The sequence below is a fragment of the Mycobacterium botniense genome, assembly GCF_010723305.1.
GTDB lineage: Bacteria > Actinomycetota > Actinomycetes > Mycobacteriales > Mycobacteriaceae > Mycobacterium > Mycobacterium botniense.
The window spans coordinates 111,690-169,360 of sequence record NZ_BLKW01000004.1 but is presented as its reverse complement, the minus strand read 5'-3'; the positions used below and the strand labels follow the sequence as shown (position 1 = coordinate 169,360).

Genomic DNA, 57,671 nt, shown 5'->3' with positions numbered 1-57,671 from the left:
TGCGCGGCCACGACTTCTTTTTTGGGTTCGCGCGCGTCAAGCCACCACTGCGCCGTCATGGACACCGAACCCACCAGCGCCTGCGCATACAGCGGCGCCATGTCCGGGTCCAGGCCCCGGCGGGCGAAGTCGCCGGCCAGGATCGAGCTGACCTGGCTGACCGCATCGTTGAGCAGGGTGGAATAGGTGCCCGAGGTGATCGCCGCGGGGGAGTCGCGGATGAGGATGCGAAACCCGTCGGTGCGCTCTTCGACGTAGGTCAGCAACGCCAGCGCGACCCGCTCCACCCGTACCCGGGAGCGGTTATTGGTCAGCGAGGACGTGATGCCGTCCAGCAGCGCCGACATCTCCCGGTCGACGACCACGGCATATAGCCCCTCCTTGCCGCCGAAATGCTCGTAGACGACCGGTTTCGACACATTGGCCCGCTGCGCGATCTCCTCGATGGAGGTCCCGTCGTAACCACGTTCGGCAAACAGCGACCGCGCAATATCGATGAGTTGATGTCGGCGCTCACTCCCGGTCATCCTGGCCCGCGGTGCGCGCACCTCCTTTTCCGGCGCTGCCACCCTCCCAGCGTATCGGTTGGCCGACCCGATTTTGACTCCTCCTCGGGCCGCAACCGGCCCGCATCGTCGTCGGACCGGGCCCAATTGTCCGACTCCTCCTCGGGCCGCAACCGGCCCACATCGTCGTCGGACCGGGCCCAATTGTCCAACTCCTCCTCGGGCCGCAACCGGCCCACATCGTCGTCGGACCGGGCCCAATTGTCCAACTCCTCCTCGGGCCGCAACCGGCCCACATCGTCGTCGGACCGGGCCCAATTGTCCAACTCCTCCTCGGGCCGCAACCGGCCCGCATCGTCGTCGGACTAAAGTCACGGGAGAATCAGTGGCGCAGTCCGTCGCTGTGGCCGCCGCAGCTCAGCGGTCGGTCATCGTGGCTGACTGCCACCGAACGATCCGTCGTGGTGTAATCGGCAGCACATCAGATTTTGGTTCTGAGAGTTCAGGTTCGAGTCCTGGCGACGGAGCAGATCGCGGCCCTGTCGGGACACGATGCCCACGGGGCGCCCCGGCGCCGCACGGTCCAGGTTCACAATTTGCCGCAAATTTTGCCCGGCACGGGCAGAAGATGACACGCTGGACGGCATGTCGGCGGTCACAGCCACGCCCACGTGGGAAAGGTGTTCATGACGACTCAAGGCGAATCGGCGGTCCTGGTTCTGGCGGCAGGGGCCGGCACCCGAATGCGGTCGGACACCCCGAAGGTGCTGCACACTCTCGCCGGCCGCAGCATGCTGTCCCACTCGCTGCATGCGGTCGCCAAACTCGCGCCGCAGCATGTCGTCGTGGTCCTCGGCCAGGATCACCAACTCATTGCGCCGGCGATCGCTGAGCTGGCGGACACGCTCGGGCGCCCGATCGACATCGCGATACAAGACCGACCGCTCGGCACCGGACACGCCGTGCTGTGCGGCCTGTCTGCGCTGCCTGATAATTACAGCGGTGTCGTGGTAGTCACCTCCGGTGACATCCCGCTGCTGGATGCCGAGACTCTGGCCGACCTGATCGCGGGCCACAGCTCATGGTCGGCGGCGGTGACCGTGCTGACCACGACCCTCAGCGACCCCACCGGCTACGGTCGCATCCTGCGCACCCAGGACCACGAAGTGATCGGGATCGTCGAGCAAGCCGACGCCACCCCGTCGCAGCGGCAGATTCGCGAAGTCAACGCCGGGGTTTATGCCTTCGACATCGCCCCCCTGCGTTCGGCGCTGAGCCGTCTCTCCGCCGACAATGCCCAACACGAGCTCTACCTCACCGATGTCGTCGCCATCCTCCGGCAAGACGGCCAGCCCGTCCGTGCCCGGCACGTCGATGACAGCGCGCTGGTCGCCGGCGTCAACAACCGGGTGCAGCTGGCCGAACTGAGCGCCGAACTGAACCGCCGCATCGTGGCCACCCACCAACTGGCCGGTGTGACGATTGTCGATCCGGCGACCACGTGGATCGACATCGACGTGACGATCGGCCGCGACACCGTGATCCAGCCGGGAACGCAGTTGCTGGGCCGCACCCGCGTCGGCGCGGGTTGCGTCGTCGGCCCAGACACCACCCTGACCGACGTGACCGTCGGGGAGCGCGCATCTGTGGTCCGCACCCATGGGATATCCGCGTCGATCGGTGAGGGCGCCGCGGTGGGCCCATTCACGTACCTACGGCCCGGGACTGTGCTGGGCGCCGACGGCAAACTCGGGGCGTTTGTGGAGACGAAAAACTGCACCATCGGCACCGGCACTAAGGTGCCGCACCTGACCTACGTCGGCGACGCCGATATCGGGGAGCACAGCAATATCGGCGCGTCCAGTGTGTTCGTCAACTATGACGGCGAATCCAAGCAGCGAACCACTGTCGGCTCGCATGTGCGCGCCGGGTCCGACACCATGTTCGTGGCGCCGGTTACCGTCGGAGACGGCGCATACACCGGCGCCGGGACGGTCGTCCGCCACGACGTCCCACCGGGCGCGTTGGCAGTGTCAGCCGGCTCACAACGCAATATCGACGGCTGGGTTCTGCGTAAACGCCCGGGAAGTGCGGCCGCCCAAGCAGCTGAGAAAGCACGTGCCGCCGCAAAGCACTCAGCACCGCCACACCGGCCCGATCAAGCACCGTGATTTTCGCTGCCGATTCGGCAACCCCCGCACTCCTACCCGTGTTCGGCTACGTACGATAAAGCGGACACAATCCCGAGCGGCGGGGGCAGCACGTTGAGCCACGATTGGACGGACAACCGCAAAAACCTGATGCTGTTCGCCGGCCGCGCTCATCCCGAGCTGGCCGAGCAGGTCGCTAAGGAGCTCAACGTCCACGTCACCGCCCAGACCGCCCGGGATTTCGCCAACGGCGAGATCTTCGTGCGCTACCACGAATCGGTGCGCGGCTGCGACGCGTTCGTGCTGCAATCACATCCCGAGCCGCTGAACAAGTGGTTGATGGAACAGCTGATCATGCTGGACGCGCTCAAACGCGGCAGCGCCAAACGGATCACCGCCATTTTGCCGTTCTATCCTTACGCCCGACAGGACAAGAAACACCGCGGGCGCGAACCGATCTCGGCGCGCCTTGTCGCCGACCTGCTCAAGACGGCGGGCGCTGACCGGATTGTGACCGTCGACCTGCACACCGATCAGATCCAAGGCTTTTTCGACGGACCAGTCGACCACATGCGCGCCCAGCACCTGCTGACCGCCTACATCAAGGACAACTATTCCGGCCACGACATGGTGGTGGTCTCCCCCGATTCCGGCCGGGTCCGCATCGCCGAGAAATGGGCCGACTCGCTGGGCGGTGTCCCCTTGGCTTTTATCCACAAGACCCGTGATCCCCGGGTCCCCAACCAGGTCAAATCCAACCGGGTCGTCGGCGAAGTCACCGGCAAGACATGCATCCTGATCGATGACATGATCGACACCGGCGGCACCATTGCCGCCGCGGTGCCACTGCTGCACGACGCCGGCGCCGGCGATGTGATCGTCGCGGCAACCCACGGCGTGCTCTCCAACCCTGCGCCGCAGCAGCTGGCTCAATGCGGTGCCCGCGAGGTCATCGTCACCAACACGCTACCGATCGGTGAGGATAAACGTTTCCCTCAGCTCACCGTCCTTTCCATCGCGCCGCTGCTGGCCAGTACGATTCGGGCGGTCTTCGAAAACGGTTCAGTGACAGGGTTATTCGACGGGGACGCATAGATGGCTCGAAGGGTGAACAACACCGTCATTTATCACAACCCCAAATGCAACACATCACGTAAAACCCTGGAGTTGCTGCGGGATAACGGAGTAGAACCCACGATCATCGAGTATCTAAAGACTCCACCGTCGCGTGACGAGTTGCTGACGATGATCCGCGACGCTGGCATCGACACGCGCACCGCGGTACGCAGGCGCGAACCGCTGTACGCCGAACTTAACCTGGCCAGCGCGACGGACGACGAGCTGCTCGACGCGATGGTCGAACACCCCATCCTCATCGAACGCCCCTTCGTCGTCACACGCAAAGGCACCCGGCTGGCCCGCCCGGCTGAGGTGGTGCGCGATATTCTGTGACGGCACCTGCCCGGTTGGCCGTTGTCGCGATGGTTTCGCTGACAGCCTGGCTCGTCGGCTGCGAACCAAAAACTCCTGACTACCAATCGATCTGGACAACCACCACAACTACGGCATCTTCTACTTCAACGGGTACGACGACGCCGGTTCCCTTCGGACAGTACCTCAACAACCTCGGTGTGGCCGGAGAGCAGGTGGCACCGGACACGCTGACCGATCTGACCGTGTCGATGCCGACCCCGCCGGGCTGGGCCAAATACAGCAACCCCAACGTTCCGCCGGCTACCGAGGTCATCGCCAAGGGCGGTCCCTATCCGAATGCCATGCTGTCGGTGTTCAAGCTGCGCGGGGACTTCGACGCCGCCGACGCGGTTAAACACGGTTTCGACGACGCTGAACTGGCGGAGAACTTCAAGCGGCTGGACGCCTCTACGGCCGATTTCCGCGGCTTTCCGTCGGCGATGATCCAAGGCAGTTACGACCTGGGCGGTAAGCGATTGCACAGCTGGAGCCGGATCGTCATCGCTACCGGGGCGCCGCCGGCGAGCCAACGCTACCTGGTTCAACTGACGATCACCAGCCTGGCCGATCAGGCTTACGCCCAGGCTTCCGACGTCGAAGCGATCATCGCCGGGTTCACCGTCGCCGCCAAGTAGCCGACTAGCTCAGCCGCCGCCAAGTAGCCGGGTAGCTCAGCCGCCGCCAAGTAGCCGGGTAGCTCAGCCGCCGCGGAGACGCCCGCGGGCACCAGATTTCCGCTCTCAGGCACAGGTGCGCTAACCTGTGCGGGCGTCACGGCGAGGGTGGCTGGTCCAGGAGCCACCGTTATCGACGGACACCGATGTCGAGGTTGCCGCGATTCCCGTCGTGCCGCGGAGGAAGACAGGAGCGACACCATGGCAAAACCGGCGACTTCGGTAACCAACCAGCTCAGCGCGTCGGTGCGGACCGAGACCGGTAAAGGCGCTTCCCGGCGCGCCCGGCGCAACGGCAAGATCCCGGCAGTTCTCTATGGTCACGGCGCCGACCCTCAGCACCTGGAGCTGCCCGCACACGAATTCGCGGCTGTGCTGCGCCGGGCCGGCACCAACGCAGTGCTGACCCTCGATATTGAGGGTAAGCAGCAACTGGCGTTGACGAAGGCGATCGACATTCATCCGATCCGGCGCACCGTCCAGCACGCCGACCTGCAGATCGTGCGCCGCGGGGAAAAGGTCGTCGTCGAAGTCGGCGTCGACATCGAAGGTGAAGCCGCGCCTGGCACTCTGGTCACCCAGGAAGCCGGCACCATAGAAATCGAAGCCGAAGCGCTCTCCATCCCCGAGCAAGTGACCGTTTCGGTTGAGGGCGCTGAACCCGACACGCAGTTCACCGCGGGGCAGATTCCGCTGCCATCAGGGGTCAGGCTGGTGTCCGACCCGGACTTGCTCGTCGTCAACGTCGGCTATGCGCCGACCGCCGAGCAGCTCGAAGCCGAGGGGGCCGGAGCGGTGCCCGAAGCGGCGCCGGCAGCCGAGGAAGCCGAAGCAACCGAGGCCGCGACCCCCGAGTCCGAGTAGACAGTTGGCGAGATGGCCGAACCGCTGTTAGTGGTCGGCCTGGGCAACCCGGGACCGCACTATGCGCACACCCGGCATAATCTGGGCTTCATGGTCGCCGACCTGCTTGCCGCGCGACTGGGTTCGAAATTCAAGGTGCACAAGCGTTCCGGCGCCGAGGTTGTCACCGGCCGGCTGGGCGGGCGCCCGGTGGTGCTGGCCAAGCCGCGCAGTTACATGAACGAATCCGGCCGCCACGTGCTACCGCTGGCGAAGTTCTACTCGGTGTCGCCACCCGATATCATCGTCATCCACGACGACCTGGATCTCGAGTTCGGGCGCATCCGGCTCAAACGCGGCGGCGGCGAGGGCGGTCACAACGGGCTACGGTCGGTGGCAGCTGCGTTGGGCACCAAAGACTTTCAGCGAGTGCGCATCGGGATCGGCCGCCCGCCCGGGCGTAAAGACCCAGCGGATTTCGTGTTGGAACCTTTCACCGCCACCGAGCGGCCCGAGGTACCTGCCATCTGCGAACAGGCCGCCGACGCGACCGAGCTGCTGATCCGGTTGGGGTTGGAGCCAGCCCAGAATCACGTCCACGCCTGGTAATCGGCCGCCGCGCGCGGGCAAGGCGCCGTTGAGCACACAGGGAAGACGCGAACCGCTGATTCTCAGGTAACCAGCGTGACGGAGTTGGCTCGGCGCAGCTTGCCCGACGGCGTCTTGGGAATGGTCCCCGGTCCGAGTACCACGACGTTGCGTGGCCGCACATCCACCTCGGTAAGCACCTCATGCGCCACTTCATGTTCGATGCGACGCACTTCAGCGGGATTATCGAAAGCATTGGACTCCACCGCAACGGCGAATGTCTCACGCGAGTGTCCGGCATCCAGCCGCACCGCGACCGCGCAGCCGGGACGCACACCGTCGACGCGGCACGCCGCGCGTTCGATGTCGGTCGGGTAAATGTTGCGGCCGGCCATGATAATGACGTCTTTGACACGGCCGCACACCACAATGTGTCCCTCCTCGGTCAAATAACCGAGGTCGCCCGTGTCATACCAGCCGTGCTCATCCTGCGCCGGAATAAACCCACCCATCGTGATGTAGCCCGGGGTCAACGGCTCACCGCGTAACTCGATCACACCAACACCGCGCGGCGGCAGCACATTGCCGTCCTCGTCGACAACGCGCGCCTCAATGCCGTCGAGCACCGGCCCCAGCGAAGCCAGCCGACGGGTGTTGCCCTTGGTCGCGGGCACCGCGCGGCGGAGCGCACTCAGCAGGTCAGCATCAACTTCATCGACGATCAACCCGGCACCGAGCGGCGAGAACGACACTGCCAGCGTGGTTTCGGCCATGCCATACGCCGGCATGATGGCTTCCGGCCGCAGCCCGAAAGGCCGACCCGCGTCGATCAAGTCTTCGACGTCGTCCGGGTCCACCGGTTCGGCACCCGACATCGCAATCCGCAGTGTCGACAAGTCGAACTGACCCGGTTTGGCTTGTTTGCGCAGCCGCTTGGCGAACAACGAATAGGCAAAATTCGGGCCGCAAATGAATGTGCCCCGGTACTTGTCGATCAATTTGGCCCACAGCAGCGTGTCACGCAGGAAGTCCATCGGCGTGACTTTCACCAGCTCGGCACCGAAGTACATCGGCACGGTCAAAAAGCCGATCATGCCCATGTCGTGGAAACAGGGCAGCCAGCTGATCATCACATCGGTTTCGAGGTCGTACTTCACGCCGACGAACATGGCCTCGACGTTGGAGTACACGTTGCGGTGGGTGATCAGGACAGCCTTCGGAGAACCTGTCGAACCGGACGTCAACTGCATCAGTGCCAGGTCATCCTCATCGGTGTCGACGGGGTCGATCGGATCGGCGGCCAGCAGCTGCTCGACAGTCAGCACCGTGACACCACGCTGCTTCAGCACGGGCGCGGCCGCCATGAACGGATCGGAGACGATCACCGCTTTCGCCTCGATCATGTCGATGACGTTGGTGGTGTCGACCGCCCACGAGGCCAAGTCGGTGCGCGGCGTCGGCTGGTGCAGCATCGTCAGACTGGCTCCGCGCATCCACAGCCCTTGTGCCGTCGGCGCGATCTCAACCGGGGCACCCACCAGCACGCCGACCGCGTCACCGTGGCCGATCCCGGCCTCGGCCAGCCCTCCAGCCACCCTGCGCGCACGCTCATGCACTTCGCGCCAGGTGTGCCGGACCGGATTATGCGGTTCACCGGTGACCATCCCGCGTGGGCTCTCGTGAGCGTTGCGGAACATCTTCTCGGTAAACCTGCTCACGACAACCTCCTCTGTTCCGGCGCCGGCGCTTCCGGGGCCGGAGATCTCATATTCCGTCGGCTAGACAGCGCTTCGCGAGAGGCGCGCGCACACAATTGGGCAGCGGTTCTGTCTCGAATCGGTGATGAGCCAGAGACCGGATGCACGATGACGTGATCAGCCAGGACACGGTGACCATCGGGGTCCGCTGACGACCCACCGGCATGAACGGCGGGTGAACGGAACGGGCACACCGCTTGACCTCTACTCGTCACCGCGCAACATCTTAAGCTCCTCTTAAGTAACCACCAAACTATCGCACGATTTGCGGTCCAGGTCACACTCCGCTGACCGGAGCGGGTACGACGCGGGCGCCATGCACCGGCCCGCTGGCGACGCGGACGGTACGGCAGACACCGGCACCGGACAACTGTGTGCCGATGTCGACCGCCGAACTCGCCGACACGCACAAGAATGCGCACGTTGGCCCGGAGCCGGAAACGATGCCTGCCAGGGCGCCTGCCTCCATACCGGCCCGCAAGACATGCCGTAATCCCGGGTCCAGGCTGACCGCCGCGGCTTGTAAGTCGTTGCCCAGCAGCGGCGCCAGCTGCCGCGGATCGCCGGCCGCCAGGGCCGCCAACACCGGCCCGGGTTCGCCGAGCCGAGGTGGCGAGCCGATACGCCGCAGCCGATCGAGCTCGTCGAACACCGCCGGTGTGGACAACCCCCGCTCGGCGAGCGCCAGCACCCAATGGAAGGTGCTGCGAGCCAGCACGGTGGCCAGTTCCTCGCCGCGACCCGTCCCCATGGCAGTCCCGCCGTGCAAGGCGAACGGCACGTCGCTGCCCAGCCGGGCCGCCAAGGCATGCAAGTCGCGCCGCGGCACACCCAGTTCCCAGAGGGTATTCATCGCCACCAGGACCGCCGCGGCGTCGGCGCTGCCGCCGCCCATCCCGCCGGCCACCGGGATCGCTTTGTCGATCGTGATCGACACGTCCGGTGCGCGCCCAACATGGTCGCCCATCAGCTGGGCCGCCTGCCAGGCGAGGTTGCGCTCATCGGTGGGCACCTCGTCGACGCCTTCACCGCAGACGTCGAGCGTGAGCAGGTCGCTGTTGCGCACCGTCACCTCGTCGAACAATGAGACGGCATGGAAGACCGTCGTCAGCTCGTGATAGCCGTCGTCACGGCGATCACCGACTGCCAGGTAGAGGTTGACTTTTCCCGGCACCCGGACCGTGACCGATCCCGTGGGTACCCACTCCGCAGCGGTGTTTCCGTCGGGCATCGCATGAGATTATCCCCGGGACGGCCAAAGACACACGATTTCAGCCTTGCGAGGGTGCGGTACGCCGCTGCGGTGTGTCCTGATCGCTGCCGGCGCCAGCACCCGAGTCGATCGAGCGTCGGTACAGACGCACGAATTCTTCGATGGACAGCGTCTCACCGCGCCGGGCGGGGTCGATACTGGCCGCGAGCAGCCGGCGAGCGGACTCGTTGCCGGAGCCGGCCCATGCCGCAAAGGCGTTGCGGGATGTCTTACGCCGCTGGGCAAATGCGATATCCACCAGTTCGAAAATGCGTTGGCGAAAGGCTTCATCAGTAGGCCACGGAGGGTTTTCGTACCGGCTGATCCGCACCAGCCCCGAATAGACCCGCGGAATCGGCCAGAAAACCGTCGGCGGCACCGTGCCACACCGGCGAACTCGGCCATAGAACCGCACTTTGGCGCTGGGTGCGCCATAGTCCTTGCCGCCCGGCTCGGCGGCAAGTCGTTCGGCGACTTCCGCTTGCACCATCACCATTGCGAGGCGGACGGACGGAAGTTCCGCGAGCAAATGCAGCAGCGCCGGAACCGCCACGGTGTACGGCAAGTTCGCCACCACAGCTGTTGGCTCGTGCGTCAGGTCCGCGCGCCGGACGGACAAAATATCGCGGTTGAGCACAGTCAGCCGATGAATTTCGCTGTTCGAATGCTCGGCAATAGTTTTGGGCAACTGAGCTGCCAGCACCGGGTCGATTTCGACGGCACTGACCGTGGCACCACGGTCAAGCAGTGCCAGTGTGAGTGACCCGAGGCCGGGCCCGACCTCGAGGACATGATCATGCCGGTTGACTCCCGACGCCGACACTACCCGGCGCACGGTGTTGGCGTCGTGAACGAAGTTTTGACCTAACGATTTTCGAGGCCGGAACTCGAGTTCTTTGGCCAGGCGCCTGATTTCGCTCCGGCCAAGCAGACGGATCGTCAGTTGGCACCCACTCGGGCACTGCACGTCGGCCAGGCACCCCATCCCTGGCGCGCCCGCACTATCTCGGCGACAGCGATCTGCTCTTCTCGGGTAGCGAGGTCGGCGCGAGCGGCATACTGCAGACCTCCGTTGCGTTCCCAGGTGCCCTGGTCGAATTGAACTCCGCCGTAGTAGCCGTTGCCGGTATTGATGGCCCAGTTTCCGCCGGCCTCACAGGCGGCGATGGCATCCCAGACCGCTGGGTTGGCCACCGGAGGCACCTCGGTGCCCGGCTTGGTGCCGACCCGCACCACCGCCGCACGCGCGGGTGTTATCACGGTGTTGGCGATCGGCAACCGGCCGGTCTCGACGCCGTTGACCTTGGCCACCGCGAACGTCACGTCCTGGGTGCCCGGGGCGCCGGGGTCTTCGACGACCTGTCGGCTTTTGTTCATTGTCGGATCCTCGATGCGGTGTGCCGGCGGTGTCAGGGGCACCCGTTCAGTCACCTTCTCGATACGGTTGCGGGTGACTTGGATGTGCATCCCGTCAACAACGGGAGTCGTGGCGCTGGGAGTCACCTGGTCACTTTGCTCCAGCGGCGCGCCGGCGGCGGCCAGCAGATCGGCGACGCTGGGCGCGGCCAAATGCACACTGCGCACGGTCCCGGCGTCATCGATCTCCACGGTTTTGGCGCTGACCACCGGCAGCGCCATACCACTTAACGGAACGCGGCTGCCGCGCGAAGCCGCCGCCGGTGCGGTGTCGGTCATGGAGAGTTGAGCCAGCGCCTCGTCCACGGTGGATGCGGTCGTCCAGACCTGTTTGGTGTCGTGCCCGTCGAGCGAGATCTGCAACGGTCGGCTGCGTCGCAACACGATCTCGTCGGCGTCATGCAAGCGTTCACCAGCCGCCGGGTAGAGGTCGTCACGCTCCCCGACGTCGAATCCATTCTCCTTGAGGATGTCGATCACCCGCGACTTCATCGTCGTGACCGTGATCGGGGTTCCATCGACCCGCAGCTTCACCGTCTTCCGGGCCGCCACCGCGTACCCGCCCGCGGCGGTCAGCACCACCAACAGCGCAGCCACCAAGATCCGCAGGATCGGCGAAGGGGTCTGGTGCAGCTTGGTGACTATGTTCAACGCGCGTATATCCCCGACCTCGACGACACAGCAACGACACCTTCAGCCAGAAACCGAACGACATTGCCCAACCCGCCGTTCGATCACAAGACGGTAACGAACCGGCCTACATAGGGCAACTTCATCGGGGCGCTCTTAGAGGACTTTTAGAGAGTTCTGCCGGTATCCGGTATTCCGTAGACCCGGCAGGCATTGGCAGTGGTGACATGCGCCAACTCCTCGGCGGGTCGGCCGAGCAGTTCGGCCAGCGCCCGCACGGTGTAGGGCAAGCAGTAGGGCTCGTTTGGCGCGCCCCGATAGGGATGCGGCGTCAAAAACGGGGCATCCGTCTCCACCAGCAGCTGTTCGAGCGGCACCAGGGGAACGGCTTCCCGCAGGTCACGAGCATTACGGAAGGTAACCGTGCCGGACAAGCTGACCAGCCAGCCGGCGTCTGCGCACAGGCGGGCCATTGTGCTGCCCGATGAGAAGCAGTGAAAGATCACGGTGTCGGGAGCGCCTTCAGCGCCCAGCACATCGAGCACCTCGCGGTCGGCCTCGCGGTTGTGGATCATCAGCGGTTTCCCGGTGCGCTTGGCCAGCTCGATATGCCAGGCGAACGCCTCGCGCTGCGCATCGGGCTGCGCACACCCGGCGAGCCGATCCGGCCAGTACAGATCCATCCCGGTCTCGCCGATAGCCACTACCCGCGGATGGGCGGTGAGGCGTTCGATTTCGGCGCGCGCAACATCGGTGAGCGCAGTGGCGCGGGTTGGGTGCAGCGCCACGGCCGCGTAGACCCGCGGATTCCACTCGGCGGCGCGGGTCACCCAGCGTGCGGAGTCCAAATCGTCGGCGACGGTGACGACGGCCATGACACCGGCCGCCGTGGCGCGGTCCACGATGGCAGCCACCCCCTCGGGGCCCGCAGCCCCGCAGGCGTCGAGGTGGGTGTGCGCGTCCAACAACGGGGTCAATGGCTCCGGGGCGGGCGGCGCTTGGCGTTGACCAAGCCGGTTAGCGGTCACCCGCACACAATAGGGTGGAGCTCTGATGAAGCCCTACTACATCACGACCGCGATCACCTACCCCAACGCCGCACCACACCTGGGGCACGTGTACGAGTACATCGCCGCCGACGCGATTGCCCGGTTCAAGCGGCTCGACGGCTTCGACGTTCGCTTTCAGACCGGCACCGATGAGCACGGCCTCAAGGTCGCGCAAGCCGCCGCGGCCGAGGGGCTGCCGACCGCCGAGCTGGCGCGGCGCAACTCGGATGTGTTTCAGCACCTGCAGGAAAGGCTCAACATCTCCTTCGACCGGTTCATCCGCACCACCGATCCGGACCACTACGAAGCGTCCCAGGCGATTTGGCGGCGGATGGCGGCGGCCGGTGATATCTACCTGGACACCTATTCGGGGTGGTACTCGGTGCGTGACGAGCGGTTTTTCGTCGAATCGGAAACCACCGTGCTCGAGGACGGGACCCGGGTGGCGAGCGAAACCGGTGCCCCGGTGACCTGGACCGAGGAACAGACCTGTTTCTTCCGGCTCTCCGCGTACGCCGACAAACTGCTGGCTCACTATGAGGCCAACCCGGATTTCATCGCCCCCGAGGCGCGCCGCAACGAGGTCGTCAGCTTTGTCTCCGCCGGGCTGCGTGACCTGTCGATCTCGCGCACCTCATTCGACTGGGGTGTGCCGGTGCCCGGGCACCCCGGCCACGTCATGTACGTCTGGGTGGACGCGCTGACCAACTACCTCACCGGGGTCGGCTACCCCGACACCGGTTCGGACCTGTTCCGCCGGTACTGGCCCGCCGACCTGCACATGATCGGCAAGGACATCATCCGGTTTCACGCCGTGTACTGGCCGGCGTTTTTGATGTCCGCCGGAATCGAACTGCCCCGAAGGGTTTTCGCTCACGGGTTTCTGCTCAACCGGGGCGAGAAAATGAGCAAGTCGGTGGGCAATGTCATCGACCCGGTGGAGCTGGTCGAGCGGTTCGGGGTCGACCAGGTGCGCTACTTCCTGTTGCGGGAGGTCCCGTTCGGCCAGGACGGCAGCTACAGCGACGAGGCGATCATCACCCGGATCAATACCGATCTGGCCAATGAGCTGGGCAACCTGGCCCAACGGTCGCTGTCGATGGTGGCCAAGAACCTCGACGGAATCGTCCCTGCACCAGGAGATTTCACCAGTGATGACGAGGACCTGCTGGCGGCTGCCGATGGTCTGCTGGACCGCGTGCGCGCCGCCTTCGACACCCAGGCGCTGCATGTGGCGCTGGAGGCGATCTGGCTGATGCTCGGCGCGGCGAACAAGTACTTCTCCGCACAGCAGCCGTGGGTGTTGCGCAAGAGCGAATCCGAGGAAGATCAGGCCCGTTTTCGCACCGTGCTCTACACCACCTGCGAGGTGGTGCGCATCGCGGCGCTGCTCGTTCAACCCGTCATGCCCGAATCGGCGGGCAAGCTGCTCGACCTGCTCGGCCAGCCCGCTGAACGCCGGACGTTCGCGGCGCTCGGTGAGCGTCTCGCCCCCGGCACGGTGTTGCCGCCTCCCACGGGTGTGTTCCCCCGTTATCAGCCGCAGTGAGTCGGGCCAGCCGCGCGCGTGAAGTCGAACAAGCTCAGCTCGGTGTTAGCGGCTCGCCCGCGGCCGGGTGGGTGTCGGACGAGTCCGGCAGCATCCCACCACCATGCCGACATCCAGCCGGTAAATCAGTTCTGGCGACACGCCAGATCAGCCGCGTGTAAGCGGGTGGGCGACGCTCGCGGAGCAGGCACCGGGCATCTGCCAAGCTGGAATGGTGCGAGTCGACCGGCTGGGCGATCTGGGCGGGGCACCGGGGGTGCTGCGCGCTCTCGGCGAGGCCACCAGTCGGATGGGCCTGCCACCGCCGGCCGCGCTCACCGGCGACTGGTTCGGCGCGGACGCGGTGATCGCACCGAGCGTATCGGTGCAACCGGTGGCTGTCACCGACGTGTTCGACGTCAAACCCGGCTCCGAGACGACAGCGGTGGGTGGCGGCTGGATCGGCTACCTGTCCTATCCGGACCCCGGCGCCGACGGGCGCGCCCACCGGATCCCCGAAGCCGCCGGGGGCTGGACCGACAGCCTGTTGCGCCGCGACCGCGACGGGCGGTGGTGGTACGAAAGCTTGTCCGGCACACCCATACCGGGCTGGCTGGCCGACACCTTGGCCGCCCCGGCCGCAGGGCGGCACTACCGGATCGACTGGAGCGGGGCCGATCGGGCGGCGCACCGCGCCGGGGTGCAGGCCTGCCTGGAAGCGATCAGTGCGGGCGAGGTCTATCAGGCGTGCGTGTGCACACAATTCACCGGAACGATCGCGGGGACGCCGCTGGATTTTTTCGTCGACGCGGTTGCGCGTACCGCCCCGGCCCGGGCCGCCTTTGTCGCTGGTGCATGGGGTGCGGTGGCATCCCTGTCGCCGGAGCTTTTCCTGCGCCGCTGCGGTGAGGTGGTGACGTCCAGCCCCATCAAAGGCACGCTACCGCTGGATGCCTGGCCCTCGGCGCTGCGCGCGTCGGTCAAGGACGTGGCCGAAAATGTCATGATCGTCGACCTGGTCCGCAATGACCTGAGCCGGGTGGCGGTCACCGGCAGCGTGACCGTGCCCGAGCTGTTGGTGGTGCGGCGCGCCCCCGGCGTGTGGCACCTGGTGTCGACGGTGTCAGCGCGGGTACCCGTCGACCTGGCCACGTCCACGTTGTTGGACGCCACGTTTCCGCCGGCGTCGGTCACCGGAACACCCAAACTGCGTGCTCGCCAACTGCTTTCGCGCTGGGAACAACGACGCCGCGGCGTCTACTGCGGCACAGTGGGTTTAGCATCGCCAATAGCAGGATGCGAGCTCAATGTCGCGATCCGCACCGTCGAGTTCGATACTGCCGGCGGCGCAGTGCTGGGAGTCGGTGGTGGGATCACAGCCGATTCGGACCCCGATGCGGAATGGGAGGAGTGCCTGCACAAAGCGGCACCGATCATCGGAAGTGCGGTGGCCTCAGCGTCGCGACCGCAAAACCGCCTCGTAGAGGTCACGTCGTGACGGCGCGCCCGGGGTCTCGGCGATCACCTGGGCGCACGCGTTCTTGATGCCCATCCCGGCGTCGACCCGCGCGTTTACCTGGGCCACCAATGCCGACAGGTCGGCGCACGGGTGCGCACCCTCCAGCACGACGGTGATCTCTCCGAGCACCCCGGCGGTCGCCCAGGCTGCCAGCTCGGCGAGCGATCCGCGCACCACTTCTTCGTGCGCTTTCGTCAGCTCGCGGCACACCACCGCACGCCGGGACGGCCCCAGCTGCTCGGCCGCGTCGCGCAGACATGCCGACAAGCGGCGCGGCGATTCGAAGAACACGCAGGTCCGTCGCTCGCCGGCCAGCGTGCCCAACCACGCTTTGCGCGCCGCTTGCCGGCGCGGGGCGAAACCCTCGAAACAGAACTTGTCCGACGGCAACCCGGACACCGCCAACGCCGTCGTGACCGCCGACGGTCCGGGCAGGCAGGTCACCGCCAGCCCCGCGTCGATGCAGGCGACCACCAGCCGGTGCCCCGGATCACTGATCACCGGCATACCGGCGTCGCTGACCAGCAGTACCGTCGCACCGGCCTCGATTGCGGCGACTACCGTCGGCACCCGCGCCGGCTCGTTCTGGTCGAACAGACTGACCACCTTGCCGCCGATCTGCACGCCGAGCGCCCGGGCCAGCTTGCGCACCCGCCGGGTGTCCTCGGCGGCGATCATCTCGGCGCCGCCCAGCGCGGCGATGAGCCGCGGTGAGGCGTCGCCCGGCTGGCCCAGCGGGGTCGCGGCCAGCAACAATCGACCACCACCCATGCCGCACAGCCTACGATCGATGTGATGACCGCTCTGGCCCGCGAAACTCCGCTCGCCGTCACGGAGCGCGCGGTACCCGTCATCAGCCCCGGGCCGCTGGTGCCGATCCCGGATTTCGGGCCCGCCGACCGGTCGCGCGGCTGGGTTGTCACCGCGGTGGTCACCGCGCTGGCCGCGGTGACCCGGTTCCTCAACCTCGGCTCGCCGACCGACGCCGGGACACCGATCTTCGACGAGAAGCATTACGCACCGCAGGCCTGGCAGATGCTGCACAACCACGGGGTAGAGGACAACCCCGGGTTCGGCCTGGTCGTGCACCCCCCGGTCGGCAAGCAGCTGATCGCCGTCGGCGAGGCGGTCTTCGGCTACACCGGGGTCGGCTGGCGGTTCACCGGCGCGCTGCTCGGCGTCGTCATGGTGGGCCTGGTGGTTCGGATCGTGCGGCGGATCAGCCGCTCGACGCTGGTCGGTGGCATCGCCGGGTTGCTGCTCATCGCTGACGGCGTCAGCTTCGTGGCCTCCCGCACCGCACTGCTGGACGGGTTTCTTGCGTTTTTTGTGGTAGCGGCTTTCGGCGCGCTCATCGTCGACCGCGACCAGGTCCGTCAACGGATGCACACCGTGCTGCTGCAGGGCCGCGCCGATGAGACCGAGTGGGGACCACGGCTGGGTGTGCGCTGGTGGCGGTTCGGTGCCGGGGTGTTGCTCGGATTAGCTTGCGCGACCAAGTGGTCCGGCTTGTATTTCGTGCTGTTCTTCGGCGCGATGTCGGTGGGGTTCGACATCGCCGCTCGTCGCCAGTACCGGGTGCCCAGACCGTGGCTGGGCACGCTGCGGCGCGACCTGGGACCGACGATCTATGCGCTGGGGGTGATCCCGTTCGCGGTGTATTTGGCTTCCTATGCACCGTGGTTCGCTTCCGAAACCGCGATCAACCGGCACGAGGTCGGCCAGTCGATCGGCGAGCGTAGTGTGATCCCGCTGCCCGAAGCCATCCGGTCGTTGTGGCACTACACCTACAAGGCCTACCAATTCCATGCCGGGCTGACGAATTCCGCCGGCAATTACCATCCGTGGGAGTCCAAACCGTGGGCCTGGCCGATGTCGCTGCGTCCCGTGCTCTACGCCATCGACCAGCAAAACGTTCCCGGCTGCGGCGCGCAGTCGTGTGTGAAAGCGGTGATGCTGGTCGGCACCCCCGCCATGTGGTGGCTTTCGGTTCCGGTCCTCGGCTACGCGGCCTGGCGCGCGTTCGTGCGTCAGGACTGGCGCTACGCGGCGGTGCTGATCGGCTACTGCGCCGGGTGGTTGCCGTGGTTCGCCGACATCGACCGGCAGATGTACTTCTTTTATGCGGCCGCCATGGCGCCGTTTCTGGTGATGGCGATCGCGCTGATCCTCGGCGACATCCTCTACCAACCCGGTCAAGGCGCGGAACGGCGCACGCTGGGGCTGATCGTCGTGTCGTGTTATGTCGCACTCGTGCTGACCAACTTTGCGTGGCTGTTCCCGGTGCTCACCGGTCAGCCGATCTCCCAGACCACCTGGAACATGGAGATCTGGCTACCCAGCTGGCGCTGAGGTCATGACCGTCGGCGCATAGTTGTGGCCGGCCGCCCGCGCGGCCATACCTCGATATGGGTGGTCAGCAGCCGATCATCGCGTCGCTGTCTTCCGACGCGCAGCGAAAGTCATAGCGGGTCGCGCGCGACGGGACAGGACATACAGCGCGGGCCGCCGCGCCCGGTGCCCAACTCCGAGGCCGCGATGGTCAGCACCTCGATACCCGCGTCCTGCAGGCGCGGATTGGTCTGCACGTTGCGCTCGTAGGCGACGACGACACCGGGCGCCACCGCCAGCGTGTTATTGCCGTCGTCCCACTGCTCGCGTTCAGCGATCACCGGGTCCAGCCCGGTATGAATGACGCGCAGCTTGTCGATACCCATTGCATTGGCGGCCGCGTCGATGAACCGTGCCTCTTCGCTGATCTTCAACCCGTCGAGCGTGCGCTGAATCGTGAACGCCGACAACGTGTCCACCACGTTCGCGTACATCACGACCGCGTCGGTGTCAACCATTGTGCACACCGTGTCCAGATGCATCTGCGCACGCTTTTGTTCGATCGGCACCGCCAGGACCGTATCGGCCAAGCCGTCATCGAATAGGCTGCGAGCCAGGGATTCCGCGCCGGCGGGTGTGGTCCGCTCGCCGACGCCGACCGCGACCACCCCGGGTGCGAGCAACAACACGTCGCCACCTTCCACCGGGGCGGTGTGCGATTCGTAGGCGCGGCGCACACCGGTGAACCGCGGATGGTGAGCATAAATCAGATCAGTTAACGCCGCCTCACGTGCGCGCGCCGGCAACGCCAGCGACGGAATGATCACCCGGGGACCGATCCAGATCGACGAATCACGGGTGAACACCAGGTTCGGCAGCGGTTCGATGACGAAATCCGCACCATGGTGCATAAGACGCACTAACGACACATCGGTCCTGGTGTCTGTGGGAAGTTCGGTGAAGGTCATACCGGCCATCAAGACGTGCGCCAATGCGGCGGGGGCGAGTCCTCGCAGGTACGCCGAAAGCTCCTGCGCCAACTGGAATCCGAGCCGGCGAGCGTCGACCGCGGCAGCGATGCCCTGCATCCGCGCTGCGCCGCTTTCCAGGGCCTCGGTCAGCAGGTCCGACAGCAGCAGCACTTCCACGCCGCGGGAACGCAGCAATTCCGCGAACGCGTCGTGTTCCTCCTGCGCGCGTGCGACCCAGGGCAGCCCGTCGAACAGCAGCTGGTCGTTGTTGCGCGGAGTCAGACGTTGTAACTCGGCGCCAGGGCGGTGCAGGATAGCCACCCGCAGTGTCCCGACCTCCGAATTGGAACCCAACTGGGTGACGCTCACATCTAGCACGGTAGCGCCATTAATCTCAGCGCAGCTCGTCCTCAGCCGGCTTGGCTGCGTGCCCCGCGTGGCCCGGCCGGGCTCACCTGGTCGAACGGATGTACGATAAACTGGCTGTCGTGCTGGTCCCGGTGCAGGACTCGCTGTTTGAGCTCGAGGAGCGCCGCTACCTCGGTGACGGCGCGTGGATCGAGTACCGCTCCGGCTGGTTGGCTGATGCCGACGATCTATTCGAGGCGCTGCTGCCGGGCGTACCTTGGCACGCCGAGCGCCGCCAGATGTACGACCGGGTCGTCGATGTACCCCGGCTGGTCAGTTTTCATGATCTGACCCGCGAGGATCCCCCGCATCCGCAGCTGGCTTTCCTGCGGGGACGACTCAATGACATCTACGCCGGCGAACTCGGCGAACCGTTCACCACGGTCGGGCTCTGCCTCTACCGGGATGGCTCTGACAGTGTGGCCTGGCATGGCGACACCATCGGCCGGGGCCGCACGGAGGACACCATGGTCGCGATCATCAGCCTGGGCGCGTCCCGCAACTTCGCACTCCGTCCCCGCGGCGGCGGCGGTCCTTCGCTGCGTCTGCCCCTGGGACACGGCGATCTGCTGGTCATGGGTGGGTCGTGCCAGCGTACTTGGGAGCATTCGGTTCTTAAGACGTCGGCGCCCTCCGGTCCACGGGTGAGTATTCAGTTTCGACCACGTGACGTCCGCTAGCTCTGTTATGCCGCGGCCCGCATCGCCGCCGGGCGGGTCAACTTTTGACCGCGGTCACCGCCTTGACCAGCAAGTCACGGGCCCGCTGCGTGTCGACCGAAACGACCGGCTTGCCCGGAACGACAAGCGGATTGGCGACGACGATGACCTGATATCTGCCGAAATGAGCAGAGTAGTCATATAGCTCGCCGGTGTGGGGTTTTCCATCGACGAGGGTCTGTACCACTCGGTGCACACCCAGCGTGCGGGCACCCGCGATCTGCGGCGCTTCGACAACCTCGACGACGCCACGCACCTGTCCCCCGGTGAAACCCACTTTCGCACAGTTCTGCCCGGGATCGCTCACCGGCACCGGCTGTGAGGTCTCCAGCGCGATGGTGATGAACCGGTTGCCGTCACCCTCGGCGCTCACCGCAGCCATGTTGCCCTGCAAACCGGGTGGCATCGCCTGCCCGGCGGCGAATTGCGCGCAGCCCGGCGGCTCGAATCGCAGTCCCTCGGGCAGTTTCCGGGCGCCGAACAACTTCGGGTCAATACCCGTCGGAGCGATGGTGGTGACGTGGAACTCCGGGCCGAAACTCGACTTTACGTCGGCGACCCTGGCGATATCAGCGGAATCCGCCGGTTTGCCGGACGCGCAGGCGGCCAGCCAGCACGCACACCCCATCGTGAGCACCGCCTTGACCATCGCGGCCAATCTACCCGACGCATCGTGATCAGCTGCGCAACACAGACACTGTTTTCACCAGCAGATCCGCCGCGAATCGCGGCGTGAGCGGTGCATGCAGTGATCCGGGCTCGGTTACCAGTGCCGTAAACGCGTAATAGTCACCTAAATATGCACTGAATGTATAAGTGTGAGAAATGATTTGGATGCCACCCTCAACGGATGTAGTGGTGTCAGTCGCCATACCAAGAGTCTCGGCGCCATCGATGTGCGGGGGATCGATGAGACGGACGTTAGCCTTGGCATTCCCGCCGCGCATAGTCCATTGCGCACACTGGCCAACCAGGTTTCGGTCCAGGACCAGCGGGCCCGACGGAGCCGCGGCAACGACCGCATAGACGGTACCGTCCGCACCCGAGCCCGACACACCTTGCGCGGAATCGCTGCGTCCGTGAACCGGGTCCGCGAGAACCCCGCACTGCGCGGGTTGCGCCGTCGGGCCGGCGCCGAGACCCCAGATCCCGCTCGGCGCGGAAATGCCTGTGATCTTGGTGACTTCATAGCCGCGCGGCAGGTCAGCACCGACCCTCCTGATGTTGGCGGGGTTGACCCGGGAGGGCAGAGAGGTTGGCAGCGTTTTCGGTATCGGCGAGGACGCGCAAGCGACAACCAACACAGCCACCGCGGCACCGATCACCACCGCACCACTCCGGTTCACGATCACCGCAGCCGAAGGTGCGCCATGTCAGCCGACCGCCTGGATCACCTGGCGAGCCACGCGGATGATTCGATCTGCCATGTCCTGACTGAACGGCAGGCGGCGCGGGTCCGGTACGTCGATGACCGTGGTCACTACTCCGACGTCGTCGCGTTGCCACACAGCGCCGTGGTGGTCCATGATCGCACGCATCGGTAGATTATCGGAAAGCATTCGCCCGGAAAACTTTTCGATTCCGTCCACTCGAGCGGCGAGCGAGAGCGCGCCCATCAGGAAGGTACCGACACCGCGGCCCTGGTAGGCGTCGGCCACGGTGAACGCGATTTCGGCGGTGGTTGGGTCGTGTTCGTCACGAACGAAGCGGGCGTCGGCGACCGGATAGCCGTCCGGATCGGTCACGACCCAGACAAAATGGTCGACGTAGTCGACCTCAAACAGGTATTCCATCAGCGCCGGGCTGGGCAGGCGGGGCGCCATGAACCGTCGATAAAGCGTTTCGCGGGAGAATTGGACATGCCCTTGCCTAGTGCGCTCGCTATCACCGGGCAAGACCGGCCGAAGCAGCAGTTCGGTGCCGTCGCGCAGCCGGATCGGGATTGGGGTGATGAAAGCTGCCAGACGCTGGCGCACCATGCGCAGCAGCCGCGGCATCAGGCCTGGGATATGCAGCATCCGGACGAACGCGTCGTTGTCGCCGATCCAGCCGGTCAACGGTTCGCTGGTGGTGACAGTCGCTGTCCGCGGGGTATCGCGCAGCAGGGCGATCTCCCCGACGATCGTGCCGGAAGCCACCTTCTGGACGATGACGGCGTTGTCCTCACCGATGTGCCTGACTTCGACGCTGCCGGACGAGATGAGCAGAAACGAAACGGCCCGCTCACCTTGACGCATCAGCACCTGTCCGGCCATGGCCCGCAGCGGCTGAAGGCTGGCCGCCAATGGCATCAAGTCCTCGACGGGGCATCCGTGAAAGAGCTCCATCGACGCGAGTTCGTCGGCACGCACGCCGGTCAGTTCGGCCACCGTGGCATCCCGCAGTGACAGCACACACTGGGAACTCGCGGCGAGCGCATTGCCATGAACCACCGCCCCGGTCCGGTCCCATCCGCCGCGGGCCGTCGCGGCCCCGCACGGTGCAGTCCAATTCAGGCTATGGCGTGGCCCTGGTCCCGGCAAGGAAGGCGCCGCGCGGGCTGGGGGCTTGTGGCCGCCGGTGCGCCGGCGGCACGGCGGGCATGGCCAGCCCTCGATGCCGGCGGGCGCGCCTGCGCTAGACGCTATCGGGCACGCCATGCTTGGACTGATGCAGCTGGCCCGTATGTGCTGCGTTGCACGACTCGCTATCGGCGATGGCACAGGGTTTGGTGTGATCTGGTTGACGCTGGCGGCGGCGTGGCACACCCAGGCCGCGGGCGCGCGGGAAGACCGTGACGCCGCCGCTGGCGCGTCGCATCGTTCAGACGAGGCCTATGGACCACAGGCCGTGGTGTTTTGCCCGAACTTGAGCCGAAACCCGGGCCTGGGACGGTATTGCCGCCGACGGCTTGCGCACCGGGGACACACGGGTTACCGCGCCCGCTTCTCACCGACTTCCCGCTACCGGGAGTGAGTCCCGCAGCGCTATAGTCTCACCCTCACGTTCCCTGGTGGAGCTAAGGGGATTCGAACCCCTGACCTACTCGATGCGAACGAGTCGCGCTACCAACTGCGCCATAGCCCCGTAGTCGCTAGCAGAGGTTACCAGCAGCGCGGCTGACACCGTACGCCGCCGACACCCGGCAACTGCCTCCCGACCTATTGTCCCGCCGCTCGCGGCAAGTCGTAGTCTTGAGCGACCGGCGTGTAGTTGAGATGCTCGAATACCGGATCGTCGTCATCGATTTCCAGGACTACCGCACCCGGGCGCCGCAACCGCGACGGGAGTACCTCGATATCGGGGTCGTTTTTGTTCTCCACACCGAGGCGCGCACGCGCCAACCGTTGCATCCGGCGGCGGCGCAACCGCTCTTCAATCCGGGTCTGCCGGCGCAGGTACGCCAAATAGAGCACTGTCACCCCGGCCACCCCCCCGCACACCCACCAGGCGCGCGGCGCAATCGTGAATGCTGCCACGGCTGAAGCCGCCAACATCAGCGCCATCGTCATCAGCACGCGTTTCCGGAAGGTGTATTTGCGAGCGCTCACCGCCGCGGCGGTCTTCGATTCATATCGGTAACGTCGCGGGACAGTGCGAGTGACGGTCGCCGCTGGCTCCTCGGCGGCTTCTAAACCCGATGTGTCCTCGATATATTCGAACCTCTGGGCTTCTGCGTCCTGATCGGGAACGACGTCCTGGGGCTCGTCGGCGTCGGCCTGATTTCCCTCCGGCCCGTGTGATTCCTGGCCACATGTCTCACCCTGGTCGTGAGCCGCCGTGCCGGCCACCTGATCAGCCGAGTGGAAGTGGTCACCAACCGGCTCATCGCAGCAGACGCCGGATAGCCGATCGCCGCCCCCTGCCGGAAGCGCACCAGAATCCTCCTCGACGACATCGACATCGATATAGTCAGGTTGGGCCTGAGCAACGGCCGCGGCTTTCACGATCGCTGTGGCGACCCGTGGTGGGTCGTCCGCCTCATTGAGGTCCGGGTCGGCGTACCCGTCGTTTTCCGGCCGCCAGTCAGGATCGCTGCGGTGCCCGGCGGCGGGCCCGTTGCGCCTGCGCAGCCGGGATCCCGTGCCGCTGTTGAGCACGCGCGTGGCCAACGCCACGTCACTGGTGCGCCGCACCGCGTCGCGCTTGCTGATCAACATCGGCACCAGCACGAACAGCCAGAGCACCACCAGCGAAATCCACAGCAGCGACTGCGGGATGCTCGGCATCACCTGCTCCTTTCCGCGCCGGGCCGGGTTTGGGTCACCTGGCTGCTGTTCCGGCCGTCGCTCAGCCCGCATCGCCGCTATGCGGATCGGTGCCAGCGCTGCGGTCAAAGCACACGATAATTACACACCTGTAATTCGCTTCTGACAAGAACCACGAGTCACATCTGCCCCGACAGTCACTTTTTCGGGCGTTCCGGACCCAGGAGGCCGCGCATCCCCGCGGGCGAATGCGGGCCCCGAATCGGCGGTCGGGTCTCAGACCCAGCTGGCGTGGCCGCTGCGCACCAGGCTCGACGTCACCGACCCGTACACTTCTTCCACCGTGAGGCCAACCAGCAGATGATCCCGCCACGCCCCGTCGACCTGCAAATACCGGCGCAGTAGCCCCTCTTCGCGGAATCCGACCTTTGCCAGCACTGCCCTGCTCGCGGCGTTCTCCGGTCGTACGGTGGCCTCCACCCGATGCAGCTTGACCGGACCGAAGCAATGGTCGAGACCGAGCGCCAGCGCTCCGGTGGCAACGCCACCACCAGTGGCCGCGCTGGACACCCAATAACCGATCCAGGCCGACCGCAACGCCCCGTGCGTCACATTGCCAACCGTCAACTGACCGCAGAACTGCCCGTCCAGTTCGATCGCGAACGGCAGCATGCGCCCTTTACGCGCTTCTGAGCGCAAGCTCGAACAAACCCCGGGCCACGACGAAACCGTGTGCCGCAGAGTCCAATCGCCTTCCGCGCTGGGCTCCCACGGCTCCAGGTGAGCGCGGTCGGCCAACCGGATCCGGCTCCACTGCGCGCCGTCGCGCATGCGTACCGGCCGCAGCCGGATCACGCCGGCCGGCACCCGCAGCGGTCCGACCACCATCGGCCAACCGGGATGGCGAGAGCTCGAGCCCCAGATATTCACGGAAGTGCGCCGTCGTGCCGCTCAGCCGCGCTGAGCCAAGAATGCGACATCGACGATTTCGCCGGTGCGAATCTGCTCAGCCTCACTGGGAACCACCACGAGACAGTTTGCCTCGGCCAGCGTCGCAAGCAAGTGCGATGAAGCGCCCGGAGCCCCTCCCAGCGCTTGCACCAGGTACTCACCGGTGTCCTGATCACGCATCAGCTGACCACGCAAGTAGCCCTTGCGCCCGCGCACCGAGGTGATCGGGGACAGCGTGCGGGCCTGCACGATTCGGCGCATCGGCTGCCGCCTCCCCAGCGCCAGCCGGATCAGCGGACGCACCATCACCTCGAAAATCACCAAAGCGCTGACCGGATTTGCGGGCAGCAGAAACGTGGGGACGCCCTCGCGCCCCAGCTGCCCGAAGCCCTGCACCGATCCTGGATGCATCGCGACGCGGGTAACCTCCATCTCCCCCAGCTCAGAAAGCACCGCGCACACCGCCTCGGCCGCCTCACCTCCCACCGCGCCGGCGATCACTACCACCTCAGCCCGATTGAGCTGGCCCTCGACCACTTGGCGCAGCTCTTTGGGGTCGTTGTCGACAATGCCCACACGGGTCACCTCTGCCCCGGCATCGCGCCCGGCCGCGGCCAGGGCATAGGAGTTGACGTCGTACACCTGCCCGTTCCCCGGCGTGCGTGAGATATCGACGAGCTCACCGCCGACGGCCATCACCGAGAGCCGCGGGCGGGGGTGTACCAGCACGCGTTCGCGACCTACCGCGGCCAGCAGCCCTACTTGCGCTGCGCCGATGATCGTCCCCGCACGCACTGCGACGTCACCGGGCTGCACATCGTCACCGGTACGCCGCACATAAGCGCCCGACGGGACGCCGCGCAAAACCCGCACCCGTGACTGCCCCCCGTCGGTCCAGCGCAGCGGCAGCACCGCATCGGCCAGTGTGGGCAGCGGCGCTCCGGTCTGCACCCGAACAGCCTGGCGCGGCTGCAACCTGGTGGGTGCGCGCGCACCGGCTTCGATGGTCGCCATCACCGGCAAAACTACCTCGCCGCCCCCGTCGTCACCGTGATCACCGGCCGACTCCCCCACGGTGAGCACATCGACGCTGCGTACCGCATAGCCGTCGATCGCGGCTTGATCGAACCCGGGCAGCGGGCGTTCGGCAACGACTTCTTCGGCACACATCAACCCCTGAGCCTCGGCGATCGCGACCCGCACCGGCCTCGGGGCCACCGCGGCCGCAGTCACCCGCGCTTGCTGCTCTTCCACCGAACGCACAGCGCGCCTTTCTGCCGTCCAGTTGTCATCCCGCGCCGGCCCGTCCTGGCTCGCGGCTGCACCTGTGGCCTTTGACCCGCATCGCCGCCCGGCCGGACCCGATTGCCCGGCTCCTCCCCGGGCCGTCGGCCCACGTCGTCGCCGGGCGGACCGCTACTGTTCGGTCAGGCCCAATCGCGCCACCAACCATCGCCGCAAATCCGGGCCGTAGTCATCACGATCCAATGCAAAGTCAACCGCAGCTTTGAGGTAGCCGCCGGGATTTCCCAAGTCGTGTCGAGACCCGCGGTGCACGACGACGTGCACAGGATGGCCTTCCTTGATGAGCAAGGCCACTGCATCGGTGAGTTGAACTTCGCCGCCCACACCCCGGTCGACGCGGCGCAGGGCGTCGAAGATCGCGCGGTCGAGCACGTAGCGGCCAGCCGCCGCGTACATCGACGGCGCATCCTCGGGCCTGGGTTTTTCCACCATCCCGTTGACCTTCAGCACCCCGGGAGCGTCGGCGTCAGGCACCGGTTCGACATCGAACACCCCGTAGGAGCTCACCTCCTCAGGGGTGACCTCGATGGCGCACAACACACTGCCGCCGAGCCTGGCGCGCACCTTCGACATCGCCACCAGCACACCGGTCGGCAGTACCAGGTCGTCGGGCAGCAACACCGCCACGGCATCCTCATCGTCGGACAGTCTCGGCTCTGCGCACCCGATGGCGTGCCCCAGTCCCAGCGGTTCGGCCTGCACGACCGATTCGACCTTGATGAGCCGCGGCGCCCGCCGCACCTTGTCCAGCACGTCTTTTTTGCCACGCGCTTCCAGCGTGCCCTCTAGCACCAGGTCTTCGACGAAATGTGCGACGACGCTGTCTTTGCCTTCGGATGTGACAATGATCAGCCGCTCAGCGCCGGCCTCGGCGGCTTCGGTGGCGACCAGTTCGATGCCGGGGGTGTCGACGACGGGCAACAGCTCTTTGGGGACCGTTTTGGTCGCGGGCAGAAAACGGGTGCCGAGACCCGCCGCGGGCACAATTGCGGTGCGCGGGACCGGACCATGTGAGCGTGGCATTGTTCACACCATAACCGCCGCGGGTGGCACGCCGACGTGGCGGTGGCACACTGCGGTCTGTCATGGTTGACAACGTGGCGACCCTGGACAAGGCGGGATTACGGGCCCAGCTGCTGGCAGCTCGGCGTTCGGTTGCCGAGGACGTCCGGGCGCGCGAGGCGCAGGCGCTGACTGATCTGATGGGCAGCATCGTGACCGGCGCCGACACCGTCTGCGCCTATGTGCCGGTCAACGCCGAACCCGGGTCGATCGACATGCTGGACGTGTTACGACACCGGGCCGGGCGGGTGCTGCTGCCCGTTGCCCGCACCACCGACGACGACATTCCGCTGGCATTGCGGTGGGGCGAATACCGGCCCGGACGGCTTGTCACCGCGCGGTTCGGCCTGCTGGAACCGCCGGAACCCTGGCTCCCGCCGTCGGCGCTGGCACAGGCCGTCCTGGTACTCGTTCCCGCGCTGGCCGTCGACCGCCGCGGTGTGCGCCTCGGCCGTGGCCGCGGGTTCTACGACCGCTCACTGGTGTATCGGAACCCGAATGCGCGGCTGGTGGCCGTGATCCGTGACCAAGAACTGGTCGACGAGCTGCCGTTCGAACCCCATGACGTCTTGATGACCCACGCGCTCACACCGCGACGCGGCCTGCTCACCCTCGGCAGCGCATGTCCCGCCGACACGGGTCGGGAATGAGCCCGTGCAGTTGACGGTTCTAGCACTCGATAGGGTAGAGTGCTAACGAAGCTGAGATACCCGGAGGTTCCTGTGCCGACCTACACCTACGCGTGCACCGAATGCGGCGACCGCTTCGACGTCGTACAGGCCTTCACCGACGACCCGCTGACCACCTGCCGGCGCTGCTCCGGCCGGCTGCGTAAACGGTTCAACTCGGTCGGCGTGGTGTTCAAAGGCAGCGGTTTCTATCGCACCGATAGCCGTGAAGCGGCCAAGAGCTCGACCAACGGCTCCGCCAAGGACAGCTCATCGTCGAGTGAAACGTCTGGGTCCGGCGAGAAGTCATCGGCCTCAACGCCGTCGGCAGCGGCTGCGGCCAGTTAGCCAGTTATCCACAGATGCGGTCTCGGCAGCTACTGCCGTGACGGTGGCACGCCTACGGTGTGCGGCATGGCCGACACGTTGGATCCGCCGCTGCGCAGCCGGATCGCCCTGGCGTTACGCCCGGACTGGACCCGCTCTGTGCGGGTCCGGCGGGCGGTGGCCGGCGGGCTCGTCGTGCTGGCCGGCGTGGCGGCGGTGCGGTCCAATCCACAGGGCGACCGCGCGCAGGTGGTGGTGGCCGCACGCGATCTCAGCCCCGGGACCGCGCTGACCGCTGACGATGTTCGGCTCGAGAATCGTTTGACGACAACGATTCCCGATGGAGCACAGGCACAGCTGGGCGCGGTGGTCGGTTCGACACTGGCTGGGCCGGCGCGCCGTGGCGAGGTGCTGACCGATGTGCGCGTGCTCTCGACCCGATTGGCTGAAGCCAGCGCCGGGCCCGATGCCCGCGTTGTGCCGCTACACCTGGCAGACAGCGCTCTCGTCGATGTGGTTCGCCCCGGCGACATCGTCGATGTACTGGCCGCGCCGGAAACTGACTCGCAAGCGGCCCCGCGGGTGGTGGCCACCAACGCTGTGGTCGTTCTCGTTTCAGCGCAACAGAAAACGCGTATCGCAGACAATAACCGGCTGGTGCTGGTGGCGCTGCCGGCCGGCGTCGCCAACACCGTAGCCGGTGCCACGCTCACCCAGGCGGTGACCCTTACTTTGCACTGATTACCTGAAACGTTGGCGAATTGAAGGCTTGATCAAGACGTCGGCTGGGCGCTGGCGCAATACTTGCACTTTCGCGCTGCCTCGGGAATATCGGACAGACATTCCGGGCAGACCTTGGTCGCCGGTTCGTCGCCGAAGACGGTGACGCCACGGCGGGCTTGGATATGCCGGTAGGGCACCACTATCGCAAAGTACATCACCGCCATGAAGATGACGAAGTAGATGATCGCCGAGATGAACGAGCCGATATCGAGAAAGGTCACCTTATTGCCGGCTTGACCCAGCTGCCAACCTAATCCGAACGCGTGGTGAGGCTGAACAGCCGCGACGAGCGGATTGACCACACTATCGGTGAAAGCTTTGACCAGGTTCGAAAACGCTAGCGCCACGACCAGCCCGATGGCGACTGTGATCACGTCACCTTGCATGAGAAAGTTCTTGAACCCCTTAAACATTTGAGCCACCTTCTCGTCAGCACCACTCCAGGCGACACGACGCCGCCGGCAAGAACGGTACGACCATATGCGAACGGCCGGAGGCTTTATCCCGAATTGGGCGACGAAAGTCGATCGGGCCGTCCCTGCTACCCGGGGATCGGCGCCAGGGATTCACAGGGTGAGGCGGTGCAACTACGGCCCTATGGGTGGTCTGTCGAACCGACCGTTAAATCTCCAGGCTCGACAATTGGCCGATTATCTGACTGGCCAGGGGGTTTAGCGTCGCCATGCCGTCACGCACCGCGTAGCGGGAACCGGCGAGATTGACCACCAGCGTGCTGCCGGATATGCCCGCCAAACCGCGTGACAGCGCAGCATCGGTGATGCCGGCGGCGCGTGCTGACGCACGAATGGATTCTGCGATACCGAGGATTTCGCGATCAAGAATGGCGCGCGTGGCTTCCGGAGTGACATCGCGCGGCGTCACCCCGGTGCCGCCAACCGACACCACTAGATCCACACCGCCGATCACAGCGGTGTTCAGCGCGTTGCGGATCTCTACTTCGTCAGCCGCGACAGCGACCACACCATCGACAACGAACCCCGCCTCGGCGAGTAGCTCGGTGACCAGCGGCCCACTATGGTCCTCATCTCCGTGGGCGGTGCGATCGTCGACGACGACAACCAGCGCTCGACCCACCACCTCCGCAGGCTGTTCCATGGTTGCCACCGTATATCTGGAGTCCGACCAGGGCGCATCCACTCTTGTCATTGTTGCGCCTTGCCGAGAGTGACCTGCACCGTCTTACTGGCACCTGAGGGGTCCTTATAGGTCAGGGTCACCTTGTCGCCGGGTGCCTTGGAGCGCACCGCGGCGACCAGCGCATCGGCGCTGTTGATTCGCCTGTCGTCAACCTTGGTGATCGTGACTCCGCTGGGCAGCCCAGCGGCGGCCGCGGCACCGTCCGGCACCACGTCAACCACTTTCGCTCCTGGAGTCTCCTTGTCGTTGGTCACTTGCACACCCAGAGAGGCGTGCGTCGCGGTGCCGGTGGTGATCAGTTCGTCAGCGATGCGTTTGGCCTGGTCGACGGGAATCGCAAAGCCGAGGCCAATGGAACCGCTTTGGGCGTCGGCAGAATCGGCGCCCAGAGTGGCAATCGCCGAGTTGACACCGACCAGCTGTGCATTCATGTTGACTAGGGCGCCGCCGGAGTTACCAGGGTTGATCGCGGCGTCGGTCTGAATGGCGTCCAGCACGGTATTCTGATTGCCCGATTCGCCGGTAGTTGAGACCGGACGGTTGAGAGCGCTAATGATTCCGCTGGTCACCGTGCCCTCCAGGCCGAGTGGCGAACCGACAGCCACCACCGGTTGGCCGACACGCAGGTTTGCCGAGGACCCCAGGGTGATCGGAGTGAGCCCGGAGACACCCTGCACTCGGACCACCGCGATGTCACTCGTGGGGTCGGTGCCAACCACAGTAAACGGTGCAGTGCGTCCATCGGAAAACGTCACCGTGGTTTTCGGTCCTCCAGCCGCCCCGGCCTTGGCGGCCGCGGCGATGACGTGGTTATTGGTCAGGATCAGGCCATCGGGCGACAGGATGATGCCTGAGCCCTCCTCGGACTGATGGCCCAGGTCGGTCTCCAACATGACCACACTGGGCACTACCTTGGCGGCGACCTGCTCGACCGACCCCCCCGGGACGTTGGCGGCGGGCATGCTCGGAGCTGTTCCATTCACCGCCGCAGCAGCGCTGCCGGCCGGCTGCCCCCCGTGCTCGACCAGTGACGCCACTCCGCCACCGATACCGGCTGACACCACCGCGATCACCAGTGCACCGGCAGCCAACATACCCGCGCGTGAACGCCTTTGGCGCATGCCGACCGGAAGCGGGGGCACCATTGGGGGACCGGCTACCGGCTGGCCGGGCTGCATACCAGCGAACTGGCCATATGGCTGGCGGAATCCCGGTTGCTGCGGCGGATAACGCCAGTCATAGTGCGGGGAGTACGGTTGCTGCTGCCCCTGGCCAGAATAGCCGGACGCTGCCGGCTGACCGGGCACAGCACGAAATCCCGGTTGCTGCGGCGGTGGCGAATACGGCGGGTGATTCGTCATGTCGCTCGGTTGCTCTTCCTCTGTAGTGGACTCGGGCTCCACACTATCTGCACGACTACCCTGCCTGCGTGGACTGAGAATCCACTGAGATAACGTTCGTGGCACCTAGTGAGTTTTCCCGTTCCGCGCGGGCGCTAACGTCGATGTGCCCCGCCGCCGTGGGATACGGCGCAGTCGGCATAAGCCGACCAGGAAGGAGCACGTAGATCGAGGTTCCCGGTGGGTGACCTCCTGGCACCGTGTCTTCCACCCGCAGCGCCCCACCATGTCTGAGCACTACTTGTTTGACGATCGCTAACCCTAGCCCCGAACCCGGCATGGCCCGCGCCGATGCCGAACGGTAGAACCGCTCGAACACGAGCTGGCGTTCCTGCGGGGGGATCCCCGGGCCGAGATCGGAAACCACCAGTTCAGCGTGCGACGGACCGAGCTGCCTCATGCGGACACCGACACGCCCGCCTGATGGACTCCATTTGGCGGCGTTGTCCATCAGGTTCAGCACAGCACGTGACAGGCCCGCTCCGTCGCCATAGACCTGCCAGGGAAGCACCTGAACATCAAACTCGATGTCGTTGCGCCGCCGCCTGACCCGCTCGAGGCTTCGGTCGATCACTTCGGACATGTCTACCGGCTCGCTCACCGCGTCACCGGCGTCGACCCGGGTAAGGTCGACCAAATCACCTACCAGCGTGGACAATTCCTCGATTTGCGCAAGCACATCGGCGCGCAGGTCGACCATCTCTTGTTCGGGCAACCGCGGCGCCCCGGGTTCCATCGAGGCCATCAGCAGTTCGACATTGGTGCGCAGCGACGTCAACGGGGTGCGCAATTCGTGACCGGCGTCGGTGACCAGTCGTGCTTGGCGTTCCCGAGACTCGGCTAAACCTCGCAGCATCATGTTGAATGCTTCGGTAAGCCTTGCTAATTCGTCGCTACCGAACACCGGTATGGGCCGCAGGTCGTCAGTGCGTGCGACCCGCTCGGCCGCCTCGGTCAGACGCGCCACCGGGCGCAGCCCGGCCCTGGTCACCATCCCGCCCGCCACTGCGGCAACTGCGACACCAATGCCGCCGATTACCAACAGCACCCAGCGCAGTTTCGTCATAACCGCGTCGGTTGGGGCCAGACTCTTGGAGATCAACAGCGAGCTGCCGTTGGGCAAATGCACGGCGAGCACCCGCTGGTCACCCGCCGTGCGCCGTGACATGAACAACTCGCCGCGGATGACCGCCTTCTCCGGCGGCCCAACGGGTAATGTCTGGCCCTGCTGGTGCGCAGTGTAGATCGACCGGCCAGGGTTCACCAGCATCGCATTGACATCCGAATATGCGGTACCCTCAATGGCTTTCCCGGGATCAGCGGCCAGCGACCCGCTTGCGATCAGCAGCTGTGCCCTGCTTTGCAGCTGATTGTCGATATCGCTGTACAGGGCCGCCGAGATTACCGCGTAGACGGCTACTGCCATCAACACGACCACCATCGCCACCATGGACATCGCCAGCAGCATCACCCGCCAGCGCAGAGACAACGAGGTGGTGACTCGCAGCGAGGCACGAGGTCGCCTGCGGAACAGGGACATCAGGGGGGTGTTTCGCGTAGCACGTACCCGACCCCGCGTACGGTGTGGATAAGCCGCGGCTCTCCTCCGGCTTCAGTCTTGCGGCGAAGGTATCCGATATAGACCTCCAGCGCGTTGCCCGAGGTGGGGAAGTCGAATCCCCAGACCTCCTCAAGGATACGGCTGCGGGTCAGCACCCGTCGCGGATTGGCGATCAGCATTTCCAGCAACGCGAATTCGGTGCGGGTGAGGCTGATCTGACGTTCGCCTCGGGTGACTTCACGGGTGAGCGGGTCCAAGGTGAGGTCGGAGAAAGTCATAGCGCCCGAGTCGCCGGAATCCTCGGTTCTGGTGCGACGCAGCAGAGCCCGCATTCGTGCCAGCAGTTCTTCGAGGGCGAAGGGCTTAGGCAGATAGTCGTCGGCGCCCGCGTCGAGGCCTGCAACCCGCTCGGAGACCGAGTCCCGCGCGGTCAGCACCAGTATCGGGAGGTCATCACCGGTGCTGCGGAGTTGGCGGCACACTTCCAGGCCGTCCAGGCGTGGCATCATGACATCCAGGACAAGTGCGTCGGGCCGATCGGTGGCGATCATGTCAAGCGCCTCGACGCCGTCTTGCGCCAGCGCTACCGAGTAGCCGTTGAACGACAGCGACCTGCGCAGCGACTCACGCACTGCGCGGTCGTCGTCAACGACAAGTATTCGCATGGCCACCAGTGTCATCCCATCGCCTGAGAGCGACCTGAGAGACGGGCGGCGTCGTGCTTCTCGTCGGAACCACTGCCCCACTCCTTCAGGCCTGTCGAATGCTAGTCACCGGCTCTTGCTCTAAGAGCATTGTCACCGGGCGGGGCATCGCGCTGAGCGTGTAACTACGGCGAAGAATCGTGCAGAAAGTCGCCATGGCTGCACGTTCGGCGGTGTGGAACCCGCACGAACCAGCCTAGCGTCGATCGAGGTCAATGAGTCCGAGGCGAGCCGCTTTGAGCAGCCGGCGTGGCACTTTGTGTCGCCGCCCCGCCACCGTCACAGTGACCAGTTCGGCGGGAGCGGCCTTCCATTGCGCACGCCTGCTGCGGGTGTTCGCGCGCGACATCCTGCGCTTGGGTACCGCCATGGTCGGGCTCGACTCCTCGGTAGGGGTTTGCGGTCAGGTGGGTCGCGCAACCGGCTGTTCGGCGCGACGATAGCCCTCAACCATAGTCGGTAACCGCCTGGCGGCCAAAACCGACCCGGCGAGGCCACGCGCGAGACCGGCCCGGCGCATCCTCGCCGCCGGACGGCCGTTCTTGACTTGACGCCCGCGGCACCGGCTAACCTACCGGTTGGTTGGTGTAGTGCCTGGCGAGTGGCCGCGAAGGGAGGGCCCGGCATGGTGTCTGCGGTCCGCATCGGCAACTGCTCGGGGTTTTACGGCGACCGGTTGTCGGCGATGCGTGAGATGCTCACCGGCGGCGAACTGGACTACCTGACCGGGGACTACCTGGCCGAGCTGACCATGTTGATCCTGGGCCGCGACCGGGCCAGGCACCCTGACCGCGGCTATGCCAAGACGTTCCTGACCCAGCTGGAGGAATGCCTCGGGCTCGCCCACGACCGCGGCGTGCGCATCGTCGCCAATGCCGGCGGCCTCAACCCGGCCGGTCTGGCCGACGCGGTGCGGGCCTTAGCCGAGCGCCTGGGCGTCCCCGTGCAGGTCGCGCATGTCGAAGGGGACGACCTCCAGCCGCGCGCTGAGCAGTTGGGGCTGGGCACGCCGCTGACTGCCAACGCTTACCTGGGCGCCTGGGGCATCGTCGACTGCCTCGCCCATGGAGCCGACGTCGTGGTCACTGGCCGCGTCACCGACGCCTCGGTCATCGTCGGACCCGCGGCCGCGCACTTCGGCTGGGGCCGCACCGACTACAACCAGCTCGCCGGTGCGGTGGTCGCGGGCCACATCATCGAATGCGGTGTGCAGGCCACCGGCGGTAATTACGCGTTTTTCACCGAAATCCCCGATCTCACGTATCCCGGGTTCCCGTTGGCCGAGATTCACGCCGACGGCACATCGGTGATCACCAAGCATCCCGGCACGGGCGGCCAGGTCAGCGTCGACACCGTTACCGCGCAGCTGCTGTATGAGATCACCGGGGCACGTTATGCCAACCCCGACGTCACAGCCCGGATGGACAGCATCAGCCTCACCGACGACGGCCCCGACCGGGTGCGGATCAGCGGTGTGGTTGGCGAACCGCCGCCGCCGACGCTGAAGGTGTCACTGAACAGCATCGGCGGATTCCGCAATGCGATGACATTTGTGCTGACCGGACTGGATATCGAGGCGAAAGCCGAGTTGGTGCGCCACCAGCTGGAGACCGTGCTTCCTGTCAAGCCCGCGGAGCTGGAATGGACCCTGGCCCGAACCGACCACCCTGACGCCGACACCGAAGAAGCTGCCAGCGCCTTGCTGCACTGCGTGGTCCGCGATCCCGACCCCGCCGTCGTAGGACGCCAATTCTCTTCGGCAGCAGTCGAACTCGCACTGGCTAGCTATCCCGGCTTCCACATCACGGCCCCGCCCGGTGAGGGTCAGGTCTATGGAGTGTTCACTCCCGGCTACGTCGATGCGGCCAAGGTGCCGCACATTGCGGTGCACGCCGACGGCAGCCGCACCGAAATCCCCTGTGCCACCGAGACTTGTGAACTGTCCCCTGTTGATCCACCGCCGCTTCCCGACCCGCTGCCGGCCGGCCCGGTGCGGCATGTGCCACTGGGCAGGGTCGCCGGCGCCCGCAGCGGCGACAAAGGTGGGTCAGCCAATGTGGGAGTGTGGGTCCGTACCGACGAACAGTGGCGCTGGCTGGCCAATATGCTGACCGTTGGGAAGCTCAAGGAACTGCTTCCCGAGACAGCCGAGCTTCCGGTTGCCCGTTATCTGCTGCCCAACCTGCGCGCGGTGAATTTCGTCATCGACGGCCTGCTGGGGAAGGGGGTCGCCTATCAGGCCCGGTTCGACCCGCAGGCCAAAGGGCTGGGCGAATGGTTGCGCAGCCGCTGTGTCGACGTGCCGGAAACATTGCTATGAGTATCTGGACGACACCGGAACGCTACCAGCTGCGAAAGACGGTGCGCGCCTTCGCAGAGCGCGAAATTCTGCCTAACATCGCCGAGTGGGAAAGAGCCGGCGAGTTGCCGCGCGAGCTGCACCGTCGGGCGGGGGCGGCAGGATTGCTGGGAGCGGGCTTTCCCGAAGCGGTCGGCGGAGGCGGCGGTGACGGCGCTGATTCGGTGATCATCTGCGAAGAGCTGCACGAAGCCGGCACGCCGGGAGGGGTTTACGCGTCACTGTTCACTTGCGGGATCGCGGTACCGCATATGGTGGCCTGCGGGGACAGCCGGCTCATCGACACCTTCGTGCGCCCGACGCTGGCCGGTGAGAAGATCGGTGCACTGGCTATCACCGAACCCGGCGGGGGCTCCGATGTCGGTCATCTGCGGACCACCGCCGTCCGCTGTTCAGGGCCGGAAGGCGATCACTACATCGTCAACGGCGCGAAAACCTACATCACTTCCGGTGTGCGGGCCGACTATGTCGTCACCGCGGTCCGCACCGGCGGTCCCGGTGCTGCGGGGGTGTCGCTGCTGGTCGTCGAAAAAGGTACGCCCGGCTTCGCGGTGACCCGCAAGCTGGAGAAGATGGGGTGGCGTTCCTCCGACACCGCTGAGCTGTCGTACACCGACGCCCGGGTGCCGGCCGCCAATCTCATCGGCGCCGAGAACAGCGGTTTCGCCCAGATCGCGCAGGCATTCCTGGCAGAACGTATCGGCCTGGCCGCCCAGGCGTATTCGAGTGCCCAGCGGTGTCTGGACATCACCGTGCAGTGGTGTCGTGACCGGGAGACATTCGGCCGCCCGCTGATCTCACGGCAAGCCGTGCAGAACACCCTTGCGGAAATGGCCCGTCGGATCGATGTCGCCCGGGTCTACACCCGCCATGTGGTGGAGCGTCAGCTCGCCGGGGAAACTAACCTGATGGCGCAGGTGTGTTTCGCGAAGAACACCGCGGTCGAAGCCGGGGAATGGGTCGCCAATCAAGCTGTTCAACTGTTCGGCGGCATGGGTTACATGGCCGAATCCGAAGTCGAGCGCCAGTACCGCGACATGCGGATCCTGGGCATCGGTGGTGGAACCACCGAGATCCTCACCGCGCTGGCCGCCAAAACTCTGGGTTTCCGGCAATGACCGTGCTGCAGTCCGCTCTTGACCCCTCCTCCGCTGCCTATAACGAGGCGGCCTCGGCGCTGCGCGCAAAGCTGGCGGAGCTGGAAGCCGAGCTGGCCAAGGCCCTGGCCGGCGGCGGACCCAAGTACGTCGAACGCCATCACGCCCGCGGGAAGTTCACGGCCCGCGAACGTATCGAACTGTTAGTCGACCCTGACTCGCCCTTTTTGGAGCTGTGTCCGCTAGCGGCCTGGGGCAGCGAATTCCAGGTCGGCGCGAGTGTCGTGGTCGGCATCGGCGCCGTGTCGGGCGTGGAGTGCGTCATCGTCGCCAACGACCCAACCGTGAAAGGCGGCACCAGTAATCCCTGGACATTGCGAAAAATCTTACGGGCCAATCAGATCGCATTCCAGAACCGGCTCCCGGTGATTTCACTGGTGGAATCCGGCGGGGCCGACCTGCCAACCCAGAAAGAGGTCTTCATTCCCGGCGGGCAGATGTTTCGCGACCTGACCCGGCTGTCAGCCGCCGGAATCCCGACCGTTGCGTTGGTATTCGGAAACTCCACCGCGGGCGGCGCGTACGTGCCCGGAATGTCCGATCATGTGGTGATGATCAAGGAGCGCTCGAAAGTCTTCCTGGCCGGCCCGCCATTGGTGAAGATGGCCACCGGGGAAGAGTCCGACGATGAATCCCTTGGCGGCGCTGAAATGCACGCCCGGATCTCGGGATTGGCCGACTATTTTGCCGTCGACGAACTTGACGCGCTGCGGATCGGGCGGCAGATCATGAAACGGCTGAACTGGCGAAAGCTGGGGCCGAAACCGCGACCGGTCACCGAACCCCGGTATGACTCCGAGGAGTTGATCGGCATCGTGCCCGCCGACCTGCGGATCCCATTCGACCCCCGCGAAGTCATCGCCCGCATCGTCGACGGTTCGGAGTTTGACGAGTTCAAACCGATGTACGGCTCGTCGCTGGTCACGGGCTGGGCCCAGCTGCACGGCTACCCGCTGGGAATTCTCGCCAATGCGCGCGGCATCTTGTTCAGCGAAGAGTCCCAGAAAGCCACCCAGTTCATCCAGCTGGCCAACCGGTCCAACACACCGCTGCTATTCCTGCACAACACAACCGGATACATGGTTGGCAAGGCCTACGAAGAGCGCGGCATGATCAAGCACGGGTCGATGATGATCAATGCGGTGTCCAACTCGACGGTGCCGCACATTTCACTCTTGATCGGCGCATCCTACGGAGCCGGCCACTACGGGATGTGCGGGCGCGCCTACGATCCACGGTTCTTATTCGCCTGGCCCTCCGCGAAGGCGGCGGTGATGGGTGGTGCCCAGCTCGCGGGCGTCATCTCCATCGTCAGCCGCGCCGCCGCGGAGGCGCGTGGGCAGGCGTTTGACGAAGACGCCGACGCCGCCATGCGGGCCGCCATCGAGGCGCAGATCGAAGCCGAGTCATTGCCGATGTTTCTGTCCGGGCGGCTCTACGACGACGGGGTGATCGACCCGCGCGACACCCGCACTGTGCTGGGTATGTGCTTATCCGCCATCGCCAATGCCCCGATTGAAGGGACGTCGAACTTCGGAGTCTTCCGGATGTGATGCCATGATCACACGAGTTTTGGTGGCCAACCGCGGTGAAATCGCCCGCCGGGTGTTTGCGACCTGTCGACGGCTGGGTCTGGGCACGGTCGCCGTCTACACCGGTCCCGACGCCCATGCGCCCTATGTCGGTGAGGCCGACGCCAGGGTGCGCCTGCCCACCACGACCAGCTACCTGTCTGCCGAGGCCATCATCGCCGCGGCCCGCGCGTCCGGCGCCGACGCGATCCACCCGGGCTATGGATTCCTTTCGGAGAACGCTGACTTCGCCGCAGCGGTGCATGATGCCGGCCTGACGTGGGTTGGCCCTCCGGTGGCCGCGGTGCGCGCGATGGGCTCCAAGATCGAATCCAAAAAGCTCATGGCTGCCGCCGGGGTGCCGGTGCTCGACGAACTCGACCCCGACACCGTGACCGCCGAGCAGCTGCCGGTGCTGGTCAAAGCGTCGGCCGGTGGGGGCGGACGCGGGATGCGAGTGGTCACCGAGTTAGCAGCGCTGCCTGGTGAAGTCGCCGCCGCACGCCGGGAGGCGGCCTCGGCGTTCGGTGACCCCACTGTGTTCTGCGAGCGTTACCTGCCCACCGGGCACCACGTCGAGGTTCAAGTTCTCGCCGACGCTCACGGTACGGTCTGGGCCGTGGGGGAACGGGAATGCTCGATCCAGCGCCGCCATCAGAAGATTGTCGAAGAGGCTCCGTCACCACTGGTCGAGCGTGTTCCGGGGATGCGGGCCAAGCTGTTTGACGCCGCCCGGCTGGCCGCCGCAGCGATCGGCTACACCGGAGCGGGAACGGTGGAGTTCCTCGCCGAGGGCTCGCCGGGCCGGGAAGGCGCCTTTTACTTCCTGGAGATGAACACGCGGCTACAGGTTGAGCACCCGGTCACCGAAGAGACGACGGGGCTCGACCTGGTCGAGCTGCAACTGGCGGTCGCCGACGGCGCCCGGCTGGATCCGGAACCGCCTGCTTCCCGCGGGCATTCAATCGAGGTGCGGCTCTACGCGGAAGACCCGGCGCGGGGGTGGCAACCGCAAGCCGGGCCGGTGCATCGCGCCGACGTGCCGGGGGTGCGGGCCCGGTTCGAGAGCCTGGGCCGGCAGACCGGAATCCGGCTGGACTCCGGCATCGTCGACGGATCGATCGTGTCGATCCATTACGACCCGATGCTGGCGAAAGTCATTTCGTATGCTCCGACCCGCCGCCGGGCGGCGATGGTGCTTGCCGACGCACTGGCGCGCGCACGTCTGCACGGGGTGCGCACCAATCGCGACCTGCTGGTCAATGTGCTCCGGCATCCGGCGTTTCTCGACGGTGCCACCAACACCGCGTTCTTCCGCACCCATGGCTTAAAAGAGCTTTCAGCGCCGCTGGCTGACACCGCAACGGTGCGGCTCTCCGCGATCGCTGCCGCGCTCGCCGATGCCGCACACAATCGCGCTACCACCCCGGTGCTGGGCTCGATTCCCAGCGGCTGGCGCAACGTGCCGTCGGGCTTCCAGGTCAAGACCTACCGCGACGACAACGGCGCTGAGCATCGTGTGCAGTACCGTTTTACCAGAACAGGTTTGCTACTTGCTGCAGACGATTCGGTGCATCTGGTGTCGTCCTGCCCGGACCAGGTGGTGCTGGCCGACGGTGACGGAGTAGCGTGCAGCTTCGCGGTAGCCCGATATGGCGATGACGTTTACGTGGACTCCGCCCGTGGACCCGTTCATCTGGTCGCACTCCCACGGTTTCCCGAACCCGCTTCGACCGTCGAGCAAGGCTCACTGGTGGCTCCGATGCCCGGCAGCGTCATCCGCATCGGCGCCGCACTCGGTGACACCGTGGCCGCCGGCCAGCCGCTGGTCTGGCTGGAAGCGATGAAGATGGAGCACACCATTACCGCCCCGACCGACGGCGTGCTGGCGCAGCTCAACGTCACACCGGGCGAGCAGGTCGACGTCGGCACCGTCCTGGCCCGAGTGGAATCCTCCGAAAACGTCTAGAAGGGACAAGGCCTTGACCGAAACCGGTTTTATCGAAAACGACGAGCGCCAGGCGCTGCGCAAGGCAGTCGCTGCGCTGGCTGCCGATTACGGCCCGGAGTATTACCTGGAAAAAGCGCGCGCGCATCAGCACACCGACGAATTATGGCGGGAAGCAGGAAAACTCGGCTTCCTCGGAGTCAACCTTCCAGAGGAGTACGGAGGCGGCGGTGCCGGGATATATGAGCTTGCGCTGGTGATGGAAGAAATGGCCGCGGCGGGATGTGCGCTGCTGATGATGGTGGTGTCACCGGCTATCAACGGCACCATCATCGCCAAGTTCGGCACCGACGATCAGAAGAAACGCTGGCTGCCCGGCATCGCCAATGGCACTCTGACAATGGCGTTTGCGATCACCGAGCCGGACGCCGGCTCCAACTCGCACAAAATCACCACCGCCGCCCGCCGCGAGGGCGGCGACTGGATCCTCTCCGGCCAGAAGGTTTTCATCTCCGGGGTCGACCAAGCTCAGGCAGTGCTGGTAGTGGGCCGCACCGCAGAATCCAAGACCGGCAAGCTGCGTCCGGCGCTGTTCGTAGTGCCCACCGACGCGGCCGGGTTTAGCTATAGCGCCATTGAAATGGAGCTAATCAGTCCTGAAAGGCAATTCGTCGTCTTCCTCGATGATGTGCGACTGCCTGCCGATGCCCTCGTCGGATCCGCGGATGCCGCGATCGCACAACTTTTCGCGGGTCTGAACCCTGAACGCATCATGGGCGCCGCCAGCGCAGTGGGCATGGGACGATTTGCGATCAACAAGGCCGTCGACTACGTCAAGGCTCGCAAGGTGTGGTCGGTGCCGATCGGTGCGCACCAGGGACTCTCGCATCCACTGGCGCAGAACTATATTGAGATCGAACTGGCCAAGCTGATGATGCAGAAAGCCGCGACGCTCTACGACTGCGGCGATGACGTCGGCGCTGCCGAGGCGGCCAACATAGCCAAGTACGCCGCAGGCGAAGCGTCAGCGCGTGCAGTCGACCAAGCTGTGCAGTCGTTGGGCGGCAACGGGTTAACCAAAGAGTACGGTATCGCCGCGGCGTTGGCCGCTTCGCGGCTGTTCAGAATCGCGCCGGTGAGCCGTGAGATGATTCTCAACTTCGTTGCGCAGACCTCACTGGGGCTCCCGCGGTCCTACTGATGCAGACGTTGGTCGAGTACGCGATTGACGGGCCGGTGGCCCGGCTCACGCTCAACTCCCCGCACAACCGCAACGCGCTGTCGAGCGCACTGGTCAGCCAACTTCAGCAGGGCCTGCGAGATGCAGCCACCCACCCAACGGTGCGTGCGGTGGTGCTCGGGCACAGCGGCGGGACATTCTGCGCGGGCGCGGATCTGTCGGAGGCATCAGCCGGTGACCCGTTCGAGATGGCCGCAGCACGGGCCCGGGAACTCACCGCGCTGTTGCGGGCCATCGTCGAATCCCCGCTGCCCGTGATTGGTGCCATCGACGGTCACGTCCGCGCCGGCGGGCTGGGTCTGGTCGGCGCCTGTGACATCGCGATCGCCGGCCCGCGGAGCACCTTCGCGCTGACCGAGGCGCGGATCGGCGTCGCGCCGGCGGTCATCTCGTTGACGCTGTTGCCGAAGATGTCGGCGCGTGCTGCCGCACGCTACTACCTGACCGGAGAGACCTTTGACGCCGCCGAAGCGGCCGCGATCGGGTTGATCACCCTGGCAACCGACGACCTCGAGACGGCGGTGGCGCGACTGCTGGCCGAGGTGCAGCGCGGTTCACCGCAGGGCCTAGCCGCGTCGAAGGCGCTGACCACCGCTGCGATTCTGCACGGGTTCGACCGCGACGCCGAACGGCTCAGTCTCGACTCCGCCCGGCTCTTCGTCTCCGACGAGGCCCGCGAAGGCATGCTAGCGTTCCTGCAGAAACGCCCACCCAGGTGGGCCCAAGCAGGAGGCGGCGAGACAGTTCAGTGAACGGGCCTTGCTGCAGAATGTGTTCGTCGTAGGCTCGGGGGTGATGAGCAAAGAAGCGCAGCGCGAAAAGCAAGACTCGGGCGATAGGGGGTCGCGCGCAGCCGATACCGACCGCATCCAGGTAGCGCAACTGCTCACTGATGCCGCTGCTCAGGGCCGTCTGCAGTTAAGCGAATACGAGGACCGTCTCACCAAAGCCTACGCGGCGACCACCTATGAAGAACTCGACCGCCTGCAGGCGGACCTGCCCGGCGTCACGGTGAGCCCGCGGCGCGGCGGGGTGTGCAAACCGGCGCCGTCCACCTTGCTGCTGGCGATCATGGGCGCCTTCGAGCGACGGGGCCGGTGGAACGTGCCGCACAAGTTGACGACGCTTGCCCTATGGGGTGGCGGGGTGATCGACCTGCGCTATGCCGACTTCACCTCCACCGAAGTGGAGATTCACGCGTATTCGATCATGGGCGGGCAGACGATCCTGCTGCCCCCCGAGATCAACGTCGAGATCCACGGCCATGGTGTGATGGGCGGGTTCGACCACCGCGTGCCGGGCAAAGGCACACCGGGCGCGCCTACGGTCAAGATCCGCGGTTTCTCACTGTGGGGTGACGTCGGCATCAAACGAAAGAAGCGCAAAGCCCGGCGGTCGGCCAGCGATCCACGATAGGCCAAACCGGCCGGTTTCAGCAGCTCAGAGACCCGCCTAACGCCGTCGTCGAGACCGCAGATAGTCGCCAACCACCGCCGCGCCCAGGCCGTCCAGATCGGGCACCACGACGCGGCCCTCCACCCGCCGGGCAACCTGGTCGATGAACCGCGCCAACCCGGGATCGTCGCCGAGCCGGAAAATCGTCACCTGTGCGCCCAGGCGGGCCACGTCGTCGAAGCCGCGCACGGTGTGGGCAATGGTCCGCGGGTGGGGCGGGTAGTCGAAAAACACCGCCGAACCGTCACCGTCGAGATCTTCCAGATGCGCGGTCGGCTCACCGTCAGTGACTACCAGCACGACGGGCTGTGCGTTCGGATGTCGCCTCAGGTGCCGACCCGCCAGCGCCAAGGCGTGGTGCAAATTGGTGCCCTGCTCGTAAACACCCTCCAGAGCCGTCAGCTCGGCAGCGGTCACTGTCCGGGCGTAGCGCCCGAACGCGATAATCTGCAAGGCATCGGAACGAAACCTGGTGGTGACCAGATGGTTGAGCGCCAGCGCTGTTCGCTTCATCGGAAGCCAGCGGTTCTCCATCACCATCGAAAATGACGTATCGACCAACAACGCGACCGCGGCTTGGGTGCGCGTCTCGGTCTCGGAAACCTCGACGTCGTCCACGGCTATCCGGATCGGACCGTCGGCGGTTCTGGTGCCCGCCTGACGCAACACCGCGTTCGTGAGTGTCCGGCTGACGTTCCACGGCTCGGTGTCGCCGAACTGCCAGGGCCTGGTAGCACCCGTCAGCTCCCCTGCAGCCCCTGCCCTCCGGTGGTCGCGCTCACCACGACGCCCGGAAAGCTGTCGCGCCACATCACGTAATGCCGTCTCACCCAGCCTGCGCATCGCCTTAGGTGAGAGACGCCACTGGCCGTCGGAACTGCGATCCAAAAAACCCTGGTTGATAAGGGCGCGCTCTAATTCGGCGAGCGTTTGCGCGTCGATAGCAGCCTGGTCACCGAGCTGGCGCGCTAGCGCATCGAGGTCCACATCGTCCATCGTCGCGCCCGGGTAGCTCTGTGAGAGCTGCTCGGCCAGCTGCTCCAGCTCGGCGATGTCGGCCAGCACCTGCGCGCCCTCGCCCATGCCCAGCGGGTTGTCGCCGGAGAACTGCTCGCTGCCGTACCAGTCTTCACCCGGGCGGGCCGCCTGCAGGTGTGCGTCCAGCCGATTCAATGCCTGCATCAAAGCTGGAGATCCAAATGCCTGCTGTGCCAATGCATCCAGTTCTGCCCGCTGCTCCGCGCTCAAACTGTTGCGGAATCGCTGCGCAGCGGCGGCGCGCTTGGCTAGCGAATCGAGCAACTCCTCGACGTTGCGCGGGTTTTCGGGAAAGAATTCCCCGTGCTTCCTCATGAAGTCGTCAAAGTCCTGTTGCGTGTCTTCGCCGCGGGCGTGCTTATCCAATAGGTCGTTGAGATCGTCGAGCATCTCGGTGACACGGCGGCGGTCCTCGTCGGTGGCGTTCTCCAACGCCTGCTTCATACCCGCAAACCGTTGGTCGAGCATCTCCCGGCCCAGCAGATCTTTGATCTGCCCGTACTTTTCACGAGCCTCGCTGCTGCGCCAGTTGTAGTCGGAAAGTTCTTGGACCGCCTTGGCCGGCGACGGGGACAGCGAATCCAGCTGGAGCTCGGCAAAGCGCGCGTCGTCGTCGAGCGCGCGGGCCAGTTCTTTGCGTTCCGCCAGCACAGCCTCGTCAAGCAACCGTTTGATCTCTTGCAGGGTGCCGTCTAAGTTGTTGCGGCGCAGCAGTTCCCGTCGGCGCCGGTTTGCCTCGGCCGCCAGCCGGTCAGCGCCGGTCATGTTTTTGGTGCCGCGGCGCAGCAGCTCCGACAATGCCCGGCGCGGCGAGGTGCCGGCCATGACATCCTGGCCGATCTGCTCCAGCGCCTCGCGCAAGTCCACCGGAGGAGCCAGGGGGTCGGGCCCGCCGGTGTACGCCGAGTATCGCGTGGAGCGGCCTTTAGCCATAAACTGTTTCGCCTTCCCCCGAGACTTTGTCGATACGCTTGGCGAGATATAGCGCTTCCAGCGCCAGTTCCAGGGCAGCGGCGCGTTCCCCGTCGGATTCGGCCGCCAGCTTTTTCGCGATCGTGTCGACCACCGAAAGTCCGGGTAATGCGGCGAGCACGTCCTTAGCCGACACCCGCTCGCCCGTCGTCACCGCCGAACCGCTCTCGACCGCGGCCACCAGCGGGCCGACATCAATGCCGCTGAGCAGGTTGGACGCGGTGTCGGCGGTGGCGCGCCGCAACAGGTGTTCCAGCACGGCGTGTTCGCGGCCCTCCTCACCGGACTCGAACTCCAGCTTGCCGCGCAAAACGTCGATTACCGTGCCCAGGTCGACCACCCGGGCCACCGGGTCAGTCTCCCCCAGTACCGCGCCGCGATGCCGCGCGGCCGCCGCGACGGTCTCCGCGGCCGCGATCGCGAACCGTGCCGACACCCCCGATCGCTGATCGATCGACCGGGACTCCCGCAGGTATCGGGCAAAGCGCGCGATGATCTGGATGATGTGGTCGGGTACCTGCGCGCTCAGATGCGCCTCTTGGGTGATCACGCCCATCTCCGCCTCCAGCTCCAGCGGGTAGTGTGTGCGGATCTCGGCGCCGAATCGGTCCTTGAGCGGCGTGATGATGCGGCCCCGGTTGGTGTAGTCCTCCGGGTTGGCACTGGCCACCACCAGCACGTCCAACGGCAGCCGCAGCGTATACCCGCGAACCTGGATATCGCGCTCCTCCATCACGTTGAGCATCGAGACCTGGATTCGCTCGGCCAGATCGGGTAGCTCGTTGACCGCGACAATGCCGCGATGCGCGCGCGGGATGAGCCCGTAGGCGATGGTCTCGGGGTCCCCCAGGCTCCGGCCCTCGGCCACCTTGACGGGGTCGACATCACCGACCAGATCGGCCACGCTGGTGTCCGGTGTGGCCAGCTTCTCGGTATAGCGCTCGCTGCGATGCCTCCATGCCACCGGCAGGTCGTCGCCGAGCTCTGCGGCTCTCCGGATCGACTCCGGAGTGATCGGCGAAAAGGGGTGCTCACCGAGCTCGGCGCCGGCGATCACCGGGGTCCACTCATCGAGCAGGCCCACCAGTGCGCGCAACAGCCGGGTCTTGCCCTGGCCGCGTTCGCCGAGCAACACGATGTCATGCCCGGCGATCAGCGCCCGCTCCAGCTGGGGTAACACGGTGTCATCGAAGCCCAGGATGCCGGGCCAGATCTCGTCACCTTCAGCCAGCGCGGTCAACAGGTTCTCCCGGATTTCCTGTTTGACCCCTCGTTCACGGTGGCCGGCGGCCCGCAGTTCTCCGACTGTGCGGGGCAGATCGTTCGGTGAAATCACCACTCCACGCTACGACGGCCTGCGGATGCGCGTCATGTCGTCACGGCGAAAGCCGCCGTAGACGTCGTCGACGTTTCCCGGCGGGTCCGGGTGTCTAGCCGATACCATCGCTCATTGATCAGGGTCAACGTGCACCGACCGCTTCCTGGACACCGGTCCGGCACTGGCGGGCCCGCCCGGCTTACCGGTGACCCAGATTGCCGATACGGTGCAGCCCGCGGCGCATTATCTCCACAGAGTCAGCGCCGACTGCCCCTTTTTCGCCACTGAGCGCCTAGTGCGCAAAGTGGCGGGCGCCGGTAAGGTACAACGTCACGCCGGCTGTGGCGGCCGCAGCGGTCACTTCCTCGTCGCGGACCGAACCGCCCGGGTGCACGACCGCAGTCACACCGGCGGCGGCTAGCGTCTCCAGCCCGTCCGGAAATGGGAAGAACGCGTCGGAGGCGGCCACGGCGCCGCGGACCCGTTCACCAGCGCGCTCGACGGCCAGTCTGGCGGCGTCGACCCGGTTCACCTGGCCCATGCCGATGCCCACGGTGGCGCCACCGACGGCGATCACGATCGCATTGGATTTGACTGCGCGGCAGGTCCGCCACGCAAACACCAAGTCTGCCAACGTCACCGGATCGGCCGGCGACCCGGTCGCCAGCGTCCAGTTAGCGGGGTCATCGCCGGGCGCATCGAGCCCGTCGCGTTGCTGCATCAGCAGCCCCCCACTGATCTGACGCAACTCGGTGCCACGCCTGTCCGGCTCAGCAGCCACCAGCACGCGGATGTTCTTCTTGCGTGCCAGTACATCGACGGCGCCGGGTGCATACGCAGGCGCGACGATCACTTCGGTGAAGATCGTGTTCACGTATTCGGCCATTTCGAGGCTGACTTCGGTGTTGGCCGCGATCACTCCCCCGAAGGCGCTCACCGGGTCGCATGCATGCGCCTTGCGGTGCGCGTCGGCGACCGAGTGCGGCGAGATCGCCACGCCGCACGGATTCGCGTGCTTGACGACCGCCACGCATATCTGTTCGTGGTCGAATACCGCCCGCCAGGCTGCATCCGCGTCAACAAAGTTGTTGTAGGACATCTCTTTTCCGTGCAGCTGATCAGCCTGGGCCAGGCCCGGCCAGGCACGGGCACTGCTGTAGAGAGCCGCCTGCTGATGGGGGTTCTCGCCGTAGCGGAGCAGCGCTGAGCGCCGCCAAGCTCCGGCGAACCATTGCGGCAACGCGAGTTGCGACCGTTCAGCCGCCAGTGCGGACTCCATCCAGCTCGCGACGGCGATGTCGTACTCGGCGGTGTGCCGAAACGCGAGTGCTGCCAACCGCTTACGCTCAGCTAGCGTGAATCCTCCGCTGCGCAGCGCAGCAAGCACACCGTCATAATCCTGAGGGTCAGTGATCACCGCGACGCTGGGATAATTCTTCGCGGCCGCGCGCACCATGGCCGGTCCCCCGATATCGATCTGCTCGACGCACTCGTCTATGCCGGCACCGGAATCCACGGTCTTGCTGAATGGATACAGGTTGACCACCACGAGGTCAAATGGCGCAATCCCGAGCTGCTCGAGAGCCGCGACGTGCTCGGCCTTGCGCAGGTCGGCCAGCAGCGCTGCATGCACGCGTGGGTGCAGCGTCTTGACCCGGCCGTCGAGGATCTCGGGAAAACCCGTCAGATCCTCTACTGGCACCACTGAAATACCATTGCTAACAAGCGTTTTCGCTGTCGATCCGGTCGAGACGATATTAACGCCGGCAACCTGCAGGCCCTGAGCGAGCTCGACGACTCCGGTTTTGTCGAACACGCTGAGCAATGCGCGGCGGATTGGCCGGCGTGACACATCCGGTCCGTCGTGGATGCTCATCCTATGCTCACCTTTCGTCCGTTCCAGGTCACGCCGCGGGTGGCGACGGCGGCCACCACATCGACTAATAGTCGTCGCTCCACAACTTTGATGCGCTCGTGGAGGGTCTCTTCGTCGTCATCGTCGAGCACCGGAACGGGTTGTTGCGCCAGGATCGGTCCGGTATCGGTGCCGGCATCGACCAAATGCACCGTACAGCCGGTAATTTTGACACCGTACGCCAGTGCGTCTGCGACCCCGTGGGTTCCGGGAAACGCCGGCAGTAGCGCCGGATGAGTGTTGATGATGCGGCCGGGAAAACGAGAAAGAAATTTCGGCCCAAGGATTCTCATGAATCCTGCTGACACGACCAGGTCGGGCGAACACGCTGCGGTCGCCTGGGTGATGGCGGCGTCCCAGGAGTCACGGTCGGGATAGTCGGACAGCCGCACGATGAAGGTGGGCAGCGAAGATTCTTTGGCGAACTCGGCGGCGCCGCAATCGCGATCCACGCCGACGGCAACAACCCGGGCCGGGTAGTCACCGGTGCCGGCCTCAACGAGTGATCGGAGCAGCGAACCGGTGCCCGATGCCAATACCACCAGCCGGGCCGGTGCAGTCGGGGGTACTCGGATGGGTTGCTGCACACAGCGAGCCTAGCGGCTTCCCTTCAGGGACCATACGGGACGCGGGTCCCCGGCCGCCCGGGGAAAAGCGCTGATGATCAAGCCGAGTCCGGCGGCTGGTCTGCGGCGGACTCGGGTAGCGGCGGGTCGTCGCACACGGCTTTGGCGCCGGCGTCGTTGTGCTGCCCGGCGGCCGCGTCCGATCCGAGCGCGCCGGGAGAAGCATCACCGGGCGGCACCCCGTTGTCCGGTTCAACGGCGGGCCCGGTGGACGAAATCGGTTCGCCGGCCAGCCCCGTAAACGGCTGCGAGATGGCCGTCGCCTTTGGGGGCTTGGCGTGACGCTGAATTCCCCCGGCCATCACGACCGTGATCCAGCCGATGATCGCGAACCAGAGGAACACCGCCACGCCGAAGGTTCGTTGATCCACACCCACATCACCGAAGTTGCCCAGCCGCCCGCCCGCCGCGCTGCCCAGTAACGTCATCATCAGTCCCGCGATAACCGCAGCCGCCAGGAGCTTGGCCATCGCCTCAAGCAGCGGCAGGGCGCGTCGCGCGCATTGCTGACCCACCGCCACACCCGACGATGCACCGATGATCAGCAGGGCGACCCACACCGGAGCCAACGGCGGCCTCGGGGCCGCGGCCAAGATCGGCAGCGCCGGGATGTCGCCACCGAACACGATGAACGAACTGAACGTCGCAAAACCCAGATGCGCGCTGGACCCTACCGCCACCGCGGCGGTGCCGACGATCACGTTCGGCGCATACAGCACCGACAGCACGGTCAGGCTGAACTGGCCGAACACCGAGTCGGTGATCGCATACAGCTCATGCATCGTCGCCCAGTGCACAACCAGGGAGCCCGCTGTCACCAGACCGGACAGCCCTAACAACGCCAGCACACCCGCCGCCGCCGCCCGCAGCGACTCCCCGAGCCAGCCAGGCAGTGGCGAGACTGACAGAATTCGCTGACCCATTCGCGAGCCCACGCCGATCGCGGCGCCGATGGCATGGACCAGCAGCACACTGAGGAACGCCCGCAACGCGTTCGGTGTCTGCAATTCGGTGAGCACCGAGGCGGCGTCGTGGATAACCGCCAGCGCGAGGGCTGCAATGAGCAGTGGCCCGCCCAGCGCCGAGGCGACGACCCAGCGAACGACGAGCCAGGACGTACTGGCAGAGACCGTCTGGGCTGTGGTGCGCGCGGTGCCCCAGATCAGCAGCAACACCGGCAGCAGCGGCATCACACCCAGCTGCCGGCCGCCGATCGAGATCGGCACGTCGTGCACACCGAGCCACATGCTGGCGATCGCGCCCGGAGCGCCGGTCATGTCACTGTTGGCGATCAACAGCTGCAACAGAGTGACCGGGGCGATAACGAGTAGCGCCATCAACGCCGGGCCGAACGCAACCCTGAGCAAGTCGCGCGCCTGGCGTGCGCTCCCTGCCCGGTTGTCCTCCACTTCTGCCACTCTTGGCGCTTGCGGCTGGCTAGGCGCGAGAGCGCCCGGTTATGAGCGTTGTTGCCCCGATTGTGACGAGGGCGACTTTTGCTGTCCTTGGCCGTATTGCTGCTGGGCGTGCGACTGCTGACCCTGACTGGCGCCACCGTGGTTCGCGGAGTTGCCCGGTCCCTGAGAACCCGCACTCGACGGTGGCGGGCTGAAACTGGGAAAACCGGTCGGTGGAGTGGGGGGGCCCTGCTGCGGGCCCTGCTGAGAACCTTGTTGTGGTCCCTGCTGGGCGCCGGACTGCGCGCCGAGTGCGCTGAATCCGCCCGTCGAAGGCGCCGAATAACCGCCGTACTGCGATCCGTAACCGGATTGCTGAGGCGCCTGCTGCTGGTAGGGGCCGAGCTGCTGGCCGTAATACCCGCTCGGCGACGGGCCGTACTGACCGTATTGCGCGTATTGTCCGTACGCGTCGTATCGGGGCCGCGGCGCAGGCGGAGTGACGACACCCGCGTCCAGCAAAAGTGCAAGGGTGGCAGCAGCCGCCTGGACGACGGAGCAAGCCAGCAAAAGCCACAACGCCCAGCCGATCGACCAGCCGCTGGGAGTGTTGACCGTCTGCGCGATCACCAACAAGGCGCCCAGCACCGCGACCGCCGCGACTATCGCCGAGTAGTTTTTGGCCTTGGGCAGCACACTGGCCGCCGCCAACAACGCTGCCAACAGGGCTGCAACGACAGCCATGAGAATGCCGGCCGTCGAGACGTCACCGGCAACTGGTCCCATTTCAGAATTGATGCTATAGATCGGGCCGAAAAACGCGAGGTAACCGCCCAACCCGAGTGCCACCACCGCGATGGTCAAGTACAACGGCAACTTGCTCGCACTGCTATCGGACTTCGCGAATGACGGGGTCGACCCTGCGTAGGTGCCCGGTGACTGGGTGGGCGGATATCCGGGGGTGCCGGGCGAGTAGGTCATGGCCTCTCCTGTGCTGTTGGGCGTCACAACTGCGACGCTGTCTACCCAGGCGCCGCTCCCCGCGACGCTACGTCAGGCGGCTTCCAAGTCATTCGGCACGCGCGGGCGTGGCGACGCGATCGATCCTCCACGCTAGCGCACGCTCCGGTAGGGACGGTGGGGCACTCGGGCGTGTCACGCGGCTGGCCCGGCGCGTCCCGGAAACGCGCCCGGCGACGTTGAGCATCAACACGCACCTGCGAACGGGCGGGGTCGTCGGCAGTATTCCGGCCGCTTGCCGCGAAGGGTAGAACACGTTCTAATTCTCGGCATGGATTACGGGCTTGTGCTGTTCACCAGCGATCGCGGTATCACCCCGGCGGCGGCTGCCAAGCTGGCCGACGACCACGGCTTCCGCACGTTCTACGTGCCCGAACACACTCACATACCGGTTCGACGTGAGGCTGCGCACCCCACGACGGGTGATGCGTCGCTGCCCGATGACCGCTACCTGCGCACCCTGGATCCCTGGGTGAGTCTGGGCACGGCGTGCGCGGTCACCTCACGAGTGCGGCTGGGCACCGCGGTGGCGCTGCCGGTCGAGCATGATCCCATCACACTTGCGAAATCTATTGCCACTCTCGACCATTTATCGGGAGGGCGGGTCAGCCTGGGCGTCGGTTTCGGCTGGAATACCGACGAGCTCGCCGACCACGGCGTGCCGCCCGGGCGTCGCCGCACGATGCTGCGTGAATATCTGGAGGCGATGCGGGCGCTCTGGACGCAGGAGGAAGCCGCCTACCACGGCGAGTTCGTCCACTTCGGTCCCAGCTGGGCCTGGCCCAAACCGGTGCAGCAGCCCATTCCGGTACTGGTCGGAGCTGCGGGCACGGAAAAAAACTTCAGGTGGATCGCACGCAGCGCCGACGGCTGGATCACCACCCCACGCGATGTCGACATCGATACACCCGTGAAGCTGTTGCAGGATATTTGGGCAGCCGCGGACCGCGCGGGAGCCCCGCAGATCGTCGCGCTGGAATTCAAACCGGTAGCCGAAAAGCTTGCGCACTGGGCCGAGCTCGGCGTGACCGAAGTGCTGTTCGGGTTGCCGGATCGACCCGACGACGAAGTCGCCGCCTACGTGGAAAGGCTGGCCGGCAAACTGGCTGCGGCGTTCTAGGACGAGCCGGCGACACCGCGCCTACAGAAAGCAGCGGTTGCCGTAGTCGAATGCGCGCACCGACACCGGATGCCCCAGGGGATCACCGTCGGTGAGCAGCGCTATCAACTCGGCATCCTCGGTGCTGGCCAAAAACCGGCTGGCGTCGGCGTCGCGGCGCCCGACGATGATCCCGGTCAGCCGGCCGGCGTCGCGGCGAACCGTGTAGGTCTCTATAGTGGCCAAGCCGTCGGCACGCTTGCTCAGCGGCGCGGTGGGCCCGGCATCGATCTGCTTCTGCAATTCGGCGCTGCGATCCGGCTTCCATTCCACCGGGGTCGTCGAATAGACACCGACCGAATACTTGCTCATGATGCCGCCATTAGCGCCGACAAGCCCGAATTGCCCTGGAGCGCTTCGCATTCGGATAACCGTCTCAGCGACTGCGTGCATTGAGTAGTTGTTGCCCGCGCCGCCGAAAAACGGCAGCCCCCCGGTCAGGGTCAGCCCGCGCGGGTCATCGGGGGCTATGCCCATCCCGTCACAAATGTTGAATACCGCCACCGGAAAGCAGCTGTACAGGTCGAAAGTGGCGATGTCGTCAACCCCGATGCCGGCTACCGCCAATGCCTCGCGCACGGCCATCACCGCTGAGGGCGCGTGCCCAAGATCGGGTCGATCCAACAGGCTCTGTTCCCGCAAGTCAGCATGACCATGGAGGTACACCCAGTTCTCTACCGGCACGCCGAGCCGCCGCGCGGCTTCTCTCGACATCAGCAGCGCGGCCGCGCCCTGGTTCACCTGATCGCGCGCGACCAGCAGCCGCGGGTACGGTTCGGCGATCATGCGGTTGCTGTCGGTGATGGTGATCAGTTCTTCGACGCTGCGTTCTACCGGGGACGCGGCAAACGGATTGCCGGCAGCGACCGTGGTGAACGGCGCAAACAGCTCACCCATTGTCCGCAGGTACTCGGCGGGGCCGAGCCCGGTGCTGGCGCGCCGGGCGTTCTCCAGCAAACCGTATTGGGTCGGGGCATCCACCAGGCCGTGAATGACCGTGTAGGGGTCGATGAATTCCTCCAGACCGTGACCGCGGTCTTCCAGCTGGCCGTCAACGGTTTCGGTGAAGTCCGGGGGATTGTCGCGGGTGGCGAAGTAGCGGGTGGTCGAGGTGGCGTCCGAGCCGAAGATCAGCACGACGTCGGCGCGGCCCGCCACTATGTCGGCGGCCAGCTCATTGATCAAGTGTTGCGGGCCCTGACCTCCGACGGTCTCGAGAATCGCCCGGGCGGGGTCGGCAGCGATGCGCTGCGCCACCGATCGGGGGTAGTTGTTGGACCTGCCCAGCGGCGCACGGGCATGCGGCCCGGAGATTTCGAATTGCCGCACACCCGCGACCGTGTCGATCGCCGCGGCCACGCCGTCGGGGTCGGCGCCGCAATCTTCCAAGGCCGCCCGCGAAGCTGCGGCGGCCAGGTCGACCGCGGACATGCCTCGGTAGTAGGGGTCGTCGATACGCTCTGCGGCCTGCCCGACCCCGACCACGACCGGTGTGCGTGGGTCGAGGTCACGGGCACCGCTCCGGCTCACCGCTTCGCCCTGCATCGTCACCGGCGCGGCTTACATGCTCTGCAGGATCTTGCGAGCCAGGGCCGCGGTCTCCGACGGGGTTTTGCCGACCTGCACACCGGCCGCCTCCAGGGCTTCTTTCTTAGCGGCGGCGGTACCCGTTGAGCCGGAGACGATCGCCCCCGCGTGGCCCATTGTCTTGCCCTCCGGAGCGGTGAATCCGGCCACATATCCCACAACCGGCTTGGAGACGTTGGCCTTGATGTAGTCGGCCGCGCGCTCTTCGGCATCGCCGCCGATCTCACCGATCAGCACAATGATCGTGGTTTCGGGATCCTTCTCGAATGCTTCGATAGCGTCGATGTGGGTAGTGCCGATCACCGGATCGCCGCCGATACCGATCGCAGTCGAAAAGCCGAGGTCACGGAGCTCAAACATCATCTGGTAGGTCAATGTGCCGGATTTGGACACCAGACCGATGGGACCCGGTCCGGTGATGTTGGCTGGGGTGATACCGGCCAGCGACTGACCCGGGGAGATGATGCCGGGGCAGTTGGGCCCGATGATCCGGGTCTTGTTGCCCCGCTCGAGGTTGTAGGCCCACGCGAACGCGGTGTCCTGCACCGGGATCCCCTCGGTGATCACCACCAACAGTGGAATTGCGGCGTCGATGGCTTCGATGATGGCGTCTTTGGCGAACCTGGGCGGCACGAAGACGACCGAGACGTCGGCGCCGGTTTTCTCGATCGCCTCCGCGACCCCACCGAACACCGGCAGCTTGATCATCCTGCCGCCCCTGTCCTCATGCGTGACGGTGGTCCCGGCTTTGCGCGCGTTCACTCCGCCCACGATCTGGGTGCCCGCCTTCAACATCCGGGCGGTGTGGATAGTGGCCTCGCTGCCGGTGATGCCCTGGACGATGACTCGGGAATCCTTCGTCAGAAAAATCGTCATACCCAGAAGTCCTTTCAGGCGCTGGCCAGCTCGGCGGCCTTATCAGCGGCTTCGTCCATGGTCGGTACCAGCGTGACAAGGGGATGGTTTGCCTCCTGCAGGATCCGGCGGCCTTCCTCGACGTTGTTGCCGTCCAAACGCACCACCAACGGCTTGGTGGCCGCATCGCCAAGCATCCGCAGCGCGGTGACGATACCGGTAGCCACCGCGTCACAGGCGGTGATGCCGCCGAAAACGTTGACGAAGACGACCTTGACCTGCTGATCGCTGAGAACGACGTCGAGTCCTGCCGCCATCACCTCCGCGGACGCGCCGCCGCCGATGTCGAGGAAGTTAGCCGGTTTGACTCCGCCGTACTTCTCGCCGGCATATGCGGCGACGTCCAGAGTCGACATCACCAACCCGGCGCCGTTGCCGATGATGCCGATCTGCCCATCCAGCTTGACGTAGTTGAGGTGGTGTTCCTTGGCCTTGAGCTCCAACGGATCGGTGGCGTCGCGGTCCTCGAACTGGGCGTGCTCAGGGTGGCGGAAACCGGCGTTGGCGTCCAGGGTGATCTTGGCGTCCAGCGCCAGAATCTGGCCTGGGTCGTCGTTCCCGCGCGGCGGTGTGCGCACCAGCGGGTTGACCTCCACCAGGGTGGCATCCTCGGCGACGAAAAGCTCCCATAGCTTGGCGATGGTGACCGCCGCGGCGTCCAGGACTTCGCCCGGCAGGTGGCCCTGCTCGGCGATAGAGCGGGCGAACGCGTGGTCGACACCGTGGACCGCGCTCACCGGAACCCTGGCCAGCCGTTCCGGTTTGGTCGCGGCGACCTCTTCGATGTCCATGCCGCCCTCCACCGAGCACATGGCTAAGTAGCTGCGGTTGGCCCGGTCGAGCAGGAAAGAGATGTAGTACTCCTCAGCAATGTCACTGGCTTCGGAGACCAGCAATTTCTTGACGATATGTCCTTTGATGTCCAGGCCGAGGATGTTCTTGGCGTGCTGGTAGGCGTCGTGCGGGGTGGCCGCGTATTTGACTCCGCCCGCTTTTCCGCGTCCACCGGTTTTCACCTGTGCCTTGACCATGACGGGACGTCCGATTTCCTCAGCGATCGCTTTGGCGCCCTCGGCACTGTCGGTCACCCGTCCAGGTGTGGTGGGCACCTTGTGCTTGGCGAACAATTCCTTGGCCTGGTATTCGAAAAGATCCATCAGCTCACTGTCTTATGTCGGTGTGCACCTGGGCGGCGCCGAAGTGGGCAACCCGCCCGCAGGAACTTTATCCAGCCGGTCGAACGCTTCCACCGCCGCATCCGCCGATGTGGCCCATCTCACCCACAGCGGCTCAGGCGTTTGCAAGCCACCGACCGGCCGCACCTGCCGCCGGGCACAGCGTGCACCGTTGCGGCACGTGATCCAGGTCACAATCTGGCCCGGTTTGTTCACTTGGGTTGCCAGTGCCTGCTCAATGCGGTTAACGTCTCCTGGTCCAGATAACGTTATGGTCACGACCCGAGGACATTCCAGGTTGAGCCAGCACCGTTATATCCGGTCTTGTGCGGACACCTCGCGCGAAGACCGCGACTGCTGGCAACACCTCGACCCCAATGAAGTCACCGACATCATTCCGTTCAACGAGTTCGGTGCCCTCGAAGACCTCGACTTCAGCCTCGGTACTGCCTTTGACACCGAGGCGCAGGTATTACGCGCACCCGAGCTGGACGATCTGCACGACATTGACGACCAGGCCCCGCTGCGGTTAGCACCTCCCAGCGGTCTTCGGGCAGTTCCCGACACCGAGCCGACCGCAGATGCGCCCATCGAGCGGTGCGCCGACCCGTACCCCTACCATCTGCATGAGCGCTGGTATGTCGTGGAGCCCACCACCGAGCCGTGGCGCGGCGGCCAGCACCGGAGGCAGACGGCCGGCGCTGCCAAGAGCCGTATGCTGATTACCGCGATGGCCGCGGGTGCTGCGGCCGCGGCGGCGCATTCGGCCACACATCATCCCCATACCACCAAGGCCGAGACCGTGCTGGCTGCCGATGCCAGCGGACTGCATGGCGGCACCGTCACCACCTCGCCGCGGGGTATGCAGATGATCACCGTCAAACCGGCGGCGAATATCG

General features: G+C 65.7%; 53 protein-coding genes and 2 tRNA genes (2 of these 55 cut by a window edge). 23 read left to right on the top strand and 32 right to left on the bottom strand.

Translation table 11 applies throughout. The annotated features are described in order from the left end of the window. Positions 1 to 527, bottom strand: partial view of a TetR/AcrR family transcriptional regulator gene (locus G6N08_RS11025; protein WP_163760479.1) — the 5' portion only. 67 nt of this gene lie to the left of the window's left edge; only the first 527 of its 594 coding nucleotides appear in the window; its start codon is at positions 525 to 527; its stop codon lies beyond the left edge, outside the window. After that, positions 524 to 850: a hypothetical protein gene (locus G6N08_RS11020; protein WP_163757242.1), complete on the bottom strand. Its 327-nt coding sequence runs from the start codon at positions 848 to 850 to the stop codon at positions 524 to 526. Before G6N08_RS11020 ends, G6N08_RS11025 begins: the two co-directional genes overlap by 4 nt. A gap of 111 nt (positions 851 to 961) precedes the next feature. Between G6N08_RS11020 and G6N08_RS11015 the strand changes: the two genes are divergently transcribed. From G6N08_RS11015 to pth, 7 genes are all read left to right on the top strand, one after another. Continuing rightward, positions 962 to 1,033: transfer RNA gene (locus tag G6N08_RS11015), tRNA-Gln, on the top strand. 159 nt (positions 1,034 to 1,192) lie between these two features. Beyond that, positions 1,193 to 2,677 carry a bifunctional UDP-N-acetylglucosamine diphosphorylase/glucosamine-1-phosphate N-acetyltransferase GlmU gene (gene glmU, locus G6N08_RS11010; RefSeq protein ID WP_163757239.1) on the top strand — a complete coding sequence of 495 codons (1,485 nt, stop codon included), beginning with the start codon at positions 1,193 to 1,195 and terminating at the stop codon, positions 2,675 to 2,677. 93 nt (positions 2,678 to 2,770) lie between these two features. Continuing rightward, positions 2,771 to 3,751: a ribose-phosphate diphosphokinase gene (locus G6N08_RS11005; RefSeq protein ID WP_163757237.1), complete on the top strand. Its 981-nt coding sequence runs from the start codon at positions 2,771 to 2,773 to the stop codon at positions 3,749 to 3,751. Then, positions 3,752 to 4,108: an arsenate reductase (glutaredoxin) gene (gene arsC, locus G6N08_RS11000; RefSeq protein WP_163757235.1), complete on the top strand. Its 357-nt coding sequence runs from the start codon at positions 3,752 to 3,754 to the stop codon at positions 4,106 to 4,108. A gap of 29 nt (positions 4,109 to 4,137) precedes the next feature. After that, positions 4,138 to 4,764: an LpqN/LpqT family lipoprotein gene (locus tag G6N08_RS10995; RefSeq protein ID WP_163760477.1), complete on the top strand. Its 627-nt coding sequence runs from the start codon at positions 4,138 to 4,140 to the stop codon at positions 4,762 to 4,764. Positions 4,765 to 5,004: 240 nt separating this feature from the next. Beyond that, positions 5,005 to 5,667 carry a 50S ribosomal protein L25/general stress protein Ctc gene (locus tag G6N08_RS10990; RefSeq protein ID WP_163757233.1) on the top strand — a complete coding sequence of 221 codons (663 nt, stop codon included), beginning with the start codon at positions 5,005 to 5,007 and terminating at the stop codon, positions 5,665 to 5,667. Between the two features lie 12 nt (positions 5,668 to 5,679). Beyond that, positions 5,680 to 6,255: an aminoacyl-tRNA hydrolase gene (gene pth / locus G6N08_RS10985; protein ID WP_163757230.1), complete on the top strand. Its 576-nt coding sequence runs from the start codon at positions 5,680 to 5,682 to the stop codon at positions 6,253 to 6,255. 62 nt (positions 6,256 to 6,317) lie between these two features. Here pth and G6N08_RS10980 read toward each other — a convergent pair whose 3' ends face one another. The 5 genes from G6N08_RS10980 to G6N08_RS10960 all read right to left on the bottom strand — a co-directional run bounded on the left by G6N08_RS10980 (position 6,318) and on the right by G6N08_RS10960 (position 12,323). Continuing rightward, entirely contained in the window at positions 6,318 to 7,952 is a 1,635-nt protein-coding gene (locus tag G6N08_RS10980; protein ID WP_163757228.1) for a fatty acyl-AMP ligase, read from the bottom strand. Positions 7,953 to 8,268: 316 nt separating this feature from the next. Further along, a complete protein-coding gene (locus G6N08_RS10975; RefSeq protein ID WP_163757226.1) occupies positions 8,269 to 9,222 on the bottom strand; it encodes a 4-(cytidine 5'-diphospho)-2-C-methyl-D-erythritol kinase in 954 nt (317 codons plus the stop codon). 40 nt (positions 9,223 to 9,262) lie between these two features. Beyond that, positions 9,263 to 10,210, bottom strand: coding sequence for a 16S rRNA (adenine(1518)-N(6)/adenine(1519)-N(6))-dimethyltransferase RsmA (gene rsmA / locus G6N08_RS10970; protein ID WP_163757224.1), 948 nt, complete (start codon positions 10,208 to 10,210; stop codon positions 9,263 to 9,265). Further along, entirely contained in the window at positions 10,183 to 11,310 is a 1,128-nt protein-coding gene (locus G6N08_RS10965; RefSeq protein ID WP_218033373.1) for a resuscitation-promoting factor, read from the bottom strand. Before G6N08_RS10965 ends, rsmA begins: the two co-directional genes overlap by 28 nt. 146 nt (positions 11,311 to 11,456) lie before the next feature. After that, positions 11,457 to 12,323 carry a TatD family hydrolase gene (locus G6N08_RS10960; protein WP_174813288.1) on the bottom strand — a complete coding sequence of 289 codons (867 nt, stop codon included), beginning with the start codon at positions 12,321 to 12,323 and terminating at the stop codon, positions 11,457 to 11,459. A 19-nt stretch (positions 12,324 to 12,342) separates the two neighbouring features. Between G6N08_RS10960 and metG the strand changes: the two genes are divergently transcribed. Continuing rightward, positions 12,343 to 13,887: a methionine--tRNA ligase gene (gene metG, locus G6N08_RS10955; protein ID WP_163757222.1), complete on the top strand. Its 1,545-nt coding sequence runs from the start codon at positions 12,343 to 12,345 to the stop codon at positions 13,885 to 13,887. A 214-nt stretch (positions 13,888 to 14,101) separates the two neighbouring features. Further along, on the top strand, positions 14,102 to 15,364 hold the full coding sequence (locus G6N08_RS10950) for an aminodeoxychorismate synthase component I (RefSeq protein ID WP_218033403.1): 1,263 nt from the start codon (positions 14,102 to 14,104) through the stop codon (positions 15,362 to 15,364). Here the strand turns inward: G6N08_RS10950 and rsmI are convergent. Next, positions 15,320 to 16,156 (bottom strand): 16S rRNA (cytidine(1402)-2'-O)-methyltransferase, encoded by an 837-nt coding sequence (gene rsmI, locus G6N08_RS10945; protein ID WP_163757218.1) that lies wholly within the window; start codon positions 16,154 to 16,156, stop codon positions 15,320 to 15,322. The genes G6N08_RS10950 and rsmI overlap by 45 nt on opposite strands. A 24-nt stretch (positions 16,157 to 16,180) precedes the next feature. On the opposite strand from rsmI, the gene G6N08_RS10940 reads away from it, so the two are divergent. Next, positions 16,181 to 17,737 (top strand): dolichyl-phosphate-mannose--protein mannosyltransferase, encoded by a 1,557-nt coding sequence (locus G6N08_RS10940; protein ID WP_163757216.1) that lies wholly within the window; start codon positions 16,181 to 16,183, stop codon positions 17,735 to 17,737. Between the two features lie 110 nt (positions 17,738 to 17,847). On the opposite strand, the gene arcA is transcribed toward G6N08_RS10940, so the two are convergent. Beyond that, positions 17,848 to 19,056: an arginine deiminase gene (gene arcA, locus G6N08_RS10935; protein ID WP_163757214.1), complete on the bottom strand. Its 1,209-nt coding sequence runs from the start codon at positions 19,054 to 19,056 to the stop codon at positions 17,848 to 17,850. Between the two features lie 119 nt (positions 19,057 to 19,175). Here arcA and G6N08_RS10930 point away from each other — a divergent pair, with 119 nt between their 5' ends. Further along, a complete protein-coding gene (locus G6N08_RS10930) occupies positions 19,176 to 19,775 on the top strand; it encodes an alpha-ketoglutarate-dependent dioxygenase AlkB (protein WP_218033372.1) in 600 nt (199 codons plus the stop codon). 37 nt (positions 19,776 to 19,812) lie between these two features. On the opposite strand, the gene G6N08_RS10925 is transcribed toward G6N08_RS10930, so the two are convergent. The 8 genes from G6N08_RS10925 to G6N08_RS10890 form a co-directional block, all read right to left on the bottom strand. Then, positions 19,813 to 20,463 (bottom strand): DUF5642 family protein, encoded by a 651-nt coding sequence (locus G6N08_RS10925; RefSeq protein WP_163757211.1) that lies wholly within the window; start codon positions 20,461 to 20,463, stop codon positions 19,813 to 19,815. A gap of 28 nt (positions 20,464 to 20,491) precedes the next feature. After that, positions 20,492 to 21,163: a DUF5642 family protein gene (locus tag G6N08_RS10920; RefSeq protein WP_170301300.1), complete on the bottom strand. Its 672-nt coding sequence runs from the start codon at positions 21,161 to 21,163 to the stop codon at positions 20,492 to 20,494. A 24-nt stretch (positions 21,164 to 21,187) separates the two neighbouring features. Then, positions 21,188 to 22,183 carry an acetyltransferase Pat gene (gene pat / locus G6N08_RS10915; RefSeq protein WP_163757210.1) on the bottom strand — a complete coding sequence of 332 codons (996 nt, stop codon included), beginning with the start codon at positions 22,181 to 22,183 and terminating at the stop codon, positions 21,188 to 21,190. A 621-nt stretch (positions 22,184 to 22,804) separates the two neighbouring features. Continuing rightward, a tRNA-Ala gene (locus G6N08_RS10910) sits at positions 22,805 to 22,880 on the bottom strand. A 74-nt stretch (positions 22,881 to 22,954) separates the two neighbouring features. Continuing rightward, complete coding sequence (gene sepX, locus G6N08_RS10905) at positions 22,955 to 24,022, bottom strand: divisome protein SepX/GlpR (protein ID WP_163757209.1); 1,068 nt, start codon at positions 24,020 to 24,022, stop codon at positions 22,955 to 22,957. A gap of 255 nt (positions 24,023 to 24,277) precedes the next feature. Beyond that, entirely contained in the window at positions 24,278 to 24,889 is a 612-nt protein-coding gene (locus tag G6N08_RS10900) for a GNAT family N-acetyltransferase (RefSeq protein ID WP_163757208.1), read from the bottom strand. A 63-nt stretch (positions 24,890 to 24,952) separates the two neighbouring features. Further along, positions 24,953 to 26,215, bottom strand: coding sequence for a molybdotransferase-like divisome protein Glp (gene glp, locus G6N08_RS10895; RefSeq protein ID WP_163757207.1), 1,263 nt, complete (start codon positions 26,213 to 26,215; stop codon positions 24,953 to 24,955). A 153-nt stretch (positions 26,216 to 26,368) separates the two neighbouring features. Then, on the bottom strand, positions 26,369 to 27,280 hold the full coding sequence (locus G6N08_RS10890) for a UTP--glucose-1-phosphate uridylyltransferase (protein ID WP_163757206.1): 912 nt from the start codon (positions 27,278 to 27,280) through the stop codon (positions 26,369 to 26,371). A gap of 62 nt (positions 27,281 to 27,342) precedes the next feature. Here G6N08_RS10890 and G6N08_RS10885 point away from each other — a divergent pair, with 62 nt between their 5' ends. From G6N08_RS10885 to G6N08_RS10875, 3 genes are all read left to right on the top strand, one after another. Next, positions 27,343 to 27,969 (top strand): 5-formyltetrahydrofolate cyclo-ligase, encoded by a 627-nt coding sequence (locus G6N08_RS10885; protein WP_371869016.1) that lies wholly within the window; start codon positions 27,343 to 27,345, stop codon positions 27,967 to 27,969. 72 nt (positions 27,970 to 28,041) lie between these two features. Beyond that, positions 28,042 to 28,335: an FmdB family zinc ribbon protein gene (locus G6N08_RS10880; RefSeq protein ID WP_163757205.1), complete on the top strand. Its 294-nt coding sequence runs from the start codon at positions 28,042 to 28,044 to the stop codon at positions 28,333 to 28,335. A 66-nt stretch (positions 28,336 to 28,401) separates the two neighbouring features. Continuing rightward, positions 28,402 to 29,055, top strand: coding sequence for an SAF domain-containing protein (locus G6N08_RS10875; RefSeq protein ID WP_163757204.1), 654 nt, complete (start codon positions 28,402 to 28,404; stop codon positions 29,053 to 29,055). Positions 29,056 to 29,087: 32 nt separating this feature from the next. On the opposite strand, the gene G6N08_RS10870 is transcribed toward G6N08_RS10875, so the two are convergent. From G6N08_RS10870 to rpmF, 6 genes are all read right to left on the bottom strand, one after another. Then, entirely contained in the window at positions 29,088 to 29,510 is a 423-nt protein-coding gene (locus G6N08_RS10870) for a large conductance mechanosensitive channel protein MscL (RefSeq protein WP_163757202.1), read from the bottom strand. Between the two features lie 208 nt (positions 29,511 to 29,718). Beyond that, positions 29,719 to 30,264, bottom strand: coding sequence for a MogA/MoaB family molybdenum cofactor biosynthesis protein (locus G6N08_RS10865; protein ID WP_163757200.1), 546 nt, complete (start codon positions 30,262 to 30,264; stop codon positions 29,719 to 29,721). Next, a complete protein-coding gene (locus G6N08_RS10860; RefSeq protein WP_163757198.1) occupies positions 30,261 to 31,616 on the bottom strand; it encodes a trypsin-like peptidase domain-containing protein in 1,356 nt (451 codons plus the stop codon). Before G6N08_RS10860 ends, G6N08_RS10865 begins: the two co-directional genes overlap by 4 nt. Positions 31,617 to 31,671: 55 nt before the next feature. After that, positions 31,672 to 33,195 carry a HAMP domain-containing sensor histidine kinase gene (locus tag G6N08_RS10855; RefSeq protein ID WP_163757196.1) on the bottom strand — a complete coding sequence of 508 codons (1,524 nt, stop codon included), beginning with the start codon at positions 33,193 to 33,195 and terminating at the stop codon, positions 31,672 to 31,674. Continuing rightward, complete coding sequence (locus G6N08_RS10850) at positions 33,195 to 33,881, bottom strand: response regulator transcription factor (protein ID WP_163760468.1); 687 nt, start codon at positions 33,879 to 33,881, stop codon at positions 33,195 to 33,197. The genes G6N08_RS10855 and G6N08_RS10850 overlap by 1 nt, the downstream gene beginning before the upstream one ends. Positions 33,882 to 34,116: 235 nt before the next feature. Next, positions 34,117 to 34,290 carry a 50S ribosomal protein L32 gene (gene rpmF, locus G6N08_RS10845; RefSeq protein ID WP_163757194.1) on the bottom strand — a complete coding sequence of 58 codons (174 nt, stop codon included), beginning with the start codon at positions 34,288 to 34,290 and terminating at the stop codon, positions 34,117 to 34,119. A 255-nt stretch (positions 34,291 to 34,545) separates the two neighbouring features. Between rpmF and G6N08_RS10840 the strand changes: the two genes are divergently transcribed. From G6N08_RS10840 to G6N08_RS10810, 7 genes are read left to right on the top strand one after another with little or no spacing between them, the layout of a single operon-like run. Beyond that, positions 34,546 to 36,240 (top strand): acyclic terpene utilization AtuA family protein, encoded by a 1,695-nt coding sequence (locus G6N08_RS10840; protein WP_163757192.1) that lies wholly within the window; start codon positions 34,546 to 34,548, stop codon positions 36,238 to 36,240. After that, positions 36,237 to 37,397: an acyl-CoA dehydrogenase family protein gene (locus G6N08_RS10835; protein WP_163757190.1), complete on the top strand. Its 1,161-nt coding sequence runs from the start codon at positions 36,237 to 36,239 to the stop codon at positions 37,395 to 37,397. The genes G6N08_RS10840 and G6N08_RS10835 overlap by 4 nt, the downstream gene beginning before the upstream one ends. A gap of 2 nt (positions 37,398 to 37,399) precedes the next feature. After that, on the top strand, positions 37,400 to 38,989 hold the full coding sequence (locus G6N08_RS10830) for an acyl-CoA carboxylase subunit beta (RefSeq protein WP_174813315.1): 1,590 nt from the start codon (positions 37,400 to 37,402) through the stop codon (positions 38,987 to 38,989). Between the two features lie 4 nt (positions 38,990 to 38,993). Further along, positions 38,994 to 40,976, top strand: a complete 1,983-nt coding sequence (locus G6N08_RS10825) for an acetyl/propionyl/methylcrotonyl-CoA carboxylase subunit alpha (RefSeq protein ID WP_163757187.1) — start codon at positions 38,994 to 38,996, stop codon at positions 40,974 to 40,976. Positions 40,977 to 40,989: 13 nt separating this feature from the next. Beyond that, positions 40,990 to 42,156: an acyl-CoA dehydrogenase family protein gene (locus G6N08_RS10820; RefSeq protein WP_163757186.1), complete on the top strand. Its 1,167-nt coding sequence runs from the start codon at positions 40,990 to 40,992 to the stop codon at positions 42,154 to 42,156. Then, positions 42,156 to 42,947 carry an enoyl-CoA hydratase family protein gene (locus tag G6N08_RS10815; protein ID WP_163757185.1) on the top strand — a complete coding sequence of 264 codons (792 nt, stop codon included), beginning with the start codon at positions 42,156 to 42,158 and terminating at the stop codon, positions 42,945 to 42,947. Before G6N08_RS10820 ends, G6N08_RS10815 begins: the two co-directional genes overlap by 1 nt. A gap of 43 nt (positions 42,948 to 42,990) precedes the next feature. Beyond that, positions 42,991 to 43,611, top strand: a complete 621-nt coding sequence (locus G6N08_RS10810; RefSeq protein WP_163757184.1) for a DUF1707 SHOCT-like domain-containing protein — start codon at positions 42,991 to 42,993, stop codon at positions 43,609 to 43,611. Positions 43,612 to 43,647: 36 nt separating this feature from the next. On the opposite strand, the gene G6N08_RS10805 is transcribed toward G6N08_RS10810, so the two are convergent. The 6 genes from G6N08_RS10805 to G6N08_RS10780 form a co-directional block, all read right to left on the bottom strand. After that, complete coding sequence (locus G6N08_RS10805; protein ID WP_163757183.1) at positions 43,648 to 45,621, bottom strand: vWA domain-containing protein; 1,974 nt, start codon at positions 45,619 to 45,621, stop codon at positions 43,648 to 43,650. Beyond that, positions 45,614 to 46,993 (bottom strand): sigma 54-interacting transcriptional regulator, encoded by a 1,380-nt coding sequence (locus G6N08_RS10800; RefSeq protein ID WP_174813314.1) that lies wholly within the window; start codon positions 46,991 to 46,993, stop codon positions 45,614 to 45,616. The genes G6N08_RS10805 and G6N08_RS10800 overlap by 8 nt, the downstream gene beginning before the upstream one ends. A gap of 277 nt (positions 46,994 to 47,270) precedes the next feature. Further along, positions 47,271 to 48,854 (bottom strand): bifunctional phosphoribosylaminoimidazolecarboxamide formyltransferase/IMP cyclohydrolase, encoded by a 1,584-nt coding sequence (purH, locus tag G6N08_RS10795; protein WP_163757179.1) that lies wholly within the window; start codon positions 48,852 to 48,854, stop codon positions 47,271 to 47,273. Continuing rightward, positions 48,851 to 49,480, bottom strand: a complete 630-nt coding sequence (gene purN, locus G6N08_RS10790) for a phosphoribosylglycinamide formyltransferase (RefSeq protein ID WP_163757177.1) — start codon at positions 49,478 to 49,480, stop codon at positions 48,851 to 48,853. The genes purH and purN overlap by 4 nt, the downstream gene beginning before the upstream one ends. A 77-nt stretch (positions 49,481 to 49,557) precedes the next feature. Beyond that, a complete protein-coding gene (locus G6N08_RS10785) occupies positions 49,558 to 50,928 on the bottom strand; it encodes a cell division protein PerM (protein WP_163760467.1) in 1,371 nt (456 codons plus the stop codon). A gap of 48 nt (positions 50,929 to 50,976) precedes the next feature. Further along, positions 50,977 to 51,897, bottom strand: a complete 921-nt coding sequence (locus G6N08_RS10780) for a DUF5336 domain-containing protein (RefSeq protein WP_163757175.1) — start codon at positions 51,895 to 51,897, stop codon at positions 50,977 to 50,979. A 310-nt stretch (positions 51,898 to 52,207) separates the two neighbouring features. On the opposite strand from G6N08_RS10780, the gene G6N08_RS10775 reads away from it, so the two are divergent. Then, positions 52,208 to 53,056 (top strand): LLM class F420-dependent oxidoreductase, encoded by an 849-nt coding sequence (locus G6N08_RS10775; RefSeq protein WP_163757173.1) that lies wholly within the window; start codon positions 52,208 to 52,210, stop codon positions 53,054 to 53,056. A 21-nt stretch (positions 53,057 to 53,077) separates the two neighbouring features. Here G6N08_RS10775 and G6N08_RS10770 read toward each other — a convergent pair whose 3' ends face one another. Genes G6N08_RS10770 through sucC form a run of 3 tightly spaced genes read right to left on the bottom strand, consistent with a single transcriptional unit; the run spans position 53,078 to position 56,754 of the window. Then, positions 53,078 to 54,640 carry an acetyl-CoA acetyltransferase gene (locus tag G6N08_RS10770; protein WP_163760465.1) on the bottom strand — a complete coding sequence of 521 codons (1,563 nt, stop codon included), beginning with the start codon at positions 54,638 to 54,640 and terminating at the stop codon, positions 53,078 to 53,080. 15 nt (positions 54,641 to 54,655) lie between these two features. After that, positions 54,656 to 55,558 (bottom strand): succinate--CoA ligase subunit alpha, encoded by a 903-nt coding sequence (sucD, locus tag G6N08_RS10765; protein ID WP_163757171.1) that lies wholly within the window; start codon positions 55,556 to 55,558, stop codon positions 54,656 to 54,658. A gap of 14 nt (positions 55,559 to 55,572) precedes the next feature. Further along, the gene (gene sucC / locus G6N08_RS10760) at positions 55,573 to 56,754 is read right to left on the bottom strand and encodes an ADP-forming succinate--CoA ligase subunit beta (RefSeq protein WP_163757168.1); all 1,182 of its coding nucleotides are present in this window, start codon (positions 56,752 to 56,754) and stop codon (positions 55,573 to 55,575) included. A 316-nt stretch (positions 56,755 to 57,070) separates the two neighbouring features. On the opposite strand from sucC, the gene G6N08_RS10755 reads away from it, so the two are divergent. Further along, positions 57,071 to 57,671 carry the 5' portion of a M23 family metallopeptidase gene (locus G6N08_RS10755; RefSeq protein WP_246216736.1) on the top strand. The gene runs 479 nt beyond the window's last position, so 601 of the gene's 1,080 nt are visible here — the first part of the coding sequence; it begins with the start codon at positions 57,071 to 57,073; the stop codon falls past the right edge of the window.

Bases quoted from the DNA above. Each gene is read 5' to 3' on its own strand.
- glmU (WP_163757239.1), top strand. From the start codon at position 1,193: ATGACGACTCAAGGCGAATCGGCGGTCCTGGTTCTGGCGGCAGGGGCC.
- arsC (WP_163757235.1), top strand. From the start codon at position 3,752: ATGGCTCGAAGGGTGAACAACACCGTCATTTATCACAACCCCAAATGC.
- G6N08_RS10995 (WP_163760477.1), top strand. From the start codon at position 4,138: ATGGTTTCGCTGACAGCCTGGCTCGTCGGCTGCGAACCAAAAACTCCT.
- G6N08_RS10990 (WP_163757233.1), top strand. From the start codon at position 5,005: ATGGCAAAACCGGCGACTTCGGTAACCAACCAGCTCAGCGCGTCGGTG.
- pth (WP_163757230.1), top strand. From the start codon at position 5,680: ATGGCCGAACCGCTGTTAGTGGTCGGCCTGGGCAACCCGGGACCGCAC.
- G6N08_RS10975 (WP_163757226.1), bottom strand. From the start codon at position 9,222: ATGCCCGACGGAAACACCGCTGCGGAGTGGGTACCCACGGGATCGGTC.
- metG (WP_163757222.1), top strand. From the start codon at position 12,343: ATGAAGCCCTACTACATCACGACCGCGATCACCTACCCCAACGCCGCA.
- rsmI (WP_163757218.1), bottom strand. From the start codon at position 16,156: ATGGGTGGTGGTCGATTGTTGCTGGCCGCGACCCCGCTGGGCCAGCCG.
- G6N08_RS10940 (WP_163757216.1), top strand. From the start codon at position 16,181: ATGACCGCTCTGGCCCGCGAAACTCCGCTCGCCGTCACGGAGCGCGCG.
- G6N08_RS10925 (WP_163757211.1), bottom strand. From the start codon at position 20,463: ATGGTCAAGGCGGTGCTCACGATGGGGTGTGCGTGCTGGCTGGCCGCC.
- sepX (WP_163757209.1), bottom strand. From the start codon at position 24,022: ATGCCGAGCATCCCGCAGTCGCTGCTGTGGATTTCGCTGGTGGTGCTC.
- G6N08_RS10900 (WP_163757208.1), bottom strand. From the start codon at position 24,889: ATGGTGGTCGGACCGCTGCGGGTGCCGGCCGGCGTGATCCGGCTGCGG.
- G6N08_RS10890 (WP_163757206.1), bottom strand. From the start codon at position 27,280: ATGCCACGCTCACATGGTCCGGTCCCGCGCACCGCAATTGTGCCCGCG.
- G6N08_RS10885 (WP_371869016.1), top strand. From the start codon at position 27,343: ATGGTTGACAACGTGGCGACCCTGGACAAGGCGGGATTACGGGCCCAG.
- G6N08_RS10875 (WP_163757204.1), top strand. From the start codon at position 28,402: ATGGCCGACACGTTGGATCCGCCGCTGCGCAGCCGGATCGCCCTGGCG.
- G6N08_RS10870 (WP_163757202.1), bottom strand. From the start codon at position 29,510: ATGTTTAAGGGGTTCAAGAACTTTCTCATGCAAGGTGACGTGATCACA.
- G6N08_RS10865 (WP_163757200.1), bottom strand. From the start codon at position 30,264: ATGACAAGAGTGGATGCGCCCTGGTCGGACTCCAGATATACGGTGGCA.
- G6N08_RS10860 (WP_163757198.1), bottom strand. From the start codon at position 31,616: ATGACGAATCACCCGCCGTATTCGCCACCGCCGCAGCAACCGGGATTT.
- G6N08_RS10855 (WP_163757196.1), bottom strand. From the start codon at position 33,195: ATGTCCCTGTTCCGCAGGCGACCTCGTGCCTCGCTGCGAGTCACCACC.
- G6N08_RS10850 (WP_163760468.1), bottom strand. From the start codon at position 33,881: ATGCGAATACTTGTCGTTGACGACGACCGCGCAGTGCGTGAGTCGCTG.
- rpmF (WP_163757194.1), bottom strand. From the start codon at position 34,290: ATGGCGGTACCCAAGCGCAGGATGTCGCGCGCGAACACCCGCAGCAGG.
- G6N08_RS10840 (WP_163757192.1), top strand. From the start codon at position 34,546: ATGGTGTCTGCGGTCCGCATCGGCAACTGCTCGGGGTTTTACGGCGAC.
- G6N08_RS10835 (WP_163757190.1), top strand. From the start codon at position 36,237: ATGAGTATCTGGACGACACCGGAACGCTACCAGCTGCGAAAGACGGTG.
- G6N08_RS10825 (WP_163757187.1), top strand. From the start codon at position 38,994: ATGATCACACGAGTTTTGGTGGCCAACCGCGGTGAAATCGCCCGCCGG.
- G6N08_RS10815 (WP_163757185.1), top strand. From the start codon at position 42,156: ATGCAGACGTTGGTCGAGTACGCGATTGACGGGCCGGTGGCCCGGCTC.
- G6N08_RS10810 (WP_163757184.1), top strand. From the start codon at position 42,991: ATGAGCAAAGAAGCGCAGCGCGAAAAGCAAGACTCGGGCGATAGGGGG.
- G6N08_RS10805 (WP_163757183.1), bottom strand. From the start codon at position 45,621: ATGGCTAAAGGCCGCTCCACGCGATACTCGGCGTACACCGGCGGGCCC.
- purH (WP_163757179.1), bottom strand. From the start codon at position 48,854: ATGAGCATCCACGACGGACCGGATGTGTCACGCCGGCCAATCCGCCGC.
- G6N08_RS10780 (WP_163757175.1), bottom strand. From the start codon at position 51,897: ATGACCTACTCGCCCGGCACCCCCGGATATCCGCCCACCCAGTCACCG.
- G6N08_RS10775 (WP_163757173.1), top strand. From the start codon at position 52,208: ATGGATTACGGGCTTGTGCTGTTCACCAGCGATCGCGGTATCACCCCG.
- G6N08_RS10770 (WP_163760465.1), bottom strand. From the start codon at position 54,640: ATGCAGGGCGAAGCGGTGAGCCGGAGCGGTGCCCGTGACCTCGACCCA.
- sucD (WP_163757171.1), bottom strand. From the start codon at position 55,558: ATGACGATTTTTCTGACGAAGGATTCCCGAGTCATCGTCCAGGGCATC.
- sucC (WP_163757168.1), bottom strand. From the start codon at position 56,754: ATGGATCTTTTCGAATACCAGGCCAAGGAATTGTTCGCCAAGCACAAG.